At 67.6% G+C, this 55,713-nt stretch carries 56 protein-coding genes (2 of these 56 running past the window's edge); 36 read left to right on the top strand and 20 right to left on the bottom strand.

What is annotated here, in order from left to right; translation table 11 throughout:
• The 5 genes from WS51_RS11270 to WS51_RS11250 form a co-directional block, all read right to left on the bottom strand.
• A protein-coding gene (locus WS51_RS11270; RefSeq protein ID WP_059465975.1) for a branched-chain amino acid ABC transporter permease crosses the window boundary here: on the bottom strand, positions 1-601 show its 5' portion. It extends 284 nt beyond the left edge of the window; 601 of the gene's 885 nt are visible here — the first part of the coding sequence; the start codon lies at positions 599-601; the stop codon falls past the left edge of the window.
• 111 nt (positions 602-712) lie between these two features.
• Positions 713-1,912, bottom strand: coding sequence for an ABC transporter substrate-binding protein (locus tag WS51_RS11265; protein WP_059452556.1), 1,200 nt, complete (start codon positions 1,910-1,912; stop codon positions 713-715).
• A gap of 76 nt (positions 1,913-1,988) precedes the next feature.
• The gene (locus WS51_RS11260; protein WP_059465973.1) at positions 1,989-2,744 is read right to left on the bottom strand and encodes an ABC transporter ATP-binding protein; all 756 of its coding nucleotides are present in this window, start codon (positions 2,742-2,744) and stop codon (positions 1,989-1,991) included.
• Positions 2,741-3,520, bottom strand: coding sequence for an ABC transporter ATP-binding protein (locus WS51_RS11255; protein WP_059505601.1), 780 nt, complete (start codon positions 3,518-3,520; stop codon positions 2,741-2,743). The genes WS51_RS11260 and WS51_RS11255 overlap by 4 nt, the downstream gene beginning before the upstream one ends.
• 486 nt (positions 3,521-4,006) lie before the next feature.
• Positions 4,007-5,692: a GMC family oxidoreductase gene (locus WS51_RS11250; protein ID WP_059772119.1), complete on the bottom strand. Its 1,686-nt coding sequence runs from the start codon at positions 5,690-5,692 to the stop codon at positions 4,007-4,009.
• A gap of 164 nt (positions 5,693-5,856) precedes the next feature.
• On the opposite strand from WS51_RS11250, the gene WS51_RS11245 reads away from it, so the two are divergent.
• On the top strand, positions 5,857-6,756 hold the full coding sequence (locus WS51_RS11245) for a LysR family transcriptional regulator (protein WP_069229212.1): 900 nt from the start codon (positions 5,857-5,859) through the stop codon (positions 6,754-6,756).
• Positions 6,757-6,979: 223 nt separating this feature from the next.
• On the top strand, positions 6,980-7,513 hold the full coding sequence (locus WS51_RS11240; RefSeq protein ID WP_059978739.1) for a class IV adenylate cyclase: 534 nt from the start codon (positions 6,980-6,982) through the stop codon (positions 7,511-7,513).
• 62 nt (positions 7,514-7,575) lie between these two features.
• Here the strand turns inward: WS51_RS11240 and WS51_RS11235 are convergent, their stop codons facing one another.
• Positions 7,576-8,061, bottom strand: a complete 486-nt coding sequence (locus tag WS51_RS11235) for an Lrp/AsnC family transcriptional regulator (RefSeq protein ID WP_006408082.1) — start codon at positions 8,059-8,061, stop codon at positions 7,576-7,578.
• 106 nt (positions 8,062-8,167) lie between these two features.
• On the opposite strand from WS51_RS11235, the gene phhA reads away from it, so the two are divergent.
• Both phhA and WS51_RS11225 read left to right on the top strand, forming a co-directional pair.
• A complete protein-coding gene (gene phhA, locus WS51_RS11230) occupies positions 8,168-9,094 on the top strand; it encodes a phenylalanine 4-monooxygenase (protein ID WP_196481000.1) in 927 nt (308 codons plus the stop codon).
• Between the two features lie 115 nt (positions 9,095-9,209).
• Complete coding sequence (locus tag WS51_RS11225) at positions 9,210-9,518, top strand: 4a-hydroxytetrahydrobiopterin dehydratase (protein ID WP_059452552.1); 309 nt, start codon at positions 9,210-9,212, stop codon at positions 9,516-9,518.
• A 92-nt stretch (positions 9,519-9,610) separates the two neighbouring features.
• Here the strand turns inward: WS51_RS11225 and WS51_RS11220 are convergent, their stop codons facing one another.
• Complete coding sequence (locus tag WS51_RS11220) at positions 9,611-9,841, bottom strand: DUF3717 domain-containing protein (RefSeq protein WP_006756491.1); 231 nt, start codon at positions 9,839-9,841, stop codon at positions 9,611-9,613.
• Between the two features lie 123 nt (positions 9,842-9,964).
• Here WS51_RS11220 and WS51_RS11215 point away from each other — a divergent pair, with 123 nt between their 5' ends.
• Together WS51_RS11215 and WS51_RS11210 are read left to right on the top strand one after the other, a co-directional pair.
• Positions 9,965-10,657: a response regulator gene (locus WS51_RS11215; protein WP_006401494.1), complete on the top strand. Its 693-nt coding sequence runs from the start codon at positions 9,965-9,967 to the stop codon at positions 10,655-10,657.
• Positions 10,658-10,775: 118 nt separating this feature from the next.
• Positions 10,776-12,260, top strand: a complete 1,485-nt coding sequence (locus WS51_RS11210) for a sensor histidine kinase (RefSeq protein WP_059505607.1) — start codon at positions 10,776-10,778, stop codon at positions 12,258-12,260.
• Between the two features lie 88 nt (positions 12,261-12,348).
• Here WS51_RS11210 and WS51_RS11205 read toward each other — a convergent pair whose 3' ends face one another.
• The 7 genes from WS51_RS11205 to mnmC all read right to left on the bottom strand — a co-directional run bounded on the left by WS51_RS11205 (position 12,349) and on the right by mnmC (position 21,252).
• A complete protein-coding gene (locus WS51_RS11205) occupies positions 12,349-12,879 on the bottom strand; it encodes an SET domain-containing protein (RefSeq protein ID WP_059505609.1) in 531 nt (176 codons plus the stop codon).
• Positions 12,880-13,067: 188 nt separating this feature from the next.
• Positions 13,068-14,180: an NADH:flavin oxidoreductase/NADH oxidase gene (locus WS51_RS11200; RefSeq protein ID WP_069229211.1), complete on the bottom strand. Its 1,113-nt coding sequence runs from the start codon at positions 14,178-14,180 to the stop codon at positions 13,068-13,070.
• A gap of 203 nt (positions 14,181-14,383) precedes the next feature.
• Positions 14,384-15,094 carry a glutamine amidotransferase gene (locus WS51_RS11195; RefSeq protein WP_069229966.1) on the bottom strand — a complete coding sequence of 237 codons (711 nt, stop codon included), beginning with the start codon at positions 15,092-15,094 and terminating at the stop codon, positions 14,384-14,386.
• 28 nt (positions 15,095-15,122) lie between these two features.
• On the bottom strand, positions 15,123-15,761 hold the full coding sequence (locus WS51_RS11190; RefSeq protein WP_059452548.1) for a MarR family winged helix-turn-helix transcriptional regulator: 639 nt from the start codon (positions 15,759-15,761) through the stop codon (positions 15,123-15,125).
• Between the two features lie 505 nt (positions 15,762-16,266).
• Entirely contained in the window at positions 16,267-17,382 is a 1,116-nt protein-coding gene (locus WS51_RS11185; protein WP_006490006.1) for a YbdK family carboxylate-amine ligase, read from the bottom strand.
• A gap of 15 nt (positions 17,383-17,397) precedes the next feature.
• On the bottom strand, positions 17,398-18,612 hold the full coding sequence (locus WS51_RS11180; protein ID WP_059452547.1) for a cation:proton antiporter: 1,215 nt from the start codon (positions 18,610-18,612) through the stop codon (positions 17,398-17,400).
• Positions 18,613-19,287: 675 nt separating this feature from the next.
• Positions 19,288-21,252, bottom strand: coding sequence for a bifunctional tRNA (5-methylaminomethyl-2-thiouridine)(34)-methyltransferase MnmC2/FAD-dependent 5-carboxymethylaminomethyl-2-thiouridine(34) oxidoreductase MnmC1 (mnmC, locus tag WS51_RS11175; protein WP_069229210.1), 1,965 nt, complete (start codon positions 21,250-21,252; stop codon positions 19,288-19,290).
• A 389-nt stretch (positions 21,253-21,641) separates the two neighbouring features.
• Here mnmC and WS51_RS11170 point away from each other — a divergent pair, with 389 nt between their 5' ends.
• Positions 21,642-21,920 (top strand): HU family DNA-binding protein, encoded by a 279-nt coding sequence (locus WS51_RS11170; RefSeq protein WP_006401505.1) that lies wholly within the window; start codon positions 21,642-21,644, stop codon positions 21,918-21,920.
• A 133-nt stretch (positions 21,921-22,053) separates the two neighbouring features.
• On the opposite strand, the gene WS51_RS11165 is transcribed toward WS51_RS11170, so the two are convergent.
• Together WS51_RS11165 and WS51_RS11160 are read right to left on the bottom strand one after the other, a co-directional pair.
• Complete coding sequence (locus tag WS51_RS11165) at positions 22,054-23,355, bottom strand: GTP-binding protein (protein WP_069229209.1); 1,302 nt, start codon at positions 23,353-23,355, stop codon at positions 22,054-22,056.
• Positions 23,356-23,556: 201 nt separating this feature from the next.
• Positions 23,557-24,006: a lytic transglycosylase domain-containing protein gene (locus tag WS51_RS11160; protein ID WP_059505617.1), complete on the bottom strand. Its 450-nt coding sequence runs from the start codon at positions 24,004-24,006 to the stop codon at positions 23,557-23,559.
• Between the two features lie 367 nt (positions 24,007-24,373).
• Between WS51_RS11160 and gspD the strand changes: the two genes are divergently transcribed.
• The 3 genes from gspD to gspF are packed head-to-tail and all read left to right on the top strand — an operon-like array spanning position 24,374 to position 29,419.
• The gene (gene gspD, locus WS51_RS11155; protein ID WP_069229208.1) at positions 24,374-26,701 is read left to right on the top strand and encodes a type II secretion system secretin GspD; all 2,328 of its coding nucleotides are present in this window, start codon (positions 24,374-24,376) and stop codon (positions 26,699-26,701) included.
• Entirely contained in the window at positions 26,698-28,197 is a 1,500-nt protein-coding gene (gene gspE / locus WS51_RS11150) for a type II secretion system ATPase GspE (RefSeq protein ID WP_059452542.1), read from the top strand. Before gspD ends, gspE begins: the two co-directional genes overlap by 4 nt.
• A gap of 4 nt (positions 28,198-28,201) precedes the next feature.
• The gene (gspF, locus tag WS51_RS11145; RefSeq protein ID WP_059465960.1) at positions 28,202-29,419 is read left to right on the top strand and encodes a type II secretion system inner membrane protein GspF; all 1,218 of its coding nucleotides are present in this window, start codon (positions 28,202-28,204) and stop codon (positions 29,417-29,419) included.
• Positions 29,420-29,449: 30 nt separating this feature from the next.
• On the opposite strand, the gene WS51_RS11140 is transcribed toward gspF, so the two are convergent.
• On the bottom strand, positions 29,450-29,860 hold the full coding sequence (locus tag WS51_RS11140; RefSeq protein ID WP_059448336.1) for a type II secretion system protein N: 411 nt from the start codon (positions 29,858-29,860) through the stop codon (positions 29,450-29,452).
• Positions 29,861-30,037: 177 nt separating this feature from the next.
• On the opposite strand from WS51_RS11140, the gene gspG reads away from it, so the two are divergent.
• The 8 genes from gspG to WS51_RS11100 are packed head-to-tail and all read left to right on the top strand — an operon-like array spanning position 30,038 to position 36,007.
• Complete coding sequence (gene gspG / locus WS51_RS11135; protein WP_059448335.1) at positions 30,038-30,490, top strand: type II secretion system major pseudopilin GspG; 453 nt, start codon at positions 30,038-30,040, stop codon at positions 30,488-30,490.
• A gap of 43 nt (positions 30,491-30,533) precedes the next feature.
• Entirely contained in the window at positions 30,534-31,076 is a 543-nt protein-coding gene (locus WS51_RS11130) for a GspH/FimT family pseudopilin (RefSeq protein WP_059505733.1), read from the top strand.
• Complete coding sequence (gene gspI / locus WS51_RS11125) at positions 31,073-31,477, top strand: type II secretion system minor pseudopilin GspI (protein ID WP_059448333.1); 405 nt, start codon at positions 31,073-31,075, stop codon at positions 31,475-31,477. Before WS51_RS11130 ends, gspI begins: the two co-directional genes overlap by 4 nt.
• Entirely contained in the window at positions 31,455-32,159 is a 705-nt protein-coding gene (locus tag WS51_RS11120) for a PulJ/GspJ family protein (RefSeq protein WP_059546691.1), read from the top strand. The genes gspI and WS51_RS11120 overlap by 23 nt, the downstream gene beginning before the upstream one ends.
• Positions 32,160-32,161: 2 nt before the next feature.
• Positions 32,162-33,286 carry a type II secretion system minor pseudopilin GspK gene (gene gspK, locus WS51_RS11115; RefSeq protein ID WP_069229965.1) on the top strand — a complete coding sequence of 375 codons (1,125 nt, stop codon included), beginning with the start codon at positions 32,162-32,164 and terminating at the stop codon, positions 33,284-33,286.
• Positions 33,287-33,310: 24 nt separating this feature from the next.
• The gene (gene gspL / locus WS51_RS11110; protein ID WP_069229207.1) at positions 33,311-34,684 is read left to right on the top strand and encodes a type II secretion system protein GspL; all 1,374 of its coding nucleotides are present in this window, start codon (positions 33,311-33,313) and stop codon (positions 34,682-34,684) included.
• The gene (gene gspM / locus WS51_RS11105; protein ID WP_059448337.1) at positions 34,681-35,187 is read left to right on the top strand and encodes a type II secretion system protein GspM; all 507 of its coding nucleotides are present in this window, start codon (positions 34,681-34,683) and stop codon (positions 35,185-35,187) included. Before gspL ends, gspM begins: the two co-directional genes overlap by 4 nt.
• 31 nt (positions 35,188-35,218) lie before the next feature.
• Positions 35,219-36,007, top strand: a complete 789-nt coding sequence (locus tag WS51_RS11100) for a type II secretion system protein N (RefSeq protein WP_069229964.1) — start codon at positions 35,219-35,221, stop codon at positions 36,005-36,007.
• A 27-nt stretch (positions 36,008-36,034) separates the two neighbouring features.
• Here WS51_RS11100 and WS51_RS11095 read toward each other — a convergent pair whose 3' ends face one another.
• Both WS51_RS11095 and WS51_RS11090 read right to left on the bottom strand, forming a co-directional pair.
• Positions 36,035-37,591 (bottom strand): efflux transporter outer membrane subunit, encoded by a 1,557-nt coding sequence (locus WS51_RS11095; RefSeq protein WP_069229206.1) that lies wholly within the window; start codon positions 37,589-37,591, stop codon positions 36,035-36,037.
• Between the two features lie 291 nt (positions 37,592-37,882).
• The gene (locus tag WS51_RS11090) at positions 37,883-38,167 is read right to left on the bottom strand and encodes a multidrug ABC transporter ATPase (protein WP_081053054.1); all 285 of its coding nucleotides are present in this window, start codon (positions 38,165-38,167) and stop codon (positions 37,883-37,885) included.
• Positions 38,168-38,342: 175 nt separating this feature from the next.
• Here WS51_RS11090 and WS51_RS11085 point away from each other — a divergent pair, with 175 nt between their 5' ends.
• Both WS51_RS11085 and WS51_RS11080 read left to right on the top strand, forming a co-directional pair.
• The gene (locus WS51_RS11085; RefSeq protein WP_069229205.1) at positions 38,343-38,831 is read left to right on the top strand and encodes a MarR family winged helix-turn-helix transcriptional regulator; all 489 of its coding nucleotides are present in this window, start codon (positions 38,343-38,345) and stop codon (positions 38,829-38,831) included.
• A 174-nt stretch (positions 38,832-39,005) separates the two neighbouring features.
• Positions 39,006-40,568 (top strand): DHA2 family efflux MFS transporter permease subunit, encoded by a 1,563-nt coding sequence (locus WS51_RS11080; RefSeq protein ID WP_059448326.1) that lies wholly within the window; start codon positions 39,006-39,008, stop codon positions 40,566-40,568.
• A gap of 66 nt (positions 40,569-40,634) precedes the next feature.
• On the opposite strand, the gene WS51_RS11075 is transcribed toward WS51_RS11080, so the two are convergent.
• Positions 40,635-41,561: a LysR family transcriptional regulator gene (locus WS51_RS11075; protein ID WP_059505725.1), complete on the bottom strand. Its 927-nt coding sequence runs from the start codon at positions 41,559-41,561 to the stop codon at positions 40,635-40,637.
• A gap of 139 nt (positions 41,562-41,700) precedes the next feature.
• On the opposite strand from WS51_RS11075, the gene WS51_RS11070 reads away from it, so the two are divergent.
• From WS51_RS11070 to WS51_RS10995, 16 genes are all read left to right on the top strand, one after another.
• Positions 41,701-42,177 carry a CidA/LrgA family protein gene (locus WS51_RS11070; RefSeq protein WP_059546679.1) on the top strand — a complete coding sequence of 159 codons (477 nt, stop codon included), beginning with the start codon at positions 41,701-41,703 and terminating at the stop codon, positions 42,175-42,177.
• Between the two features lie 13 nt (positions 42,178-42,190).
• Positions 42,191-42,913, top strand: coding sequence for an LrgB family protein (locus WS51_RS11065; RefSeq protein ID WP_059448323.1), 723 nt, complete (start codon positions 42,191-42,193; stop codon positions 42,911-42,913).
• A gap of 220 nt (positions 42,914-43,133) precedes the next feature.
• Positions 43,134-43,670: a flagellar basal body-associated protein FliL gene (gene fliL / locus WS51_RS11060; RefSeq protein ID WP_069229204.1), complete on the top strand. Its 537-nt coding sequence runs from the start codon at positions 43,134-43,136 to the stop codon at positions 43,668-43,670.
• 22 nt (positions 43,671-43,692) lie between these two features.
• Positions 43,693-44,691, top strand: coding sequence for a flagellar motor switch protein FliM (gene fliM / locus WS51_RS11055; RefSeq protein WP_059448321.1), 999 nt, complete (start codon positions 43,693-43,695; stop codon positions 44,689-44,691).
• Positions 44,684-45,175, top strand: coding sequence for a flagellar motor switch protein FliN (gene fliN / locus WS51_RS11050; RefSeq protein ID WP_059448320.1), 492 nt, complete (start codon positions 44,684-44,686; stop codon positions 45,173-45,175). Before fliM ends, fliN begins: the two co-directional genes overlap by 8 nt.
• Positions 45,172-45,744 (top strand): flagellar biosynthetic protein FliO, encoded by a 573-nt coding sequence (gene fliO / locus WS51_RS11045; RefSeq protein WP_059977542.1) that lies wholly within the window; start codon positions 45,172-45,174, stop codon positions 45,742-45,744. The genes fliN and fliO overlap by 4 nt, the downstream gene beginning before the upstream one ends.
• A 36-nt stretch (positions 45,745-45,780) precedes the next feature.
• Positions 45,781-46,542 carry a flagellar type III secretion system pore protein FliP gene (gene fliP / locus WS51_RS11040; RefSeq protein WP_059505717.1) on the top strand — a complete coding sequence of 254 codons (762 nt, stop codon included), beginning with the start codon at positions 45,781-45,783 and terminating at the stop codon, positions 46,540-46,542.
• A 16-nt stretch (positions 46,543-46,558) separates the two neighbouring features.
• On the top strand, positions 46,559-46,831 hold the full coding sequence (gene fliQ, locus WS51_RS11035; RefSeq protein WP_006750427.1) for a flagellar biosynthesis protein FliQ: 273 nt from the start codon (positions 46,559-46,561) through the stop codon (positions 46,829-46,831).
• A gap of 28 nt (positions 46,832-46,859) precedes the next feature.
• A complete protein-coding gene (fliR, locus tag WS51_RS11030) occupies positions 46,860-47,642 on the top strand; it encodes a flagellar biosynthetic protein FliR (protein ID WP_059465942.1) in 783 nt (260 codons plus the stop codon).
• 142 nt (positions 47,643-47,784) lie between these two features.
• A complete protein-coding gene (locus tag WS51_RS11025; protein WP_059505738.1) occupies positions 47,785-48,789 on the top strand; it encodes an ABC transporter substrate-binding protein in 1,005 nt (334 codons plus the stop codon).
• Between the two features lie 121 nt (positions 48,790-48,910).
• The gene (locus WS51_RS11020; protein WP_059448019.1) at positions 48,911-49,708 is read left to right on the top strand and encodes an ABC transporter ATP-binding protein; all 798 of its coding nucleotides are present in this window, start codon (positions 48,911-48,913) and stop codon (positions 49,706-49,708) included.
• Between the two features lie 19 nt (positions 49,709-49,727).
• Entirely contained in the window at positions 49,728-50,585 is an 858-nt protein-coding gene (locus WS51_RS11015) for an ABC transporter permease (protein WP_147955832.1), read from the top strand.
• A 73-nt stretch (positions 50,586-50,658) separates the two neighbouring features.
• Positions 50,659-52,026, top strand: a complete 1,368-nt coding sequence (locus WS51_RS11010) for a sensor histidine kinase (protein WP_059848758.1) — start codon at positions 50,659-50,661, stop codon at positions 52,024-52,026.
• Between the two features lie 12 nt (positions 52,027-52,038).
• Entirely contained in the window at positions 52,039-52,716 is a 678-nt protein-coding gene (locus WS51_RS11005) for a response regulator (protein ID WP_059448021.1), read from the top strand.
• A gap of 254 nt (positions 52,717-52,970) precedes the next feature.
• Complete coding sequence (locus WS51_RS11000) at positions 52,971-54,101, top strand: porin (RefSeq protein WP_059448022.1); 1,131 nt, start codon at positions 52,971-52,973, stop codon at positions 54,099-54,101.
• Positions 54,102-54,430: 329 nt separating this feature from the next.
• Positions 54,431-55,713, top strand: the 5' portion of a protein-coding gene (locus WS51_RS10995) for a site-specific DNA-methyltransferase (RefSeq protein ID WP_187273156.1). It continues 724 nt past the right edge of the window; only the first 1,283 of its 2,007 coding nucleotides appear in the window; the start codon lies at positions 54,431-54,433; its stop codon lies off the right edge, out of view.

Here is a 55,713-nt window from a genome sequence, read left to right as displayed (position 1 = left end):
AGGTGAGCGTGATCATCATCGGCACGTTCACGCCGAACGCCTCGACGAGCTTCGGGTTCTCGGTGCCAGCGCGCAGATAGGCGCCCAGGCGCGTCTTCTCGATCACGAACCACGTCGCGAGACACACCGCGAGCGACGCGACGACCACCCACGCGCGGTAGTTCGGCAGGAACATGAAGCCGAGATTGGTCGCGCCCGCGAGCTGCGACGGCACGTCGTACGGCTGGCCCGACGACCCGTAGATCGAGCGGAACACGCCTTCGACGACGAGCGTGAGACCGAACGTGAGCAGCAGCCCGTACAGGTGATCGAGCTTGTACAGCCAGCGCAGCATCGAGCGCTCGATCAGGATTCCGAACGCACCGACGATCAGCGGCGCGAGCACGAGCATCGCCCAGTACGGCAACGCGAAGTACGACAGACCCATCCACGCGAGCATCGCGCCCAGCATGAACAGCGCGCCGTGCGCGAAGTTGATCACGTTGAGCAGCCCGAAGATCACCGCCAGCCCGAGGCTCAGGATCGCGTAGAACGAGCCGTTGACGAGCCCGAGCAGCAACTGGCTCAGCATCGCCGGCAACGGAATGCCAAAGATTTCCATCGACTTAGCCGTCAGTATGAGTTTCGTTGCGCGCGCAACGTTCTAGCCGTCGCGCGCACGGGCGGCGCAGCGGGCACGTCGCCGCGGCCGCCGCGCGCCGCCATGTCGCGCTTACTTCCACATCGCGCAGCGCGACTCCTGCTTGGTACCGAATGCCTGGTCGCCCGGAATCGTCGCGAGCACCTTGTAGTAGTCCCACGGCTCCTTCGATTCCGACGGCTTCTTTACTTCCATCAGGTACATGTCGTGAATCATGCTGCCGTCCTGGCGGATGAAGCCCTTCGCGTAGAAGTCGTTGATCTTCATCTTCTTCAGCTCGGCCATCACCTTGTCGGAGTCGGTCGTGCCGGCCGCCTGCACGGCCTTCAGGTAGGTCGTCACCGACGAGTAGTCGGCCGCCTGCAGGCTCGACGGCATCTTCTTCATCTTGCCGAAGTAGCGTTGCGCCCACTGGCGCGAGGCCGCGTCGCGGTTCCAGTACCAGCTGTCGGTCAGCACGAGGCCCTGCGTCGTCTCGAGGCCGAGGCTGTGCACGTCGTCGATGAACATCAGCAGCGCGGCGATCTTCATCGTCTTCGTGATGCCGAACTCCTTCGCGGCCTTGATCGAGTTGATCGTGTCGCCGCCCGCGTTCGCGAGGCCCAGGATCTGCGCCTTCGACGACTGCGCCTGCAGCAGGAACGACGAGAAATCCGACGCCGACAACGGGTGCCGCACCGTGCCCAGCACCTGGCCGCCGTTCGCCTTCACGACGTCGGACGTATTCTTCTCGAGCGCCTTGCCGAACGCGTAGTCGGCGGTCAGGAAGAACCAGCTCTTGCCGCCCTGCTTCACCACCGCCGAGCCGGTGCCCTTCGCAAGCGCCATCGTGTCGTACGCGTAGTGCACGGTGTACGGCGTGCACTGCTCGTTGGTCAGCGTGTCGGCGCCCGCGCCGATGTTGATGTAGACCTTCTTCTTCTCGGCCGCGACCTGGTTCATCGACAGCGCGGTCGCGGAGTTCGTGCCGCCGACCAGCAGGTCGAGCCCGCCGCGGTCCATCCATTCGCGCGCCTTCGACGCGGCGATGTCCGCCTTGTTCTGGTGGTCGGCATAGACGACCTCGATCGGCTTGCCGAGCACCTTGCCGCCGAAGTCGGCGACCGCCATCCGGATCGCCTCGAGGCCGCCCTGCCCGTCGATGTCCGCGTACAGCCCCGACATGTCGGTGATGAAGCCGATCTTCACGCTGTCCGCGGCGTGTGCGGCGCCCGCGGTGAATGCTGCGGTCGCGACCGCGAGACACGCGTGTGCGAGGGTCTTCATTTTCATTGACGTCTCCTGTTGTTCTGATGCGTTGTGGTTGTTCGAGGCCGCCACGGCTAGCGGCAAGGGAAACGGGGCGGCGTCACACCCCGAGCAGGTCGTGAAGGATCGGCATCTTGCCTTCCAGTTCGGATGAGCGGAAATGCTCGACGATGCGGCCATGTTCCATCACGTAGAAGCGATCGGCGAGCGGCGCGGCGAAGCGGAAATTCTGTTCGACCATCACGACCGTGTAGCCGCGCGCCTTCAGCGCGACGATCATGCGCGCAAGCGCCTGCACGATCACCGGCGCGAGGCCTTCGGAAATCTCGTCGAGCAGCAGCAGGTTGGCGCCGGTGCGCAGGATCCGCGCCACCGCGAGCATCTGCTGCTCGCCGCCGGACAGCCGCGTGCCCTGGCTCTGCCGGCGCGACGCGAGGTTCGGGAACATCGCGTAGATCTCGTCGAGCGACATCGCATGCTCGCGCGGCCCGATCGGCGGCGGCAGCATCAGGTTCTCCTCGCACGACAGGCTCGAGAAGATGCCGCGCTCCTCCGGGCAATAGCCGACGCCGAAATGCGCGATGCGATGCGTCGCGAGGCCGATCGTCTCGTTGCCCGCGACCTTGATCGAGCCGCTGCGCCGGCCGGTGAGGCCCATGATCGCGCGCAGCGTCGTGGTGCGGCCCGCGCCGTTGCGGCCGAGCAGCGTGACGACCTCGCCGCGATGAACGCTCAGGTCGACACCGTGCAATATGTGGGATTCCCCGTACCAGGCCTCGAGGCCCGTGATCTCCAGCGCGGGCGTGCCGCTTTCGACGCCGCTCAATTCGCGTTCCTCCCGTTCGCTGTGCTTCATGCGTGCGCCCCCGCGAGTGCCGCATCGGCGCTGCCCATGTACGCCTCGATCACGAGCGGATTCTTCGACACTTCCGCATACGACCCTTCGGCCAGCACCTCGCCGCGCTGCAGAACGGTGATCGTGTCGGAGATGCCGGCGATCACGTTCATGTTGTGCTCGACCATCAGGATCGTGCGGCCGCTCGCGACCTTCTTGATCAGCGCGGTCACGCGGTCGACGTCCTCGTGGCCCATCCCTTGCGTGGGCTCGTCGAGCAGCATCAGTTCGGGCTCCATCGCGAGCGTCGTCGCGATCTCGAGCGCGCGCTTGCGGCCGTACGCGAGCTCGACCGTCGGCACGTGCGCGAAATCGGTGAGGCCGACCTGCGTGAGCAGGTCCATCGCGCGATCGTCGAGGCGCCGCAACGTGCGCTCGCTGCGCCAGAAGTGGAATTCGGTACCGAGCGTGCGCTGCAGGCCGATGCGCACGTTCTGCAGCGCAGTCAGGTGCGGGAACACCGCCGAGATCTGGAACGAACGGATGATGCCGCGACGCGCGACCTGCGCGGGCCGCTCGTCGGTGATGTCGATGCCGTTGAAGACGATCTGGCCGGACGTCGGTGTCAGGAACTTGGTGAGGAGGTTGAAGCAGGTGGTCTTGCCCGCGCCGTTCGGTCCGATCAACGCATGGATCGCACCGCGGCGCACACGCAGGTTGACGCCGTTCACGGCGGTGAAGCCCCGGAATTCCTTCGTCAATCCGCGTGTTTCGAGAATCGTGTCGCCGAGAATCATGTTCCCTTCCGTACGAAGTCAGGCGAAGCATCGGGAAGATTCGCGCAAGCGACGCGAACAGGTCCGCGGATCAGCGGGCTGCCCCCCGGGGCACCGTATTACGCCTCGAGGGTGGTCTCCCGCGCCGACGCGTATGCACACTGCGCAACATTGTCGCGCCGTTGGTGCAGTGCAATCATCGGGATTTGCACTTATAGGGCTGCCCGCCATATAGGACGCGGCTGAGCGCGTATTTCGACGCGTTTTTTTGACGCGCGCATCGTCGGCGGTCGACCCATCGCACGACGCATGCCTGCGCGAATGCGGGCGCGTAACGCTGCGCGTCGGGTCGTCGCGCAACCGGAAGGGTGCGAGCAATGCGCGGCTCGCGACGCAATGGCCGTGCGCGCCTTCGATCCATCGCGACCCGTGCGCGTCCGCTTGTTTCGCATCGCGAAGCAGCGGGCACGCGGATGACGGCCCGCTGTCGCGCGTGACAGTATCGCGTCATGCAGCCGTCATCGCAGCTTCCGTTCGCAGCTGCGTCGCGTCGCGCGCGGCGCGTCGATCGGCGCGGATCATGTCGCTCGCGCGCTCGGCGATCATCAGCGTCGGCGAATTCGTGTTTCCCGACGTAATGAACGGCATCACCGATGCGTCGACGATCCGCAGCCCGGCGATGCCACGCACGCGCAGCCTGCTGTCGACGACGGCACGCTCGTCGTCCGCGCGTCCCATCCGGCATGTGCCGACCGGATGGAAGATCGTCGTGCCGACCGCGCCCGCCGCTTCGATCAGTTCGGCTTCGGTCTGGTAGCGCGTGCCCGGCAGGATCTCCTCGGGACGGTAGCGCGCCAGCGCGGGCGCGGACGCGATCCGCCGTGTGAGGCGCAGTGCATTCGCCGCGACGTGACGATCGTGGTCGGTCGACAGGTAGTTCGGTGCGATCGACGGCGCCGCGCCCGCATCGGGGCTCGCGATATGCACGCTGCCGCGCGAGCTCGGCCGCAGATGGCAGACCGACGCCGTGAACGCGTTGAAGCGGTGCAGCGGTTCGCCGAAGCGCTCGAGCGACAGCGGCTGTACGTGATATTCGAGATCGGGGCGCGTGAGCGCGGGATCGTCCGGATCGGACTTCGCGAACGCGCCGAGCTGCGACGGCGCCATCGACATCGGCCCGCGCTGCAGCAGCGCATATTCGGCGCCGATCATCAGCTTGCCCCACCAGCGTGCGGACAGCGTGTTCAACGTGCGCACGCCTTCGACGCGAAACGCCATCCGCAACTGCAGGTGATCCTGCAGGTTCTCGCCGACGCCCGGCAGATCCTGCACGACGTCGATGCCGAGCGCCTGCAGCCGCGCGCCCGCGCCGACGCCCGACAGTTCGAGCAACTGCGGCGAATTGACCGCGCCGGAAGTCAGCAGCACTTCGGCACGCGCGCGCGCGACGTAGTCGGTGCCGCCGCCGCGATACTCGACGCCGACCGCGCGTCGCCCGTCGAAGATCACGCGCTGCGCATGCGCACCGGTGATCACGGTCAGGTTCGGGCGCGTCATCGCGGGCCGCAGGAACGCCTTCGACGTATTCCAGCGCACGCCGCGCTTCTGGTTCACCTCGAAATAGCCGACGCCGGTGTTGTCGCCGCGGTTGAAATCGTCGGTCGCCGGGATGCCCGTCTGCTGCGCGGCTTGCGCGAACGATTCGAGGATCTCCCAGCGCAGCCGCTGCTTCTCGACGCGCCAGTAACCGCCGGCGCCGTGTGCATCGCTCGCGCCCGCGTGGTGGTCCTCGCTGCGCTTGAAGATCGGCAGCACGCTGTCCCACGACCAGCCGGCGTCGCCGGTTTCCCGCGCCCAGCCGTCGTAATCCTCGCGCTGGCCGCGCATGTAGATCATCCCGTTGATCGACGAGCAGCCGCCGAGCACGCGGCCGCGCGGATACGACAGCGCGCGGCCGTTGAGCGCCGCCTCGGGCTGCGTCTTGTACAGCCAGTCGGTGCGCGGATTGCCGATGCAGTACAGATAGCCGACCGGAATGTGAATCCAGTGATAGTCGTCCTTGCCGCCCGCTTCGAGCAGCAGCACGCGGATCTCGGGATCCTCGGTCAGGCGGTTCGCGAGCACGCAGCCCGCGGTGCCCGCGCCGACGATCACGTAGTCGAATTCGCCCTCGAGCGTGCGTTGAGTACTCACGGCGTGTCTCCATCCATTGTTGTGCCGCGCGCGTGCGATTCCGCGCGTCGTTTTCAGCATAGTGCGTCGCGCGCGACGCAGTCGATGAAGCGTACTCCGGCCGCCCGCCGCCGATCCAATGAGTTATGCTGAACCGCGTTATAAGCCGCGCTCATATCACGACAATGGATCTCACCCTGCTCCGCGCGTTCGCGACGGTCGCCCGCGAAGGCAACCTGACGCGCGCCGCCGTGCAGTTGCACCTGACGCAGCCGGCCGTCAGCCTGCAGATCAAGCATCTGCAGGAAACGCTCGGCGTCACGCTGTTCACGCGCACGTCGCGCGGGCTGGCGCTCACGCGCGACGGCCAGACGCTGCTGCCGCATGCGGAGCGCGCGCTGGCCGCGGCCGCCGACGTGCAGCGCGCCGCCGCCGCGCTGCGCCACGAGGTGCGCGGCCGGCTGCGGATCGGCACGATCCTCGATCCCGGCTTCCTGCGGCTCGGCGGCTTCCTGCGCGCGCTGGTCGAAACCCATCCGCAGATCGAAACCGCGCTGCGGCACGGCATGTCCGGGTGGGTACTCGAACAGGTGCGCGCGCAGGCGCTCGACGTCGGCTACTACATCGGCCGGCCCGGCGAGGACGATCCGCGCGACGACGCGCTGTTCCACACGGTCACGCTCACGCGTTTCGAGTACCGCGTGCTCGCGCCGGCCGGCTGGAAGGAGCGCGTACAGCGGGCGCACGACTGGCGCACGCTCGCCGCGCTGCCGTGGATCTGGACGCCACCGGCGTCCGCCCATCACCGGCTGCTGTCGCGGCTGTTCGCGGCGGCCGGCGCGCAGCCGGTAAAGGTTGCCGAAGTCGACCAGGAGCAATCGATGCTCGATCTGGTGAAATCGGGAATCGGGCTGACGCTCGCCCGCGACTCGACGGCGCTGGCCGAAGCGCATGCGCATGCGCTGACGATCATCGAACGCGTGACGGTGCCGACCGAGCTGACTTTCGTGACACTTGCCGAGCGGCGTGCGGAACCGGCGATCGCGGCGGCGCTGCGGCTGATCGAAACCCAATGGGCGATATGAGCGCGGCTGATGCCGGCGCGGCCGGCCGCGCCTGGAGGTTCAGCCTGCGGCGCGCGGCAGCTGCCCGATCGGCACTCGCAGGTGACGCACGTTAGCGCACGGGCTCGAATCGCCTCTCCGCGGCGCATCGCCGCGTCCCGCCTTGCCGTCACGCCACCATCGCAGGCTTTTTGCTAGATTGTGCGTTCGCACACCGCGAGACCCCTGATTGAAGGAGACCCGCATGGCCCGCAACATCGAGATCAAAGCCCGCGCCCGCGACTTCGAGCGGCTGCGCGAACAGGCGGCCGCACTGGCCACCGAAGCGCCGCTCTTCTACCGCCAGCAGGATTTCTTCTACGACGTGCCGCGCGGCCGGCTGAAGCTGCGCCGCTTCGAGGACGGCACGCCGGCCGAGCTGATCTTCTACCAGCGCGACGACCGCGACGGCCCGAAGGCGTCGTACTACACGCGCAGCCCGGTCACGAACCCGGACGCGATGCACTCGCTGCTCGCGACCGCGCTGACCACGCGCGGAATCGTGACGAAGGAACGGCACGTGTACCTCGTCGGCCGCACGCGGATCCACCTCGACCGCGTCGACGGCCTCGGCGACTTCATCGAACTGGAAGTCGTACTCGGCCCCGATGACGACGAAGCCGGCGGCGAAGCCGAAGCGCACGACGTGTTCGCGAAGCTCGGCGTCGCGCAGGAGGACCTCGTCGCGGTCGCATACGTCGACCTGCTGAACGCCGACGTGCAATCCGAAGCAGCCTGATCCCGCGCTGCTCGCGGCGACGCGACGCGCGTGGCGCCCCGCCGCCGGCCCGGCTCCCCGCGTCAGGCGGCGCCGGGCGCCAGATGCGCGAGCGGCAGCGCGCCGTTGCGCTTGAAGGTCGTCAGCACGATGTTCGAGCGCACGCTGTCGACGCCCGGCACGCGCATCAGCTTCTTCATCACGAACTGCGACAGCGCGTTGAGATCCGGCGCAACGATCCGCAACAGATAGTCGGCGTCGCCGACCACCGCGTGGCATTCGAGCACCTCGGGCAGCACGTCGATCTGCTGCTGGAACTGCTCGATGATCGAATCGCCGTGGTGCTTGAGCTTCAGGCTCGTGAACGCGGTGACGCCGAGCCCGAGCTTTTCGGGCCGCAGCATCACGCGGTAGCCTTCGATCACACCGGCCGCCTCGAGCCGTTGCAGCCGCCGCCCGATCTGCGACGGCGACAACGGCACCTCCTCCCCGAGCTGCTGGTGCGTCGCGCGCCCGAAGCGCTGCAGCACGTCGAGAAGCGCGAGGTCGAAGTGATCGAGTTCCAGCATGAACATTCTCCGCATTGATTCGTGTTTGGATGCGCGATTATCGCATCGAAAGGCAAATCAACGCCATCTTTGCGCCCATTCCGCATGTCGCCCGCTCTACACTTGCATGGTTCCCAACCACTGCATTCAGAGCCGCACCATGTCCACCGTCGTCACCGCGAAACTGCAGGAGCAGTTCGACGCGGGCCTCGAAACCCGCGCCGATTTCACCATCGACCAGCCGCTGGAACGCTACGGCCAGGTCGACCACGCGGTGTGGCAGCAGCTCTATGCGCGGCAGTCGGCGCTGCTGCGCGGGCGCGCATGCGACGCGTTCGTCGCGGGGCTCGGGAAGATCGAGCTGCCGGCCGATCGCGTGCCGTCGTTCGCCGACGTGAATCGCCAGCTGAAGCCGGCCACCGGCTGGGAGATCGTCGCGGTGCCGGGCCTCGTGCCCGATCGCGTGTTCTTCGAGCACCTCGCGAACCGGCGGTTTCCGGTCACCTGGTGGATGCGCCGCCCCGATCAGCTCGACTACCTGCAGGAACCCGACTGCTTCCACGACCTGTTCGGCCATGTGCCGCTGCTGATCGAGCCGGTGTTCGCCGACTACATGCAGGCCTACGGCCGCACCGCGCTCGCGGTCGCGGACGACGAAGCCGCGCTCGCGCGACTGGCGCGTCTCTATTGGTATACGGTCGAGTTCGGCCTGATCCGCGACCCGAACGGCACGAACGGGCTGTCGATCTACGGCGCCGGCATCGTATCGAGCAAGGGCGAGAGCCTGTACAGCCTGGAAAGCGCGGCGCCGAACCGGCTCGGTTTCGACCTCGAGCGCGTGATGCGCACGCGCTACCGGATCGACACGTTCCAGAAGACCTACTTCGTGATCGACGACTTCGCGCAGTTGTTCGCGCTGGCCGACGTCGACGGCCGCGCGCTGGCCGACCGGCTGGCCGCGCTGCCCGAATTCCCCGCCGGCGCGGTGGTCGACGGCGATCTCGTGCTGCATCGCGGCACGGGCGAAGGCTGGCCGGACGACGCCGACGCATGAGAAAGCGGGCGGCCGCCTCCCGATGCCCGTCCCGCAACTATGAAACAATGAACGGTACCGGCTTTGTCGCGTGGCCTTTGCCCGCGCGCAGCGCCGTTACCGAACGAGGTGCAACATGATTCACAAGCTCACATCAGAAGAACGCAAGACCCGGCTCGAGGGCCTGCCGCACTGGACGGCCGTGCCGGGCCGCGACGCCATCCAGCGCAGCCTGCGCTTCGCCGATTTCAACGAGGCATTCGGCTTCATGACGCGGGTCGCGATCAAGGCGCAGGAAATGAACCACCATCCGGAATGGTTCAACGTGTACAACCGCGTCGACGTGACGCTGTCGACCCACGACGCGGACGGCCTGACCGAACGCGACATCGCGCTCGCAACCTTCATCGACCAGGTGTGCGCACACACCGATCCGGCCGCCTGAGCCTATCCTCTACCGCCGCGCATCTTTCGACGCGCGGCGCGTCAACTTTTCATTTCGCTGAACGTTTTCTAGGATGTACTCAGCGAAAGCCTTCAGCTTTCCAAGCCATCCTTAAGGCGCACGTAAGTCTCGTACGCTTTCCTCGCCTTGGGGTCCAAACCTTCCAGTTGCAGCGCGCCTTCGCGCTGTACAATCAGCAGCGCATACGGCTTGGAAAGCGCGCTGGCCTCTTCGCAGAGTTTGAGTTCGTCGCCGCTCGACGGCGAGCGGGCGCGCCAGAAATTGATCGCGGCTTCGAGGTCGTGGATCGAAATATCGGACATGATTGGATTTAATCGTTCGCTGGCCGCCATGCTTGATTGTCAGGCGATGCGGCGCCCCTGTGGAAACGGCGTCGTGCTGTCCGCGTGCCTGAACCGCCAACCCATTGTACTTGAGCGAACTTCATGCGACTCCTTCTGATCGAAGACGACCGCCCCATCGCACGCGGTATCCAGAGCAGCCTCGAGCAGGCTGGCTTCACCGTCGACATGGTGCATGACGGCATCTTTGCCGAACAGGCGCTGGCACAAAACCGCCACGAACTCGTGATCCTCGACCTCGGCCTGCCGGGCATCGACGGCATGACGCTGCTCACGCGTTTCCGCCAGACCAATCGCCACACGCCGGTCATCGTGCTGACCGCGCGCGACGAACTGAACGACCGGATCCAGGGCCTGAACTCCGGCGCCGACGATTACATGCTCAAGCCGTTCGAGCCGGCCGAGCTCGAAGCCCGCATCCGCGCGGTGATGCGCCGCAGCGGCCCGCACAGCGACATGCCGCGTCCGGAAGTGTCGCTCGGCGGCGTCCGGCTGTCGGGCGTCGATCGCCGCATCTTCAACGACGACAAGCCGCTCGAGCTGTCGCCGCGCGAATTCGCCGTGCTCGAAATGCTGCTGCTGCGCCACGGCCGCGTGGTCAGCAAGGCCCAGCTGCAGGATCACCTCACGCACTTCGGCGGCGATCTCGGCGACACCGCGATCGAAGTCTACGTGCACCGGGTGCGCAAGAAACTCGAGCAGTGCCGCGTCGAAATCGTCACGGTGCGCGGCTTCGGCTATCTGCTGCAGGAAATCCGCCAGACCGCGAGCGTCTGAGCGGCGCGCCGCACGCCGGCCGGCCACGGGCCGTCGGCGAGCAGCCCTGCCCGCGTCGCCGTCCGACGCACGTCCGCGCCGCTCCCCGTGAGCGGCGCTTATCCATTTGCCCGACGAAATGTCTTCTGATCCGGCTGTCACCACCAGCCTGCGCCGCTCGCTGCTTCGGCGCCTCGCCGCGCCGCTGTCGATGCTTGCGCTGATGAGCGGCCTGATTGCCTATTGGCTCGCGTGGCAATACACGCAACACGTGATCGACCGCTCGCTCGCCGATCTCGCCACCGCCATCTCGAAACAGATCCAGATCGCCGGCCCCGACGCGCCGTTCACGGTGCCGCCGCTCGCGCAGGCGATGTTCTCCGATCCGGCGGAGGCGCTGATCTACCGGATCAGCGACGGCGAACAGGAACTCGCCGGCGACCCGAAGCTGCCGCTGCGCGGCATCAACGTGCGCCGCATGCATCACGCGTACGTGTTCGAGGCCGAATACGACAATCGCGCGGTGCGCGTCGCGCAAGTGCGCGTCGACGATGTCGAGGGCGGCAAGCCGATGGTGGTCGAGGTCGCGCAGCCGGTGCGGCACCGCTACCGGATCGCGGCCGAATTCCTCGTCGCGATCATGATGCCGTTGTTGCTGCTGCTGCTCGCGGGCTGGGGCATCGTGTGGCGCGTCGTGAACCAGCAGCTCGGCCCGCTCACGCATCTCGCCGATTCGCTGAACCGGCAGACCCACACGTCGCTCGAGCCGGTCGACGAAACCGACGTGCCGCTCGAGATCCGGCCGCTGACGAGCGCGATGAACGCGCTGCTCGGCCGCCTGAAGACCGCGCTCGACGCGCAGCGCAAGTTCATCGCCGATGCCGCGCACCAGTTGCGCACGCCGCTCACGGCCGTGAAGCTGCATGCCGAGCAGGCCGCCGTCGCGCGCGATCCGCAGCAGACCTACGCCGCGGTGCGCGAACTGCGCGCGGCCGCCGACCGCGCGGTGCGGCTGTCGAACCAGTTGCTGTCGCTCGCGCGCGCGGAGCCGGGCGAACAGGCCGCGCGTTTCGTCGACGTCGACCTGGCCGCGATGGCGTTCGAGACGGGCGCCGAGTGGGTGCCGCGCGCGCTCGCATCGCACGTCGACCTCGGCTTCCAGCGCAGCGACGATCCCGGCGAAGACGAAACGTTGAACGTGCGCGGCAACCCCGTGCTGCTGCGTGAAGTGATCGCGAACCTGCTCGACAATGCGCTGAAATATGTGCCGCTCGCACGGCCGGTGGGCGCGCGCATCACTGTGAACGTCGCGCGCGGCGCGCTCGAGGGCGGCCAGCCGGCCGCCGAGATCGTCGTCGAGGACAACGGGCCGGGCGTGCCGGCCAGCCAGCAGGCCGACCTGTTCAAGCGCTTCTTCCGCGGCGATGCGCAGAGCGGCAACGGTGTCGAGACGGGTGCCGGGCTCGGGCTCGCGATCGTGCACGACATCATCGCGATGCACGGCGGCACGGTGTCGTACGAGGATGCACCGGAAGGCGGTTCGCGGTTCGTCGTGCGGGTGCCGCTCGCCGAGCGCACCGCGAAGCCGGCAAGCGAGATGCCGGCGGCAACGCCGACGCACTGAATCGCATGCGCGCGCACGCCGGGACGGAGGGACCGGCGCGCCGCAGCGAGCCGGGGGCGCAGCCGCGCGCGATGCGCGGCCCCGGTCGTCACTTCTTCTTTTTCTTGTCCTTCGCGCCGGACTCGGACTTGCCTTCCTTCTTGTCCTTCTTCTTTTTCTTCTTGCCGTCGTCGTCCGGCGTGGCGAGCAACGTGCCGCGACACGTGATCGCGCCGCAATGGCACGCGTATTCGCGCTTGAGCTTCTTGGTCAGCTTCTCGTCGATCACGAGGCCATAGTCGTAGAACAGCTCTTCTTCCGGCTCGATATCGCGCAGCGCGTGGATGAACACGCGGCCCTTGATCTCCTCGGCCTCGCAATTCGGCGCGCACGAATGGTTGATCCAGCGCGCGCTGTTGCCGTTGATCTTGCCGTCGATCACGCCGCCCTCTTCCAGTGCGAAGTAGAACGTATGATTCGGCTCGTTCGGGTCGTGCGGATGACGGCGCAGCGCTTCCTTCCACGAAATTCGCTCGCCCTTGTATTCCACTACGCGTTCGCCGGCCTTGATCGGCTCCACCGCGAACACGCCCTTGCCGTGTATTCCCGAGCGGCGTACCGCGATCCTGCGTGAACTCATCGATCGAATCCTTTGAAGACGACTTGAATGGAAGACGGCCGCATGCGCGTGTTGCGCGGCCCTGCGCCGTGCGAAACGAAAACGCGGCACCGGTCGGTGCCGCGTCGGGGCATGCGGCGAATCACCCGCATCCTACACGTTCGAGATTGCTTCGTTCAACATCGCGCGCAATATCGCGCGCATGACGCTCAACGCTGGCCGAATGCGATGTCGCCGAACAACGCCTTGTGCTCGCGCGGCTGCGAACGCCAGTACTGCGGCGGCGCCGACACCTGCGCGCCGAGTTCGGCGGCCGCATGCCACGGCCAGCGCGGGTCATACAGCATCGCGCGCGCCATCGCGACGAAATCGGCATCGCCCGCCTCGATCAGGCGGTTCGCATGCGCGGGCTCGTTGATGAGGCCGACCGCGATCGTCGGCATCCCGACCGCGCGCTTCACCGCCTGCGCGAACGGCACCTGGTAACCGGGCGACAGCGGAATCTTCTGCAGCGGCGACACGCCGCCGGACGACACGTCGATCCAGTCGCAGCCGCGCTGTTTCAATTCGTGCGCGAACGCGATCGTATCGTCGAGTTCCCAGCCGCCCTCGACCCAGTCGGTCGCCGACACGCGCACGCCGACCGGGCGGTCCGCCGGAAACGCCGCGCGCACCGTCTCGAAGATCTCGAGCGGAAAGCGCATCCGGTTTTCGCGCGAGCCGCCGTATTCGTCGGTGCGCTGGTTCGCAAGCGGCGACAGGAACTGATGCAGCAGGTAGCCGTGCGCCGCGTGCACTTCGATCGCATCGATGCCGACGCGCGCGGCACGCTTCGCGGCGGCGGCGAATGCGTCGCGGATCCGGTTCAGGCCGGCCGCGTCGAGCGCGAGCGGCGGCGTCTCGCCGTCCTTGTGCGGCAACGCCGACGGCGCATGCGGCAGCCAGCCGCCATCGGCGACGGACACGAGCTGGCCGCCCTTCCACGGCACCTCGCTCGAGGCCTTGCGCCCCGCATGCGAAAGCTGCATCGCGACACGGATCGGCGAATGCTTGCGGATCGCCGCCAGCACGGGCTTGAGCGCCGCTTCGGTCACGTCGTCCCACAAGCCGAGGTCGCCGGCCGTGATGCGCCCGTCGGGTTCGACGGCGGTCGCCTCGATGCAGAGCAGGCCCGCGCCGGACAGCGCGAGATGGCCGAGGTGAATCATGTGCCAGTCGGTCGCCTCACCGCGCTCGGCCGAGTACTGGCACATCGGGGAGATCACGATCCGGTTCGGAAGGGTCACGCCGCGCAGCGTGAACGGAGAAAACAGCGCTGTCATGGAGGCCGCTCGCCAGGAAAGGGAAAGAGCGGACGAGCGTAGCACGCGGGCTCGAAGCCTGCTGGCGGCCGGTTCGGCAGTAAGCGGATGGTCAGGGAAAGCCGGCACCCGGCCGGCTGCGAGGCAGCGGACACGCGGCGCGCGGTGGTGCGCCGGCCGGCAATGTCCGCGGGCGAGTCACACGAGATGCCGCTCGCCCGGAATCAAAGCCCGACGCTGTCGAGCCACTCGTCGAACATGCGTCGTGCGGCCGCCTCCAGCACGGGGCCGTGCCGAACGGTGTCCGCGCGCAACTGGCGCGCGTCGATGCCGGGCGTCGACGCGATTTCACCGGCGTTGCCGATCAGCCAGGGTTCGAAGCGGTCGGTGCGGATTTCAGGATGGCATTGCAGCGCCAGCACGTGCTGCCCCCATGCGAATGCCTGGTGGCGGCATGCCGGTGTCGATGCGAGATGAATCGCGCCACCCGGCAGATCGAACGTATCGCCATGCCAGTGCAGCATCGAAGTCGCCGCGCCGTCGAGGTGGCGCAGCGGCGACGCGCGGCCCGCGTCGGTGAGCGTCAGCGGCGCCCAGCCGAGTTCCTTCTGCGCAGCCGGGTAGACGCGCGCGCCGAGCGCGCGGGCGATGAACTGCGCGCCCAGGCAGATGCCGAGGATCGGCAGTCCGGCGTCGATGCGCTGGCGCACGAGTGCCGCGAGCGGCGCGATCGACGGATACTGCGCGTCCTCGTACACGCTGAGCGGTCCGCCCAGCATCACGAGCAGCGCCGGCTTGAGCACGTCGAGCGCCTCGACGCGCGACGATCCGACATCGACGTAACGCACCCGACGCCCACGCGCGCCGAGCACCTGCTCGAAGCTGCCGAGGTCCTCGAAATGCACGTGGCGGATCGCCACCACTTCCGCGTTCATCATCGGCCTCCCGGTCGATCGACGGACGTCAGCCGGCGAACACCTTCCAGGTCTTCTTCTGCGTCGCTGCGTCGGCTTCTTCATGCACCGAGCAGTCGAGACGCAGATCGCTGTCGGCCATCGACAGATCGAGCGCCGCGCAGTGATGCACCGTCTTCTTCGACTGCTTGCCCGGCTGGAAATGCGTGCACGTGAGGCACATGCGCTGCGGCGGCGTCGCACCGGCCACCTGCAGCTCGCGCAGCGTCTTCAGCAGCGCGCGGTACAGCACGCCCTGCTCGTCCGCGCCGAGCTTGCCGACCGCTTTCGTCAGGAATTCAGGCCATTGCAGCGCCTTCTTCGCCGCGGTACGGCCGCGGGCCGACAGGCGCACGGCGAGCGCACGGCCGTCGTCCAGTGCGCGACGCTTCTCGACGAGCCCCTTCGTCTCGAGCGTGCTGACCGCATCGCTGGTGGTCGCAGCCGTGAGCTGCGTCTCGCGCGCGATTTCGCCGAGCCGCATCGGGCCCTTGCGTTGCAGCAGCAGCACGAGGATCTCGCCCTGCGTCGGCGTGAGGCCTGCACCTTCCGCCCAATCCCATGCCTGGCTTCGCATGGCCGTACTCAACCGCAGCAAGCTGTGGGTCACACGTCCCGAAGCCTGATTCCCGTAAACGCCTTCGCTCATAGTCTTTTCGCTTTGCCGCCGCCCGGATCGCCGAGCAGCCGTAGTGTGGAGATCGAATGTCTATCTCAAAACAGACGCTCGTTGAAGAGCGTCGACACGGCCGTCGCGAGGCACACGCGGCGGTCGCGTTCGCGGCGACCGGTGAGACACGGGTCGTTCCGGTGTCCGCAAAGCCGACATTCTAAGCGAGAGCGGAAAATCGCACAGCTAAGTTATCCCCTTCATTCTGTGGAAAATCACTGGATAACCGGTTTTTTTCGTTGTGCCGGCGATCGCCGCCGGCGCCGCGACGGAACGCGCAAACATTTTCCTGTTCGAATCGGCCACAGTGCCGACCGCGCCGATCCACCGGGTTATCCATCCCGCAGAGCGTTGACTTTGCAGCGGAATATCGGGTTATCCACAGATTCTCAGGACCACTGGCGACGCGCGACGCATGAATCGGTGCCAAATGGCGTTCAGTGAATCGCCGCGCGGTCGAGCCTGTAATCTGCAAAACATTTTTTCATTCACGCCAGCGCAGGCACTGCTGGCGAACCGTCTCGTTCAGCGATTTTTCCTGTTTGAAAACGGTTCTCAACCATGATGCGTCATTCACGCGCGCCTTCGCGAGCGCGCCGATCTCGTCGAGCGCCGCGCGCGAGCCGAGCGCGGCCGCATGCGGCGCGATCCGGTCGAGCGTGTCGAGGATGTCTTCCGCGATCGTGCGGCGCTCACCTGTCTGAGGATTGACGCAGGTGCCCTCGAGCCCGAAGCGGCACGCTTCGAAGCGGTTGAACGTGTAGACGAGATAGTCGTCCTCCGACAGCTTCAGCGGCCGGTCGGTCAGCAGGTAGCGCGCGAGCGTCTGGATGTAGCAGGCGATCGCGGCCGCGCGGTCGACCGACAGCGGCGTGTCCATCACGCGCACCTCGATGGTCCCGTAGCCGGGCTTCGGCCGGATATCCCAGTAAAAGTCCTTCATCGAATTGACGACGCCCGTGTTGACCATCTTCGTGAAGTACTCCTCGAAGCTGTCCCAGGTCAGCACGAACGGCGCGCGGCCCGACAGCGGGAACGCGAACACCGAATTCAGGCGCGCCGAATGGAAGCCGGTGTCGACGTTCTGCACGAACGGCGACGACGCGGACAGCGCGATGAAGTGCGGAATGAAGCGCGACATCGAATGCAGCAGGAACAGCGCGCTGTCGGGATCGGGACAGCCGATGTGCACGTGCTGCCCGAACACGGTGAACTGCTTCGCGAGATAGCCGTACAGCTCGGAGATGTACTGGAAGCGCGGCGCGTCGTAGATCTGCCGGTCGCTCCATTGCTGGAACGCGTGCGTGCCGCCGCCGGCGAGCCCGACGTTGAGCTGGTCGGCCGCCTTCACGAGCACGTCGCGGATCGCATGCAGCTCGCTGACCGCCTGCTCGTGCGAATGGCAGATGCCGGTCGACAGCTCGATCATGCTCTCGGTGATTTCGGGCGTGATGTTGCCGGGGAAGGTCTCGCCCTGGATCAGGCGCATCAGGTCGGATGCCGCCTTCGTCAGGTCGTAGTTGTGCGTGTTGACGACCTGGATCTCCAGTTCGACGCCGAACGTGAACGGTTCGGAATTGACGAAAGTTTCGAGTGCCATGGCAGGTTCCGGAAATCAGTTGCCGTCGCTGCGTTCGCTGACCGCCGACAGGCAGCGGTAGACGACGAACGGGCTGACGAGCTGCAAAATCACGATCGTGCACATCACGATCGCGCGCAGGTGCGGGTCGAAATTCGGATAGAGCTGATAGGTGTCGTCGACGAGCAGATACGACAGCGCGGACATCGGCGTAAGCGCGATGCCGAGCGCGATGCCCTGCTTCATCCCGATCCCGCTCGGCTTGGCGAACGCGACGACGCCGGCCAGTTTCGCGACGAGGCGCGTGACGATCAGCACGATCGCGAGCAGCCCGCCGAGTGCGATGTCGCCCCAGGTGAACGACGTGAGCGTCAGCACGAACAGCACCACCGTCAGCAGCCAGCCGGCCGTGCCGAAATGCTCGGGCCACAACTGCGGCCGCGCTTCGAGGTTCTTCACGATGATGCCGGCGAGCAGCAGCGTGAGCAGCGTCGACAGCTTCAGCGCCTGCGCCACCGCGATCGCGAGCATCACGAGCCCGAACAGCGCGACGAACGAATGCTCGTCGCGCATCGTCGAGGTCATGTGGCGGAACAGGTAATTGCAGGCACGCGCGACCAGGTACGCGACGATGAACGAACCGGCGATCAGGTAGACGGGCTGCAGGATCGTCGCGAAAACGTTCCCGTATGCCTCCTGGTGGAGCCAGCTCGTGACGAGCTTGGTGAGCACGATCGCGTACACGCTGTTCAGCGCGGTCAGCGTGATGAGGCGCTGCGACACCTGCCCTTCCGCGCGCAGTTCGGTCTTGAGCTGGATGACCATCGACGGCGACGTAGCGATCGCGATCGCCGACAGCACGAGCGCGACCATGCCCGACACGCCGAGCGCGAGCATCACGAACAATACGAGCACGAACGTCAGCGTCGCCTCGGCGAGGCTCGACGCAATGAGCCACGGATTGCGGCGAATCCATTTCAGGTCGAGGCGGCTGCCGAGTTCGAACAGCAGCAGGCCGAGCGCGACGTCGATCAGCAGGCGCGACGTTTCGTCGGTGCTCGCGTCGATCACGCCGAAACCGAACGAACCGGCGATGAGACCGATCACCGCATAGCCGGTGATGCGCGGCAACCGCCATGCGCGGTAGCACAGCTCGCCGCACAGGCCGGCCGCGAACAACGCGAGCCCGGCCCAGAACACGGCATCCGGCGCGAGCGGCCAGTTTGGCAGGAATGAGAACGCCGACTTCATCGTGGTGACTTCTCCTTTGGAAGCAATCGCCAGCGGCGCGGGGTCAAGCGTCAGAAATGAGATGCACGCCGGCTGGGTATCGCCCCGAGTGTGATTGTTGTGGTCGACGACGGCGGGACATGGGATCCGCCTTTTTCCGCCGTCCGGCGGAACTGTCGTTCAGGCTGCCGATCTGGATTGTCGGCCTGGTGTGTGAACGGACTGCGCAGTCTCGAAGATTCAGATTCGAAATCGTGCCGACCGTTCCATTGAAGCATGTCCGGCGCCTGGCCGAACGAACGCGAAGGAAACCGATTGTGCCACAGCTTTTTCGCTCCGGAACCGATCGAATCGACTCGCGGCCCTGTGAGGCGGCACAGGTCTTTGGTTTCAACGGTTTACTTGTATATATACGTAGTAGAAGTTAACAAGACCCGCACAGTTCTGTGGATAACTTCGGTTTACGCAACAAGATCAATGTGTTGGCACAGCCATAACCCGTTGCACAGGTTGTTTGCTCACAGAGGTTTGAGTTGAGCAACTTTCGGGCCGCTCGATGACTGTGCCGAGTTGCCCAGTTTACGTCCACTGTGATTGCACACGAACTGCGCGTGGATTCCGCGCGGTTATCCACAGCATCGAGTGGATAACCTTGCGCGAAAAAATCGAAGTACTGTGAGGATTCCGCCAGCGAGATCAGCCGATCTGGCGGCCGCGCAGTGCGCGGATCAGGAAACGGGCCGGGTCGACGGCATCGGCCAGTTCGCGCTCGAGCGGCAGCGGCTCGCCTTCGAGTTGCGATGCGATCAGCTCGGCGCCGAGCGCGGCCCATACGAGGCCGCGCGAACCGTAGCCGAACGCGCCGTAGAGGCCTGCGGTGCGTGGCAGGTCGCGCGCCTTCGCACCGCTCAGCGCGCGCGCGTTCGCGACGGTCTGCGCTTCGTCGGCAAGCGGGCCGATCACCGGCACGCGGTCCGCGACGACCCAGCGAAACGCGACGCGCCCGCGCAGCGTCCCGACGTCCGGTAATTCGCCGATGAGGCCGGGCAGCAGATGCCGCACACGCGCGATGTTTTCGACATGCCCGGCGGTGCGCAGCGTCGGATCGAGGTCGTCGGGCTCGAACGTTGCACCGATCAGCAGCGTGCCGTCGTCGAGCGGCACCGCGTAGCCGTCGCCGATCGCCGGGCACGGCAGTGGCGCCGTGCTGGCGGGCGGCAGCAGCGTGAGCTGGCCGCGCACCGGTTGCAGCGACACATGCCGCAGGCCCGCAAGACGCACGGCATCGCCCGCGTTCGCGAGCACGACGACCGGCGCTTCGGCGAGCGTCTCACCTGCCGCATCGACCGCGCGCCACGTGTGGCCATCACGCTCGAGTCGAGCGACTTCGGTGCCGGCCAGCAGCTTCACGCGCTCACCGGCGGCCGCAACTTGTGCGGCGCAAAGCCCGGCCGGCCAGACGGCGCCGCCGTGCGGAAACAGCAGGCCGCCGTGCGCGACTGGCAGGTTCAGATGCGCGCGCGCGGCCTCGGTGCCGAGCAACGACACGTATTCGGACGGCGCGCCGAGCGCGTCGAACGCAGCGCGCATCCGCACGAAATCGTCCTCCGATTCCGCGAGATGGATCATCCCGCGTGTGCTGCGCGCGAACGCGCGGCCCGCATGCTCGAGCGCGCGCCAGCGTGCGAGCGCATGCAGGAAACCGCTGCGCGTGAGGCGGCTCGCGACGTTGTCGTCGCGCGTCATCAGCGGATGGAATACGCCGGCCGGATTGCCCGATGCGTCGCTGGCGATCCGCGCGTGCCGCTCGATCAGCGTGACGTTCCAGCCGCGCGCGGCCAGCCGTTCGACGACCGCGCAGCCGGCCAGACCGGCGCCGATCACGATCGCCTCGCGCGCGGCAACCGGCAAGGCGCGCGGCGGTTCGTGCCGGCGCATCCGCCAGCGCGGCGCGTATTCGCCGACGCGTAATGCGGGCTCGCCTGCGCAATCGTCGACGTCGCGACTCGTGAAGCCCGTTTCCTCGAGTGCCTGTTTCAACGCGTCGTCGCGAGCGTGCGTCGCATAGGTCGCGCCAACGCCTGCGATGCGCGCGAGCGCGCGCGTGATGTCGGGCGACAACAGATCGCCGTGCGCGGCCTGCGCTGCGTTGCCATTGCCGAGATAGAACGCATCCGCGCATGCGACGAGCTGTTGCAACATGCCGAGCGCATCGCCGAACGCGAGCGTGAGCACCACGCGTCCTTCGTCGAATTCGAGACGGTGCAGGCCGGGTACGTGCATCGGCCACGCATCGACCAGTGCGTCGGCATTTTTCGAGATGGTTGTGTTCGCAACGATATGGGAAACGGCTCGCCGCAGGTCCTCGCGTGTGAACGGATGCGGTTCGATCGCGACGAAATGCAGCCGCTCGCAGCGTGCGGGATCGTCGCGCCACGCGGCCCACGTCGCGAGAAACCGGCCGCCTGCGCCGAAACCCGTCTCGACGATCGTGAACGTGCGGCGGCCCTGCCAGCGGGCCGGCAGCCCGTTGCCGGCGAGCATCCGGCCGGCGTGCGCGCGTGCGCGCGACACGTCGCGAGGGAGCTCGCCATACTCGGGCGAGACGAGAATGCCGTCGTCGCGGCGGGCGAGCGTGGCGGGAACGAGTCGGTCGGGCATGCGAAACAAAAAACGTGGCAGCCAAGCCTGGCAAGGGATTGCGCGGAGGCGTCCGGCGGGCCGTTGGCAAAAACCAACGGCGTTGCGCGACGGCGTGCCCGGCTGCGTATCCTGTCCGGTTGGCGCAGGTCAAAAAACGGGCAATCGACGATTCATTCGGCGAAATACCGATGAAAATCTTTGAAACCCTTGTCGTTATTGGGTTTGCGCTGCGCTATCATAGCAACGCCGTACCGCGGGGTGGCCGCCGGCAAGCCGGACGGCACGTCGCGCGGGCCAGGATTCGGCGCTGTGCCGTCGGAGTCTGACTCTCGACGGCACGGTTCGCGCACGTATAATCGGCGCGTTCGCGCTGTTCGTGTCAAACCTAACCTGAAAAAGGAACCTTAATGAACAAACAGGAACTGATCGACGCCGTCGCCGCCCAAACGGGCGCCAGCAAGGCTCAAACCGGCGAAACGCTGGACACGCTGCTCGAAGTCATCAAGAAGGCCGTGTCGAAGGGTGATGCGGTTCAGCTGATCGGCTTCGGCAGCTTCGGTTCGGGCAAGCGCGCAGCACGTACGGGCCGCAACCCGAAGACGGGCGAAACCATCAAGATCCCGGCAGCCAAGACGGTCAAGTTCACGGCTGGCAAGGCGTTCAAGGACGCCGTCAACAAGCGTTAATCCAGCGCCTGTTCCAAAAAAAACCCGCCTTCAGGCGGGTTTTTTGTTGGGCGCGCGCGGCATTTTCGCCACAGTTCGCGCCACTCTTGCAAGATTTAACGGTTGCCTTTCGCCGCTCGTTTTTTACCGTGCGTTACGCGTGGACGATCTGCGCGTCGGGATCGTCGTCGTCGTGCGCATCGACGTCCCATGCCGGGAACGGATCGTCGAACGCGCTCCATTGCGCCGCGCCGAGCGCGAATTCCGCATCGGTGAGCAGGCACGCATCGAGTTTCGCGCGCCATGCGTCGGCATCGAGTCCGATGCCGATCAGCACGAGTTCCTGACGGCGATCGCCGACCGAGCGGTCGTCGAGATCGCCCTGCCACTCCGTGCGAATTTCGGCGAGCAACTCGTCGTCGTCCGGCCATTCCGCGCGATCCTGCGCGGCCCACCAGAGACCTGCGGGGCCGTGCCGGCACACGCCGCCCGCCTGCGACAGCGAGCCCGCGATGTCGTTGCGCGTCGCGAGCCAGAAGAAGCCCTTGCTGCGCAACACGCCCGGCCACTCCTGATGCAGCAGCGCCCAGAGGCGTGCCGGATGAAACGGCCGGCGTGCACGGTAAACAAAATTGCCGATGCCGAATTCGTCGGCTTCGCCGTGCACGTGCCCGTGATGCGGATCGTGGTCGTCACCGTGCGCGTGATCATGATCGAGCGATGCGAGCCAGCCCGGCGCGTTCGCGGCTTCGTCGAAATCGAAGCGGCCGGTGTTCAGCACTTCGTCGAGCGGCACGTTGCCGAACGTCGACACGACCTGGTGCGCCCGCGGGTTGAGGCGTGCCAGGATGTGCTGCAGGCGTGCGAGTTCGTCCGCGCCGACGAGGTCGGCCTTGTTGATCACCAGCACGTCGCAGAATTCGATCTGCTCGATCAGCAACTCGACGAGCGTGCGATCGTCTTCGTCCGATGCGGCGATGCCGCGCGTCGCGAGCGCGTCGTCGGAGCCGTAGTCGCGCAGGAAGTTGTAGGCGTCGACCACGGTGATGAGCGTGTCGAGCCGCGCGACGCTCGACAGCGACGTGCCGTCGTCGTCGACGAACGTGAAGGTTTCGGCGATCGGCATCGGCTCCGCGATGCCGGTCGATTCGATCACGATCGCATCGAAGCGGCCCTCCGCCCCGAGATTGCGGATCTCGACGAGCAGGTCGTCACGCAGCGTGCAGCAGATGCAGCCGTTCGACATCTCGACGAGGCGCTCCTCGACGTGCGACAGCGCCTGCGCATCGCGCACGAGCGACGCGTCGATGTTGACTGCCGCGAGATCGTTGACGATCACGGCGACTTTCAGGCCCGCGCGGTTCGCGAGGATGTGATTGAGCAGCGTGGTCTTGCCGGCGCCGAGGAAACCGGACAGCACGGTGACGGGCAACGGCTGGTTCATTGCCGGATTCATAACGATTTGCACCAACGGAAAAGAGGGAAAAGCGGCCGCGGCGCCCTGGCGGGGCGCGATCGGCCCGGAGCCGGTCGCCCGGATCCCGTCGACCGCAGCCGGTCGACCGCAGCCGGTCGAAACCGCGGCGTGAGATTCGCATTGTGCATCAAACGCGCGCCGGCCGAGCGGCATGGCACCAGCCGGTGCTGCGGCGCCGCGTCACTGTTCGGGCGGCAGCAGCTTCCACTGGGCCAGGATCGCCGCAATCTGCCGCGCGTACTTGTCGCGCAGCGACGGCGTTTCGGAATGGTAAGCGCCGACGGCCTGCCATGTATTGCCGTAGCGATTCATCTTCTGGCGCAGATGCCACGCGGCGATGTAGACGTTCTTGCACGGCTGCATCAGCGTGTCGCGGCCGATGCCGTAGCGCGACAGCGTCGGCAGGTGGATCGAATTGATCTGCATCAGGCCGTAGTCGACCGAGCCGTTCGTGTTCTTGTTCAGCGCGTCGGGCCGGTTGCGCGACTCCTGCCACGCGATCGCGCGCAGGATCAGCGGATTGACCTTCTGGTACCGGGCGGCCTCGTCGAAACAATCCGCGCGAGCGTTTCCGCAGGCGAACCACGCGCCGGCGGCGATCAACGCGATCGAAGCAAACCGTCTGTTCATGTTGCGGAAACGAAAAGGAAATGACGCGAGGATCGGGAAAACCCGTGTTTCTTATTCGTACGACTGGAAACGCGCCGCCCGTATCATACCGAGAGTCCGTCATGCGGCGACCGGCGAAAGGCGGCAGCCCGTTTATACCGCATTTTCGTGTCGAGTCATCGCAAAATGACGACGGATGCCGGAATGACGAGGCATTGCCGAAGCCTTACATATTGCATACGGTGTGCCGGATACATGTCGTATGTGAGACAGTCCTCGGATCAATGTGATATTTCGGACATGAAAAACTGCTAATGTCGCGCCTTTAGGACCTGGATCCCAGCACTACCGCCGGAAGTGGCCTGAGCCGGCATCGACCCATTCATCCATGACAAGAAATCGCTTCGTTATGCGGCGCATCGCCACGACGCTGATGGTCGCCGGCATCATCGTCTCGCAGGCCGCCTACGCTCAGGTCACGCTCAATTTCGTGAATGCGGATATCGACCAGGTCGCCAAGGCGATCGGCGCCGCAACCGGCAAGACCATCATCGTCGACCCCCGCGTGAAGGGGCAGCTCAATCTCGTGGCCGAACGGCCGGTGCCGGAAGACCAGGCGCTGAAGACGCTGCAGTCGGCGCTGCGCATGCAGGGCTTCGCGCTCGTGCAGGATCACGGCGTGCTGAAGGTCGTGCCGGAAGCCGACGCGAAGCTGCAGGGCGTGCCGACCTATGTCGGCAATGCGCCGCAGGCGCGCGGCGACCAGATCATCACGCAGGTGTTCGAGCTGCACAACGAATCGGCGAACAACCTGCTGCCGGTGCTGCGGCCGCTGATCTCGCCGAACAACACGGTCACCGCCTACCCGGCGAACAACACGATCGTCGTCACCGACTACGCCGACAACGTGCGCCGCATCGCGCAGATCATCTCGGGTGTCGACAGCGCCGCGGGCGCGCAGGTGCAGGTCGTGCCGCTGCGCAACGCGAATGCGATCGACCTTGCCGCGCAGTTGCAGAAGATGCTCGACCCCGGCGCGATCGGCAACAGCGACGCGACGCTGAAGGTGTCGGTCACGGCCGATCCGCGCACCAATTCGCTGCTGCTGCGCGCATCGAGCGCGTCGCGCCTCGCCGCGGCGAAGCGCCTCGTGCAGCAGCTCGACGCGCCGAGCGCGGTGCCGGGCAACATGCACGTCGTGCCGCTGCGCAATGCCGACGCGGTGAAGCTCGCGAAGACACTGCGCGGGATGCTCGGCAAGAGCAGCAACGACAGCGGTTCGTCGGCGTCGTCCAACGATGCGAACAGCTTCAACCAGAACGGCGGCTCGTCGTCGAGCGGCAATTTCTCGACCGGCACGTCGGGCACCCCGCCGCTGCCGTCGGGCGGCCTCGGCGGTTCGTCGTCATCGTCGTACGGCAGCGGCGCGTCGGGCAGCGGCGGCATCGGCAGCGGCGGCCTGCTCGGCGGCGACAAGGACAAGGGCGACGACAACCAGCCGGGCGGGATGATCCAGGCCGACGCGGCCACCAACTCGCTGATCATCACCGCGTCCGACCCGGTCTACCGGAACCTGCGCTCGGTGATCGACCAGCTCGATGCGCGGCGTGCGCAGGTCTACATCGAAGCGCTGATCGTCGAGCTGAACTCGACGACGCAGGGGCAACTCGGGATCCAGTGGCAGGTCGCGAGCGGCCAGTTCCTCGGCGGCACGAACCTGGCCGCCGCGGCCGGCAACGTCGCGGGCAACAGCATCATCAACCTGACGACCGGCGGCACCGCGGCCAGCACCGGGCTCGCCGCCAATCTGTCGAGCCTGAACCAGGGCCTCAACATCGGCTGGCTGCACAACATGTTCGGCGTGCAGGGGCTCGGCGCGCTGCTGCAGTATTTCTCGGGCGTGAGCGACGCGAACGTGCTGTCGACGCCGAACCTGATCACGCTCGACAACGAGGAAGCGAAGATCGTCGTCGGCCAGAACGTGCCGATCGCGACCGGTTCGTACTCGAACCTGACGAGCGGCACCACGAGCAATGCGTTCAACACGTACGACCGTCGCGACGTCGGCCTGACGTTGCACGTAAAGCCGCAGATCACCGATGGCGGCATCCTGAAGCTGCAGCTCTATACGGAAGACTCGGCGGTCGTCAGCGGCACCACCAACTCGCAGACGGGCCCGACCTTCACGAAGCGCTCGATCCAGTCGACGATCCTCGCCGACAACGGCGAGATCATCGTGCTCGGCGGCCTGATGCAGGACAACTACCAGGTGTCGAACAGCAAGGTGCCGCTGCTCGGCGACATTCCGTGGATCGGGCAGCTGTTCCGCTCGGAATCGAAGCAGCGGCAGAAGACGAACCTGATGGTGTTCCTGCGCCCGGTGATCATCTCCGATCGCGGCACCGCGCAGGAAGTCACCGCAAACCGCTACGACTACATCCAGGGCGTGACGGGTGCGTACAAGTCGGACAACAACGTGATCCGCGACAAGGACGATCCGGTCGTCCCGCCGATGCCGATCGGTCCGAGCCAGGGCGGCACGGCCGCCGGCAACCTGTTCGATCTCGACAAGATGCGCCGCCAGCAGCTGCAGCGCCAGGTCGCGCCCGTGCCGGCGCAGCCGTTGCCGGAGGCGACGCCCGCGCAATCGCAGGGCGTGCCGCAGCAGGCGGTGCCGCAACAGCCGCTGACCACCGCACCGGGAGCGTCGCAGTGAGCGACGTGCTCGCGTCCTCCGCCCACGACGGCGCGCCGGGCGAACGGCAGCCGCCGTCGCCGCTCGCCGCGCGCCTGCTGCCGTACGGCTTCGCGAAGAGCGGCCAGGTGCTGATCGCGCACCAGCTCGACGACACGCTCGAGGTGTGGATCAGCGAGCGCACGAGCGATGCGGCGCTCGCCGAGATCGCGCGCAACTTCGGTTCGATCTCCGTGCATCGTGTGCCGGCCGACGAGCTCGCGCAGGCGATCAACCAGGCATACGCGCGCCAGGACGGCAGCGCGGCGCAGATCGTCGGCGAGGTCGAAGGCGAAGTCGATCTGTCCCGGCTGATGCAGGACATCCCCGAAGTCGAGGATCTGCTCGAGTCGGAAGACGACGCGCCGATCATCCGGATGATCAACGCGTTGCTCACGCAAGCGGCGCGCGAACAGGCATCGGACATTCACATCGAGCCGTTCGAGAATGCGTCGGTCGTGCGGTTTCGCGTCGACGGCACGCTGCGCGACGTCGTGCGCCCGAAGAAGGCGCTGCACGGCGCGCTGATCTCGCGGATCAAGATCATGGCGCAGCTCGACATCGCCGAGAAACGCCTGCCGCAGGACGGCCGCATCACGCTGCGCGTCGGCGGCCGGCCGGTCGACGTGCGCGTGTCGACGCTGCCGACCGGGCACGGCGAACGCGCAGTGCTGCGTCTGCTGGAAAAGGATGCGCAACGCCTGAACCTCGAAGCGCTCGGGATGGGCCGCGACACGCTCGTGCAGTTCGACAAGCTGATCGGCCGCCCGCACGGAATCGTGCTGGTGACGGGCCCGACCGGCTCGGGCAAGACGACCACGCTGTATGCATCGATGTCGCGGCTCGAAACGGCGACGACCAACATCATGACGGTCGAGGATCCGATCGAATACGACTTGTCCGGCATCGGCCAGACGCAGGTGAACGAGCGGATCGGGATGACCTTCGCCCGCGCGCTGCGCTCGATCCTGCGCCAGGACCCGGACGTCATCATGATCGGCGAAATCCGCGACCTCGAAACCGCGCAGATCGCCGTGCAGGCGTCGCTGACGGGCCACCTTGTGCTCGCGACGCTGCACACGAACGACGCGGCGTCGGCCGTCACGCGCCTGACCGACATGGGCGTCGAGCCTTACCTGCTCGCGTCGTCGCTGCTCGGGGTGCTCGCACAGCGCCTGGTGCGCCAGCTCTGCCCGGTCTGCAAGGAAGAGCGGCACGAGGACGGCCGCACCGTGTGGCATCCGGTCGGCTGCGACAAGTGCGGGCATTCGGGCTATACGGGCCGGCGCGGCGTGTACGAACTGCTGGTGGTCGACGATTCGATCCGCTCGCTGATTCACCGCAACGCGGCCGATGCGGAGATTCTCGCCGCGGGCCGCGCGCAAGGCATGCGCACGCTGCGCGACGACGCCGAACGCTGGCTCGCGGCCGGCGCGACGTCGCTCGAGGAAGTGCTGCGCGTGACGGGAGGCGCATAGCGCGATGCCGGCATTCCGCTTCGAAGCAATCGATTCGGCGGGGCGCGCGCAGAAGGGCGTGATCGATGCCGACAGCGCGCGGTCCGCGCGCGGCCAGCTGCGCACGCAGGGGCTCACGCCGCTCGTCGTCGAGCCGGCCGCGAGCGCGACGCGCGGCGCGCGCTCGCAGCGCCTCGCGTTCGGCCGCAAGCTGTCGCAGCGCGAGCAGGCGATCCTCACGCGCCAGCTTGCGAGCCTGCTGATCGCCGGGCTGCCGCTCGACGAGGCGCTCGGCGTGCTCACCGAGCAGGCCGAGCGCGACTACATCCGCGAACTGATGGCCGCGATCCGCGCGGAAGTGCTCGGCGGCCATTCGCTTGCGAATGCGCTGGGCCAGCATCCGCGCGATTTCCCGGAAATCTACCGCGCGCTCGTCGCGGCGGGCGAGCACACCGGCAAGCTCGGCATCGTGCTGTCGCGCCTCGCCGACTACATCGAACAGAGCAACGCGCTGAAGCAGAAGATCCTGCTGGCGTTTACGTATCCGGGAATCGTCACGCTGATCGCGTTCGGCATCGTCACGTTCCTGCTGAGCTACGTCGTGCCGCAGGTCGTCAACGTGTTCGCGAGCACGAAGCAGCAGCTGCCGGTGCTGACGATCGTGATGATGGCGCTGTCGGATTTCGTCCGGCACTGGTGGTGGGCGATCCTGATCGCGGTCGCGCTCGTCGTGTGGTTCGTGAAGGCGACGCTGTCGCGCGACGGGCCCAGGCTCGCGTTCGACCGCTGGGTGCTGACCGCGCCGCTCGCGGGCAAGCTGGTGCGCGGCTACAACACGGTGCGCTTCGCGAGCACGCTCGGCATTCTCACTGCGGCCGGCGTGCCGATCCTGCGCGCGTTGCAGGCGGCCGGCGAGACGCTGTCGAACCGCGCGATGCGCGCGAACATCGACGATGCGATCGTGCGCGTGCGCGAAGGCTCCGCGCTGTCGCGCGCGCTGAACAACGTGAAGACGTTTCCGCCGGTGCTCGTGCACCTGATCCGTTCCGGCGAGGCGACCGGCGACGTGACGACGATGCTCGACCGCGCGGCGGAAGGCGAGGCGCGCGAGCTCGAGCGGCGCACGATGTTCCTGACGAGCCTGCTGGAGCCGCTCCTGATCCTCGCGATGGGCGGCATCGTGCTCGTGATCGTGCTGGCCGTGATGCTGCCGATCATCGAGCTGAACAACATGGTGCAGTGACGGCCCGGGCAGCGGCCGGGCCGCCGCCGTTCAGCGCATGTAGATCGCGGGGGACGGCGTGTTCGCGGGAAGCTGGATTTCGGCGCGGGCGCCGTTGCGGTCGACGATGATCGAGCGGCTGCGGACTTCGGCGAGCTTCGCGCCGGGCGTGACCTCCGCGCCGAGCGACACGGCACGCGGCGGTTCGCCGCCGACGCCGACGATCGCGGCGCCGCCATGATCGAGCGCGAGAATGCCGAACAGGTGGATGTCCTGCACGGGATTCTTGTCGAGCTGTCCGCCGAAGAGCGCGGCGGCGTCCTCGGTGCGGATCGGCAGCCGCGCGGCGGCGGCGGGCAGCGGCGCTTCGCGGGCCGACAGCGTGACGACCCAGTAGGTGGCCGTTGCGCACAAACCCGCGAAGAGGGCTAGGGAGAGGATCCGGATCGAGAGCGCGTTCATGCGCGCTATTGTACGGATGTATATGAAATTTGCGTTGGGTGAAAGCCCTCGGCAATGCGCGCCTTACAATGCGTGCTCCGCGCCCGGGGAAACGGAAGCCGGCCGTCAGGCAAGCGTCCGGAATGCCGCGGGTGCGTCACTCAATCGACGACATTTTTTGGAAAGAGGTAGTCAGTCATGCAAACGTGGATCACTCGCCGCAATGCGGCCGTGCGCCGTCAGCGCGGTTTCACGCTGATCGAGATCATGGTGGTGGTCGCGATCCTCGGGATCCTCGCGGCACTGATCGTGCCGAAGATCATGAGCCGTCCCGACGAGGCGCGCCGTATCGCCGCGAAGCAGGACATCGGCACGATCATGCAGGCGCTCAAGCTGTACCGTCTCGACAACGGCCGCTATCCGACCCAGGAACAGGGCCTGAACGCGCTGATCCAGAAGCCGACCACCGATCCGATCCCGAACAACTGGAAGGACGGCGGCTATCTCGAGCGCCTGCCGAACGATCCGTGGGGCAACGGCTACAAGTACCTGAACCCGGGCGTGCACGGCGAGATCGACGTGTTCAGCTACGGCGCCGACGGCAAGGAAGGCGGCGAGAACAACGATTCCGACATCGGCTCGTGGCAGTAAGCGTGCGCTGACCGGCCCGGCCTTCTCCCCCGCTCCTCACGCCATGCCCGCCCTTCGCACGCCCTTGCGCTCCGCTCGCGCCCGCCGCGATGCCCGCGACGGCCGCGTGCGTCGCGGCGCGGCCGTGACCGCCGCGCGTGCGCGCGGCTTCACGCTGCTCGAGATGCTGGTCGTGCTCGTGATCGCGGGCCTGCTGGTGTCGCTCGCGTCGCTGTCGCTCACGCGCAATCCGCGCACCGACCTGCGCGAGGAAGCGCAGCGCATCGCGCTGCTGTTCGAGACGGCCGGCGACGAAGCGCAGGTGCGTGCGCGCCCGATCGCGTGGCAGCCGACCGCGCACGGCTTCCGTTTCGACGTGAGCTCGGCCGACGGCTGGCGCACGCTGCGCGACGACGTGCTGCGCCCGCGCGACTGGGACGGCGGCGTCACGGGCGCCGACATCGATTATCCCGGGTCCGACACGCGCGCGAGCCGTGTCGTGTTCGGCATCGAAAGCATCGACACGCCGGTGCGCGTGACGCTGCATTCGGCGGTCGGCAGCGCGACGATCGTCGGCACCGGCAACGGTCGCTACGAGGTGCAATGACGATGCGTCGTCGCGTGCCCTTCCCGCTTGCTTCCCGAGGCTTCACGATGATCGAGGTGCTAGTCGCGCTCGCGATCATCGCGGTCGCGCTCGCCGCGTCGATCCGCGCGGTCGGCACGATGGCGACCAATGCGTCCGATCTTCATCGGCGGTTGCTCGCCGGCTGGAGTGCCGACAACGCGCTCGCGCAGCTGCGCCTCACGCACGCGTGGCCGGAGGTCGGCGAGCAGAGTTTCGACTGCTCGCAAGGCAACGTGCAGCTGGTCTGCACGCAGCGCGTGAGCACGACGCCGAACCCGGTGTTCCGGCGCGTGCAGATGTCGGTGAGCATGCCGGGCCACGCCGGCGTGCTCGCGCAAATGGTGACGGTGGTCGCGAATGAAACCAGCCGCCCGCTCTGACGCGCCGATGCGGCCCCGGCCCGTGCGTCGCGCCGGAGCGCGCCGCGCGCGCGGCTTCACGCTGATCGAACTGATGATCGCGATCGCGATCCTCGCGGTCGTCGCGATCCTCTCGTGGCGCGGGCTCGACCAGATCATGCGCGGCCGCGACAAAGTTGCGTCCGCGATGGAGGACGAGCGCATCTTCGCGCAGATGTTCGACCAGATGCGCATCGACGCGCGGCTCGCCGCCACCGACGACGAAGCCGGCCAGCCGGCGATCGGCGTCGCCGGCAACACGCTGCAGATCGTGCGCGAACTCGACGTGCCGGGCGCCGCGCCGCGGCTGCAGGTGGTCCGCTACCGGATCGCGGGCGGGCGCGTCGTGCGCTATGCGTCGCCGCCGCTCGACGACGCGAACCGCCTGCGCGACGTGCTGAAGGACAGCAGCGTCGACGGCTGGAGCTGGGTCGCGCTGATGGGCGGCGTCGGCGCGATCGACGCGAAGCTGTACGTGCCGCGCGTCGGCTGGACCACCAACCTGCAGGCGGCCAGCGACGCGCTGTCGCAGAACAACGATGCGCTGAAGGTGCCGCAGATCGGCAACGCGCCGCCCACACGCGCGGTTACGGGGCTGCAGGTCAGCATCGGCGCGACGTCGCTGCGCGTGCCCGTCACCCGCATCTTCCTCGTCGGGGAATGACGATGCGCGCGCGCCCTCACCATTCCCGGTTCGCCGCTCGCGATGGCGCACGCGCGCCCGCACGCAAGCGCCGCGAGCGCGGTGCGGCGATCATCACCGCGCTGCTCGTGGTCGCACTGTCGGCGATCCTCGTGTCGGGGATGCTGTGGCGCCAGCAGGTGCAGATTCGCCGCATCGAGAACCAGCGCGTGATCGCGCAGGCGCAGTGGGTCGCGCGCGGCGCGCTCGACTGGACGCGCATGATCCTGCGCTCCGAAGGCGACACGGCGCCCGGCATCACCTACCTCGGCGGAATCTGGGCCGTGCCGATCGCGAAGACCAAGCTGTCGGACTTCCTCGGCCGGATCGGCGCGCCGAACGACAACGGCGGCGAAGACACCTACATCTCCGGATCGATCGAGGACGCGCAGGCGAAGTACAACCTGCGCAACCTCGTGTCGTCGCCGGCGCCGGGCGTGCTGCAGTTGAACGTGATTCAGCTCCAGGCGTTCCAGCGGCTGCTGACGACGCTCGGCTACGACGGCGCGTTCGCGAAGCGGATCGCGCTGCAGATGCGCGCCGGCCTGATGCACTCGGCAACGCGTTTCCAGACGCCGACGCTGCCCGGCGCCGGGACGGCCGCGACCGCGCCGGTGGCCGGCGGCGACATGGCCGGCAACTTCACCGACGAACCGGGGATGTCGGACACCGAGCGCGGGCCCGCGCCGCTCGTGATGACCGGCGTCGACAGCCTGCTCGACGTCGACGGCGTGACGCCCGAGATGGTCGCGCGGCTGCGCCCGTTCGTCACCGTGTTGCCGACCACCACGCCGGTGAACATGAACACCGCGCCGGCCGAGGTGATCGCGGCGCTGGTGCCGGGGATGAGCGTGTCGTCCGCGCAGGCCCTCGTGTCGCGCCGCGAGACGGTATTTTTCCGCAACGTCGGCGACGTGCAGCTCGCGCTGCGCGGCGCCGGCGCGCCGAACGTGACGATCGACTCCAGCCTCGTCGACGTCAATTCGAGCTATTTCATCGTGCATGGCCGGATTCAGCACGATCGCGCGGAGGTCGATCGCACCTCGCTCGTGTATCGTGATTCGACCACGCACTCGACGCGGGTCGTGCGCATCCGCGACCAGCTATAACGACGCCATTCGGGAGAGGAGCTCTTGAGCACGCTGATTGTTTCTTTGCCGCCGCGCGAGCCGGCCGTGCCGTTGCAGGAATGGCAGTGGCCCGAGCTGCCGTTCACGCTCGTGGACAAGGCCGGCCACGTGCAGCGCGCGGGCCGCGCCGCGCTCGCGCTGCTGCCGCGCGCGAACGCGACGGTGCTGATCGTCGCCGCGCGCGACGTGCTGCTGCTGGCCGCGACCGTGCCGCCGCTCAAGGGGCCGAAGCTGCGCCAGGCGCTACCCAACATCGTCGAGGATCAGTTGATCCAGGATCCGCTCGGCTGCCATATCGCGCTCGATCCGGTCGCGCTGCCCGACGGCCGGCGCGTGCTGGCGGTCGTCGATCGCGCGTGGTTCCGCGCGATCTGCGACGCGTTCACCGCGGCCGGCCACCGGCACCTGAGCGCGGTGCCCGCGACGCGCTGCCTGCCCGCACCGCGCGCAGCGGCGGCGGACACGGCGTCCGATGCGGCGGCCGACGATGACGCCGCGCCAGCCGGGGCGATCGCCGATGCGACCGAACCCGTCGCGCGGCCCGTCGCGGTTGCCGCGGTGCTGGGGCTCGCCACCGCGGTCGAGCCGGCGCTCGTCGAAGCCGGCGCGCAGCCGGCGATGGCCGGTGCGCCGCGTCTCGAACTGGCGATCGCGCGCGGTGCGCTCGGCGAAGGTTTCGCGGCGCCCGCGTCGCGGGCCGGCGGCACGCTCGCCGCGCTGTCGGGCGGCGCCGAAATCGAACTCTACGAGCTCGGTGAACCGGGCGCGGAACCGCGCCTCGCATCGGTCGGGCACGCGGATGCCCCGCTGCTGCCCGGTGCGCAGCCGCTGCCGTTCGACGCATTCGCGCGACGCGCGCTCGCCGAGCGCTTCGATCTGTGCCAGTTCGAATTCGAATCGCAGCCGTGGCGCTTCGACCGCGCGACGGTGAAGCGCCTGCGCGTGCCGATCGCACTCGTGGCGGCCACGCTCGGCGTCGCGGTGATCGGGATGAACCTGCACTGGTGGAAGCTGTCGCGCGAGCGCGATGCGTTGTCCGCGCAGATCACCGAGACGCTGCTGTCGGCCTTCCCGAAGACGACGACGGTGCTCGATCCGCCCGCGCAGATGCAGCGTCAGCTCGACCAGCTGCGCCTGGCGGCGGGCGAGCTGTCGCCGAACGATTTCCTCGCGCTGGCGAGCGGGCTGTCGCGTTCGATGGGCGCGCTGCCGCTGAACGGAATCGCGTCGCTCGATTATCACGACCGGCGGCTCGACGTCGGCTTCAAGCCGGAGGTCAAGGTCGACCCCGATTTCCCGCAGCGTCTCGCGCGCAACGGGCTGGCCGGCGAAGTCGACAGCAGCACCGGCAAATGGACGATCCGGAGCCGCTCATGAAGACCGAACAACTGAACCAGACGCTGGCCCAGTTCTGGGGCGAACGCACGCCGCGCGAGCGGACGCTGCTCGGCTGGGGCGGCGCCGTGCTGGCTGTCGCGATCGCGTATTCGGTGCTGTGGTCGCCCGCGCAGGAAGGCCGCGCGCGGATCCGCCACGAACTGCCGACGATGCGCCGCGAGCTTGCGCAGATGACCGCGCAGGCCACCGAGGCGAAGTCGCTGACGGCCGCCGCGCAAGGCGTCGCGCCGACCGGTCTCGCGCTGAAGGACGCGCTCGCCGCGTCGCTGTCCGATCACGGGCTGCAGGGCGCGCAGGTGCAGGTCGTCGGCAACGGCGTGCAGGTCCAGATGAAGAACGTGGCGTTCCCGGCGTGGACGCAGTGGCTCGACGACGCGCGCCGGCAGTTCAAGGTGCAGGTCGGCGAAGCGCACGTGACCGCGCTGAAGGAAGACGGCCAGGTCGACCTCACGGCCGTGATGCAACCCTCGATGCAGAAATGACGCAGTGGATGAAACGAACGGCGGTCGGCCGATGAGGCCTGGAGTCCGGCGGCTCGTCGCCGCATTGCCGTGGGCGGCGGCCGGCACGCTCGCGACGGCGCTGACGCTCGTCGCGCTCGCGCCGGCCGCGTGGATCGCACCGCAGTTCGCGCGCGCGACCGGCGGGCACGTGAATCTCGTCGATCCGGACGGATCGCTGTGGCACGGTTCGGGCACGCTGATGCTCGCGCCGGGCGCGGACCAGAGCGCGGCGACGCTGCTGCCCGGCCGGGTCGAATGGACGACGGGCTTCTGGCCGCTCCTGACCGGGCGCGTGCGCATGCGCATGCGGCAGACGGAAGCGATGCCCGAGCCCGTCACGCTCGACGCGACGTGGCGCGGCGCGGTACTCTCGGCGGGCTCGATGGCCGTGCCCGCGTCGCTGCTCGCCGGGCTCGGCACGCCGTTCAACACGCTCGACCTGCAAGGCGACGTGCGGCTCGGCTGGACCGACTGGCGCGTGATCGGCAACAACGCGTTCGGCCAGCTGACGGTCACGATCGATTCGATGAGTTCGCGCGTGTCGCGCGTGAAGCCGCTCGGCTCGTACCGTGCGGTGCTGCAGGCGAAGGGCTCGGGCGCCGATCTCGACCTGTCGACGACGCAGGGCCCGCTGTTCCTCGACGGGCACGGCAGCTTCGGCCCCGGCCAGGGTTCGTTTCGCGGCACCGCGCATGCGGCGCCCGAGCAGCAGGCGAACCTCGCGGGGCTGCTGAACCTGCTCGGCCATCCGATCGGCAACAACCAGGTGTCGCTGATCTTCGGCGACGCGACGCGCTGACGCGCGCCACGCTCCCCTTTTCCCGACTTACTTCTGCGCGAGCGGTGCGGCCGCCGACGGTGCGGTCGCGGCCGGCGCAGCCGCACCGGATGCCGGCGCCGGCGCTGCCACGTCGCCCGTTTCGCGCGCCATGTCCGACGCATCCCAGCCGCCGCCGAGCGCCTTCACGAGGCCGACCGACGACACCATCCGCTGGCCGGCGATCGTCGCGAGCTTCTGCCGCGCGGTGAACGCGGTGGTCTGCGCGGTCAGCACGTTCAGGTACGCGACCGTGCCGGCCTTGTACTGATTCGTGACGATCGCGAGCGCGTGCTCGGCGCTGTCGACGGCTTGCCGCTGCACGTCGACCTCCTGCGCGAGGATGCGCTGCGACGCGAGGTTGTCCTCGACGTCCTGGAACGCGCTGAGCACCGCGAGGCGGTACGCGGCGACGTCCTGGTCGTAGGTCGCGCGCGCGGCGTCGGTCTGCGCGGCACGCAGGCCGGCGTCGAACAGCGTCGCGGCGAGCTGCGGGCCGACCGTCCAGAATCGCGCGGGCAGCGTGAACAGCTGCGACCATACCGAGCTCTGGAAGCCGCCGCTGGCCGACAACGTGAGCGTCGGGAAGAACGCGGCGATCGCGACGCCGATCTGCTCGTTCGCCGCAGCCGCGCGGCGCTCGGCCGCCGCGATGTCGGGCCGGCGCTCGAGCAGCGCGGACGGCACGTCGACCGGCGTGATCGGCGGTTCCGCCGCGAGCGGGTTCGGCGGCAGCGAGAACGTCGATGCCAGTTCGCCGATCAGCGTCGCGATCGCATGCTCGTACTGCGCGCGCGCGACGCCGTTGTCGATCGACGCGGCCTGCGCGCTCTGCAGCTGCGTCTGCGCCTGGATCACGTCCGCGCGCGCGGCGACGCCCTGCGCGTACTGGTTCTGCGTGAGCCGCAGCGATTCGCCGTACGACTTCACGGTGTCGTCGAGCAGCTTCTGCAGCGCATCGGACGTGCGCAGCTGAAAGTAAGTCTGCGCGAGCAGCGCCTGCTGCGAGAGCCGCGCGTTCGCGAGATCGGCCGCGGCGGCCGCCTCGCCGGCGCGCTGCGCGCTGACGCTGCGGCTCACCTTGCCCCACAGGTCGGGCTCCCAGCTCGCATCGAGACCGACGCTGTAGCTGTTGCCGATCGACGAGCTGCTGCCGAAGCTCGACGCGCTCGACGACGTGGACGTGCGCCCCGTGCGCGAGCGCGAGCCCGACGCGGTCAGCCCGACGGTCGGGAAGTATGCGGCACGTGCCTCGGCGACAAGCGCGCGGGCCTGCCGGTACGCGGCGGCCGATTGCGCGATGGTCTGGTTCGATGCATTGAGCTTGCCGATCAGCGCGTCGAGCTGCGGATCGTTGTAGACGGTCCACCATGGGCCGCGGTCGGCCCGGTCGGCGGGCTGCGCGACCTTCCAGCCGGCCGGCGCTTCCTTGAAGGCGGCGGGGATCGACGTGTCGGGCCGGTGATAGTCGGGCCCGACGGCGCAGCCGGCGAGCAGCACGGCCGTCGCAACGGCGACGGCGGCGCTCAGCGGGCGAAGGGCGCGCGGGAGGGGGGCATACGGCATCGTGGTATTCCTGTCTGGGCGCGAGGGCCGGCGAGCGGCGTCGCGCGATGCGGTCGTCGTGCCGCTGGCGGACAAATGGTAACTGACGGCGGGAAAGCTGCGCAGCCCTAAGGGTACGGTGCGCGGCGGCCCGAATGTGTTACCGGCGCGGCCGGCCGGTTTACCGGTCATTACGGATCGCTTGCGCGCGAGACGAGCAACGAACGTCGCGCGAACGGCGCCGGCCCATGCGGAAGCAGCCGGCGTTCAGGCGTTCCGGCGTTCAGGCGGGACGACGGGGGCAGCGCGGTGTCAGTGGCAGTGCACGGGTACCGGGCCGGGCTCGGCGGCCGGCCGCCATGTCGACGGCTCCGTTGCCGCCGGCTGGCTCGCGCGGCGCGCGGAGTGCTTCGCGTTGCGCTGCCGGCGATGATCGAACCATGCGAACCCGAGCGCCGCGAGCGATCCGCCCGGTACCACCAGCATCGTCACGTACAGCGCGATCTTCCAGCCGCGGTGCGGCCCGGAGAACACATGATGAGCGGTATCGGTCAGGTTGCGGCGCAGTGCGCCGGCGGCATTTTTCAGGAACAGCATCGCGAACATCCTCGGGTGCCCGTCAGTGCGGGCCAGGCGGTCAGAACATCGTCTCCGGCAGTGCAACATGCACGTCGTAACTGGTTGCCTGAAATAATATTGACTAAGCAATCATTTTTCAAGATACTGGGCGCGTTCTGACCTGAAACGCACTGTTGCTGCGCGCGCAATTCGCATGAACGGCGGCCTCTACGATCCCGACACCATCGCGCTGGAGACGAGCCTCGGTTACTACCTGACCAAGGCCCGGCAGGCGCTCGTCGAGCGAATGGACCGCGCACTCGAGCCGTACGATCTCACCGCGCAGCAGATCGGCGTGATCCTGCTGCTGTCGCGCGGCTATGCGCGCACGCCGTTCGAACTGTCGCGCAAGATGTCTTACGACAGCGGTTCGATGACCCGGATGCTCGACCGTCTGGAGCGCAAGGGCCTGGTCGCACGCTCGCGCAGCGAACAGGACCGTCGCGTGATCGAGCTGACGCTGACCGACCGCGGCGCCGAAGCGGCCCGCGCGCTGCCGTCGCTGATCGCAACGGCGCTGAATGCGCAGCTTGCCGGCTTCTCGGCCGACGAACTGGCGTTGCTCACCGGCCTGCTGCAGCGGTTCATCGCGAACGGGCCCGGCCACACCGGCTGCCCGAAGCCCGACGAACCGGACTGCTGAGCGCGGAGGCCCGATGTCTAGGTTAAGCATTCGCTTATTTCTCTGTCTGGGCAGAAGATGACAAGGCACGTGCTCCGTCTCTTCCCTCACTCGTTCCAACCAGCCGGGCCGCGCGGTATCGTGCGCCCGTGCGCCGTGCCGGCGCGTCGCGCGCGCCGCGTCTAGGAGATTCCGATGTCCTCTACCACGGCATCCGCCGCGCCCCCTGCCGCCGAACCCGCGCCGCTGACCGGCGGCGCGCTCGCGCTCCTCACCGTCGGGCTCGCGCTCGGCACCTTCATGGAAGTGCTCGATACGTCGATCGCGAACGTCGCGGTGCCCACCATCTCGGGCAGCCTCGGCGTCGCGACGAGCGAAGGCACGTGGGTGATCTCGTCGTATTCGGTTGCGTCCGCGATCGCGGTGCCGCTGACCGGCTGGCTCGCGCGGCGGGTCGGCGAAGTGCGGCTGTTCACGCTGTCGGTGCTCGCGTTCACGATCGCGTCGGCGCTGTGCGGGCTCGCGGAGAATTTCGGGACGCTGATCGCGTTCCGGCTGCTGCAGGGCCTCGTGTCGGGGCCGATGGTGCCGCTGTCGCAGACGATCCTGATGCGCAGCTATCCGCCCGCGAAGCGCGGGCTCGCGCTCGGGCTATGGGCGATGACGGTGATCGTCGCGCCGATCTTCGGCCCGTTGCTGGGCGGCTGGATCAGCGACAACTACACGTGGCCGTGGATCTTCTACATTAACCTGCCGATCGGGATTTTTTCGGCGGCCTGCGCGTACTTCCTGCTGCGCGGCCGCGAGACGAAGACGACGAAGCAACGGATCGACGCGGTCGGTCTCGCGCTGCTCGTGATCGGCGTGTCGTGCCTGCAGATGATGCTCGACCTCGGCAAGGACCGCGACTGGTTCAACTCGACCTTCATCGTCGCGCTCGCGCTGATCGCGGTGGTGTCGCTGGCGTTCATGCTCGTGTGGGAAGCAACCGAGAAGGAACCGGTGGTCGATCTGTCGCTGTTCAAGGACCGCAACTTCGCGCTCGGCGCGATGATCATCTCGTTCGGCTTCATGGCGTTCTTCGGCTCGGTCGTGATCTTCCCGCTGTGGCTGCAGACGGTGATGGGCTACACGGCCGGCAAGGCCGGCCTCGCGACCGCGCCGGTCGGGCTGCTCGCGCTGGTGCTGTCGCCGCTGATCGGCCGCAACATGCACCGGCTCGACCTGCGGATGGTCGCGAGCTTCGCGTTCATCGTGTTCGCGGGCGTGTCGATCTGGAACTCGACGTTTACGCTCGACGTGCCGTTCAACCACGTGATCCTGCCGCGGCTCGTGCAGGGCATCGGCGTCGCGTGCTTCTTCGTGCCGATGACGACGATCACGCTGTCGAGCATCTCCGACGAGCGGCTCGCGAGCGCGTCGGGGCTGTCGAACTTCCTGCGCACGCTGTCGGGGGCGATCGGCACCGCGGTCAGCTCGACGTTCTGGGAGAACGACGCGATCTACCATCACGCGCGGCTGTCGGAATCGGTGAGCGTCTACGCGCAGAACACGACCGACTACCAGGGCGCGCTCGCGCAGCTCGGGATCCTCGGGCAGACGGCCAACGCGCAGCTCAACCAGCTCGTCACGCAGCAAGGCTTCATGATGGCGACCAACGACTTCTTCCACCTGTCGGCGGGCGTGTTCATCGCACTCGCCGCGCTCGTGTGGATCACGAAGCCGCGGAAGGGCGCGGGGCCGGCGATGGGGCATTGAACGCACGGAGGGCGGCGCCGGCACCCGCCGATTTCCCGCGTCGTTTCGCCGCCCGCGCCGCGTGCGTCACTCCCGCGCGCGCAATCCGCCGAAGGCCAGATCGTCGCCCGACGCGATCGGCAGCGTCGCCCGCGCGACGTCGAGCCACGCCCGCGCCGCATGCGACAGGTATCCCTTCTTCAGCCAGCCCAGCGCGATCGCCCACGTGATTTCCGGCTCGACGATCGGCCGGCACGTGAACTGCCGCGCGTCGAGCCGCCGGCAGTAAGGCTCCGGCAACAACGCGATGCCGACGCCCGCGTGCACGAGCGCCGCCATGAAATCCCAGTGTCCGCTGCGGCTCACGATCGACGGCGTGAAGCCCGCCTGCCGGCACGCGTCGAGCACCGCATCGTGCAGCGCGAGGCTCTCCGCGTAGAACACGAACGACTCGCGGGCGAGATCGGCGAGCGGCACCGCCTGATGATCCTCCCAGCGCGACTCGCGCGGTGCGACGAGCCACAGCGGCGCGCGCACCATCGGCAACCGCTCGAACGTGGCGGGATCGACCGGCTCCAGCAGCCCGCCGAGCTCGAGCTCGCCGGACATCAGCGCGGCCTCGATCATCCGTGCGCCCTGCTCGAACAGCTTCAGCTCGATGTTCGGATAACGCTGCTTGTACGCGGCGATGATCGGCGTGAACAGCGACCCGCCAAGCGGCGGAATGCCGATCGTCAGCTCGCCGCGTCCGAGCGTGCCGAGATCCTTCAGCTCCGACTGCAGCTGCGCCTGCGCGGCGAGCACGTCCTGGCCGCGCTGGAACACGATCCGCCCGGCATCCGTCAGCACCATCTGCCGGCCGTCGCGCAGCAGCAGCGGCGAGCCGATCTCGTCCTCGAGCGCCTTCACCATCTTGCTGATGGTCGGCTGCGTGACGAACAGCCGGTCGGCGGCCGCCGTGAAACTCTGCTGACGGACCACCTCGACGAAGTACCGCAACGCGCGCAATTCCATCGATCACTCCCCAGGTTGGTGCAGCGAATACAACTGAATTCCGAATTGGAATGACAAGAATAGAGACAAGTCATTTTATTTATGGTTAGGGGAAACCCTATACTCACACCATCGATGCAATCTCTGTATGGAGCCCGCCATGACCAAGCCGACCGCCACTGCCGCCGCCCGCCCCGCCGCTTCGGGCAACGTTGCGCGTACGGGCCGGATCGTGCTCCAGGCCACCGCGCTCGGTGTGTTGTGGATGGCCGTCGACTGGGCGGTGCGCGCGGTCGGGCTGCCGGTGCCGTCCGGCGTGATCGGCCTCGCGGTGCTGCTCGCGCTGCTGTTCTCGGGCCGCGTCGCCCCCGCGTGGGTCAAGGACGGCGCGAACTGGCTGCTGTCCGACATGCTGCTGTTCTTCGTGCCGGCCGCCGTCGCGGCCGTTCAATACGGCGGGCTGTTCCGCGAGGATGGCTGGCGCATCGCGCTCGTCATGCTCGCCGGCACCGCATTCGTGATGGTCGCGGTGGCGGTGGCCGTCGACCTCGCCGCGAAGCTCGAACGCCGGCTCGCCGCGCAGCGCGTGTTCGCGGAGCGCCGCCGCGCGCGCCTGACCGCGGTGTCCGCCCACTGAGCCGGAGTCCGGAATGCCTGCGCTGCTGTCGAACCTGTCCGCCGACCACGTGAATACCGCGATCTCCGTCGGTTGCTTCGTGCTGACGGTCGCGCTGTATTTCGCGTCGAAGCGGCTCTACGCGTACAGGAAGACGCTGCTGTTCTCGCCGCTCGTGTTCGTGCCCGGCGTGCTGGTGCTGCTGGTCCTGCTGACCGGCATCCCGTATTCGGTCTACTTCCGCGACACGCGCTGGCTGATGTGGCTGCTCGGCCCGGCAACGATCGCGTTCGCGGTGCCGATCTACGACTACCGCGACCTGATCCGCCGCCACTGGCTGTCGCTGTCGGTCGGCGTCGCGGTCGGGATCGGCGCGGGCGTGTGCGGGTCGCTGCTGCTCGCGAAGCTGCTGCATCTGTCGCCCGAGCTGCAGCGCTCGCTGATGACGCGCTCGGTCTCGACGCCGTTCGCACTCGCCGTGTCCGACAAGATCCACGCACCGAAGGACCTCACCGCGCTGTTCGTGATCGCGACCGGCATCTGCGGGATGCTGCTCGGCGAGATCGTGCTCGCGCTGGTGCCGATGCGCACGCGGCTCGCGCGCGGCGCGCTGTTCGGCGCGGCCGCCCACGGCGTGGGCACCGCGAAGGCACGCGAGATCGGCAACGAGGAAGGTGTCGTGTCGAGTCTCACGATGATGATCGCGGGCGTCGCGATGGTGCTGATCGCGCCGTTGCTGTCGCTGCTGCCGATCTGACGCCGTAAGCGTTGGGCGGCCGCCTGCGCCGCTTCCAGCCGCCTCCCGCCGTTTGGACCCTTGCCGCGCGGCGCGCCGATGCCCGCCGTGCGCGCCGGCTTCGGCCGGTTTCCGTCGCGATCCTTCCCTGCATCGCGCCGACACCCGGCCGACAATCGGCTGAGATAGCCGCAATTCCCCCCTCTTTTCCGCCCATCGGGCTCGGCCCGGATGCCGAACAATGCATGCTACGAGACATCACGCACGCATTCACATGGCCTCCACGACCGCAAACCCGACCGCCGACAAGCCGGCTTCGTCCGGCAAGTTCAAGCGCATCGCGCTCATCGCCGTCATCGCGCTGGGCGCGGCCGCCGCCGCCGCGGGCGGCATGTACGTGTTCCTGAGCAAGGCAGGCGTCGGCCATGCGAGCGCGCCGGCCGAAGCCACCCCGCTTGCGGCGCCCGTGTTTTTCCCGCTCGACCCGCTGACCGTGAACCTGCAGTCCGACGACGGCATGCAGCACTACCTGCGTGTCGGCCTGTCGCTGAAGCTCACCGACCCGAAGGCGCAGGAGCAACTGACGGCGCGCATGCCGGAGATCCGCAGCCGGATCCTGCTCGCGCTGTCGAACAAGCATCCCGAGGATCTCGCGACGCCGGACGGCAAACGTTCGCTTGCGACGGAACTGCGGGAGCTGATCGAGCAGCCGACGCAGCCGGGCAACCAGCGCGCGAAGGTCGACGACGTGCTGTTCACCGAATTCGTCGTCCAGTAACGCGGCCGGACAAGGAGCGCGCATGGGCCACCAGGAGTTCATGTCCCAGGAGGAGGTCGACGCCCTCCTCAAGGGCGTCACGGGCGAAACCGATTCGGTCGACGAGCAGCGCGACACGTCGGGCGTCCGCCCCTACAACATCGCGACGCAGGAGCGGATCGTCCGCGGCCGGATGCCCGGCCTCGAGATCATCAACGACCGCTTCGCGCGCCTCTTGCGGATCGGCATCTTCAACTTCATGCGGCGCACGGCGGAAATCTCCGTGAGCCAGGTGAAGGTGCAGAAGTACAGCGAGTTCACCCGCAACCTGCCGATCCCGACGAACCTGAACCTGGTGCACGTGAAGCCGCTGCGCGGCACGTCGCTGTTCGTGTTCGACCCGAACCTCGTGTTCTTCGTCGTCGACAACCTGTTCGGCGGCGACGGGCGCTTTCACACGCGCGTCGAGGGCCGCGACTTCACGGCCACCGAGCAGCGGATCATCGGCAAGCTGCTGAACCTGGTGTTCGAGCACTACACGACCGCGTGGAAGAGCGTCCGGCCGCTGCAGTTCGAATTCGTGCGCTCGGAGATGCATACGCAGTTCGCCAACGTCGCGACGCCGAACGAAATCGTGATCGTCACGCAGTTCTCGATCGAGTTCGGGCCGACGGGCGGCACGCTGCACATCTGCATGCCGTACTCGATGGTCGAGCCGATCCGCGACGTGCTCGCGTCGCCGATCCAGGGCGAGGCGCTCGAGGTCGATCGCCGCTGGGTGCGGGTGCTGTCGCAGCAGGTGCAGTCGGCCGAGGTCGAGCTGACCGCGGATCTCGCCGAGATCCCGTCGACCTTCGAGAAGATCCTGAACCTGCGTGCGGGCGACGTGCTGCCGCTGGAGATCGAGGACACGATCACCGCCAAGGTCGACGGCGTGCCGGTGATGGAATGCGGCTACGGCATTTTCAATGGTCAATATGCGTTGCGCGTGCAGAAGATGATCAGCGCGGGCGACACGATGAAGGAAGGTGGATATGAGTGAGCTGAACCCGACGCCCGAACTCGACCCGCAAGCGCTCGCCGACGCGGCGCTCGCGGAATCGGCCGCGGCCGTGCCGGCGGCACCCGCCGCGGCGGAAGAGGAATCGGGCCTGGACGACTGGGCCGCCGCGCTCGCCGAACAGAACCAGCAGCCCGTGCAGGCGGGCGCGACCGGCGCCGGCGTGTTCCAGCCGCTGTCGAAAGCCGCGCCCAGCTCGACGCACAACGACATCGAGATGATTCTCGACATCCCGGTCAAGATGACCGTGGAACTCGGCCGCACGAAGATCGCGATCCGCAACCTGCTGCAGCTCGCGCAGGGTTCGGTCGTCGAGCTCGACGGCCTCGCGGGCGAGCCGATGGACGTGCTCGTGAACGGCTGCCTGATCGCGCAGGGCGAGGTCGTGGTCGTCAACGACAAGTTCGGCATCCGGCTGACCGACATCATCACGCCGGCCGAACGCATCCGGAAGCTGAATCGGTGAACGTCGTGAAGTCCGGCCGCCACGCGCGCCTGTTGCCGGGCGTGGCCGCGCTGGCCGCGGCCGCGTCGCTCGCGTGCGGGCCGGCCGTCGCCGCCGACATGAACGCGGTGAACAACGCCGGCGCCATCGCCTCGAGCGTGGCGGTGGGCTCGGCCGTGCCGTCGCTCGGCGTCGGCGCGGTGCTGCAGACGCTCGTCGGGCTCGCGGTCGTGATCGGCCTCGTGTTCGGCTGCGCGTGGCTCGCGCGCCGCTTCGGATTCCAGCCCGTGCGGCGCGGCGGCCCGCTGAAGGTCGTGTCGAGCGTCGGGCTCGGCGCGAAGGAAAGCGCGACGATCGTCGAGATCGGCGATACCTGGCTCGTGCTCGGCGTCGCGCCGGGCAACGTGCGGCTGCTGCACACGCTGCCGGCCGGCTCGGCGGCGATCACGACGACGGCACCGGCTTCGGCCGATGCTCCGCCCGGAGCCGCAGCAGGCGACGGCGGCCAGCCCGGCACGTTCGGCGCGCGGTTCCGCGATGCGCTCGCGGACGAAGCCGCGAAGCGCTTCGGCCGCGGCAAGGACCGCTGACATGGCGCCGCGCCCTCTTCCCGTATCCGCGTCACGATGAAACACGAATTCCTGCGTCACGCGGCGCGCTTCGCGCCCGTGCTGATCCTCGGCCTCGCCCCCGCGCTCGCATGCGCGCAGGCGGCCGGCCTGCCCGCCTTCAACACGAGCCCGGGCCCGAACGGCGGCACCACCTATTCGCTGAGCGTGCAGACGATGCTGCTGCTCACGATGCTGTCGTTCCTGCCGGCGATGCTGCTGATGATGACGAGCTTCACGCGCATCATCATCGTGCTGTCGCTGCTGCGCCAGGCGCTCGGCACCGCGACGACGCCGCCGAACCAGGTGCTGGTCGGCCTCGCGATGTTCCTCACCTTCTTCGTGATGTCGCCGGTGCTGGACCGCGCGTATGCCGACGGCTACAAGCCGTTCTCCGATGGCTCGATGCCGATGGAGCAGGCCGTGCAGCGCGGCGTCGCGCCGTTCAAGAGCTTCATGCTGAAGCAGACCCGCGAGACCGATCTCGCGCTGTTCGCGAAGATCTCGAAGGCCGCGCCGATGCAGGGCCCGGAAGACGTGCCGCTGTCGCTGCTGGTACCCGCATTCGTCACGAGCGAGTTGAAGACCGGTTTCCAGATCGGCTTCACGATCTTCATCCCGTTCCTGATCATCGACATGGTCGTCGCGAGCGTGCTGATGTCGATGGGGATGATGATGGTGTCGCCATCCACCGTGTCGCTGCCGTTCAAGCTGATGCTGTTCGTGCTGGTGGACGGCTGGCAGCTCCTGATCGGCTCGCTCGCGCAGAGCTTCACGTAAGCGGAGGACGCGCGCGATGACGCCCGAACAAGTGATGACGCTGGCACACCAGGCGATGATGGTCGGCCTGCTGCTGGCCGCCCCGCTGCTGCTGGTCGCGCTCGCGGTCGGCCTCGTCGTGAGCCTGTTCCAGGCCGCGACGCAGATCAACGAATCGACGCTGTCGTTCATCCCGAAGCTGCTCGCGGTGGCCGCGACGCTCGTGATCGCCGGCCCGTGGATGCTGACGACGATGCTCGACTACCTGCGGCAGACGCTGCTGCACGTCGCGACGCTCGGCGCCGGCTGAGCGGCACGCCAGGCTCCGTCCCGCCGCGATGTTCTCGGTCACCTACGCGCAGCTCAACGGCTGGCTGACGGCTTTCCTGTGGCCGTTCGTGCGGATGCTCGCGCTCGTCGCGACGGCGCCCGTGGTCGGCCACGCCGCGGTGCCCGTGCGCGTGAAGATCGGCATCGCCGCGTTCATGGCGCTGGTCGTCGCGCCGACGCTCGGCGCGATGCCGGGTGTCACCGTGTTCTCCGCGCAGGGCATCTGGATCGTCGTCACGCAGTTCCTGATCGGCGTGGCGATGGGCTTCACGATGCAGATCGTGTTCGCGGCCGTCGAGGCGGCCGGCGACTTCATCGGCCTGTCGATGGGGCTCGGTTTCGCGACCTTCTTCGACCCGCATTCGAACGGCGCGACGCCGGCGATGGGCCGGTTCCTGAACGCGATCGCGATGCTCGCGTTCCTTGCGGTGGACGGCCACCTGCAGGTATTCGCGGCGCTGGCCGCGTCGTTCCAGTCGCTGCCGGTGTCGGCCGATTTGCTGCACGCGCCCGGCTGGCGCACGCTCGCCGCATTCGGCGCGACCGTGTTCGAGATGGGGCTGCTACTCGCGTTGCCGGTGGTCGCGGCGCTCCTCATCGCGAACCTCGCGCTCGGGATCCTGAACCGCGCGGCGCCGCAGATCGGCATCTTCCAGATCGGCTTTCCGGTCACGATGCTGGTCGGGCTGTTGCTCGTGCAACTGATGATCCCGAACCTCGTGCCGTTCGTGTCGCATCTGTTCGACATGGGTGTCGATGCGATGGGGAGGGTGCTGCTGGGGTGGCGGTAGGCCACTCGCGCCCCGATTGCTGGAAAACCCCTAACGGAATCGCCGGCCCGCGAAAGGTTGCGGAAGGTTTCGCCTCCCTATACTCGTCAGGACGATGCAGCAAGCATCGCGCCATACGAATACAACGAAGGAGACGACCCCGATGCGACCCATCCTGCGCACCCTCGCCGTTGCAGCCAGCCTGAGCTGCGCGCTCGCCGCTCACCCCGCCTTCGCCGACGACGGCGGCAAGGTCACGATCATGGTCGGCGGGATCGCCAAGCTGATCTACCTGCCCGCGCGGCTCACGCAGGAGCTCGGCTACTTCAAGGCGGAGGGGCTCGACGTCGAACTGCTGTCGCAGCCGGCCGGCGTCGACGCCGAGAACGAGCTGCTGGCGGGCGCCGTGCAGGGCGTCGTCGGCTTCTATGACCATACGATCGACCTGCAGAGCAAGGGCAAGGAAGTGAAGGCGATCGCCGTGTTCGGCCAGGTGCCGGGCGAGGTCGAGATGGTGTCGACCAAGGCTGCCGCCACCTTCAAGTCGATGGCCGACGCGAAAGGCAAGACGCTCGGCGTGACCGGCCTCGGCTCGTCGACGAGCTTCCTCACGCAATACCTCGCATTGCAGCACGGCGTGGCGTCGACGCAGTACACGATGCTGCCGGTCGGTGCCGACGCGAGCTTCATCGCCGCGATCAAGCAGGGCCGCATCGACGCCGGGATGACGACCGAGCCGACGGTGTCCGCGCTCGAGAAGATGGGCGACGCGAAGGTGCTGGTCGACCTGCGCACGCTGGAAGGCACGCGCGCCGCGCTCGGCGGCACGTACCCGGCCGCGAGCCTGTACGTGCAGTCGGCGTGGGCCGATTCGCACAAGGCGGAGGCCACCAAGCTCGCGCACGCGTTCGCGAAGACGATGCAGTTCATCCACACGCACAGCGCGGATGAAATCGCCGCGAAGATGCCGGCCGACTACCAGAAGGACAAGGCGCTGTACGTGTCCGCGCTGAAGGCGTCGCTGCCGATGTACACGGCCGACGCGAAGATGCCGGCCGACGGCCCGGCGACCGTGCTGAAGGTGTTGTCGGCGTTCAACCCGTCGGTGAAGGGCAAGCACATCGACCTCGCGCGCACCTACACCAACGATTTCGTGAACGCGAAGTAATCGACATCGGTACAGGCGCCGGCGGCGGCGATCCCGCCGCCGCGCGTTCCCCGTTCCGGCCCGGCTGACCGGCCCGGCGCCGCCACGATGCGGCGCCCTCCTCACCCGCAGGACGAATGCGATGAACCAGGCAGTTTCCCCGAGCACACCGGCGATCGAGTTTCGCAATGTGTCGTGCCGCTTCATTTCGCCGGAAGGCAAGGCCACCGTCGCGTTGCGCGACTTCACCATGAGCGTCGCGCGCGGCGAGTTCATCGCGATCGTCGGGCCGACCGGCTGCGGCAAGTCGACGACGCTGAACCTGATCACCGGCTTGCTGAAGCCGGCGTCGGGCGAGGTGCGCGTGATGGGTCGCCCGGTCGACGGGATCGATCCGCGCATTGGCTTCGTGTTCCAGGCCGACGCCGTGTTCCCGTGGCGCAACGTGATCGACAACGTCGCGGCGGGCCCGCTGTTTCGCGGCCGCTCGAAGGATGTCGCGTATGCGCAGGCCGAGGAATGGATCCGCAAGGTCGGCCTCGACAAGTTCACGAAGCACTACCCGCACCAGCTCTCCGGCGGGATGCGCAAGCGCGTCGCGCTCGCGCAGACCTTCATCAACCAGCCGGAAATCCTGCTGATGGACGAGCCGTTCTCCGCGCTCGACATGCAGACGCGCACGCTGATGCAGGACGAGCTGCTGCAGTTGTGGTCGGCGAACAAGGGCTCGGTCGTGTTCGTCACGCACGATCTCGAGGAGGCGATCGCACTTGCCGACCGCGTGTTCGTGCTGACCGCGCGCCCCGCGACGCTCAAGCGCGTGTACGAGATCGACCTGCCGCGCCCGCGCGTCACGTCGGAGATTCGCTACGACACGCGCTTCATCGAAATTTCCAAGGACATCTGGCACGACCTGCGCGAAGAAGTGCAGATCGGCTGACAGCAGCAAGGACAGGAGCATGACCGACATGACGCTTCCCCCCACCGCCATCGCGGCGACGTCGCTCGAGGACGAGTCGCGCGCCGCGCAAACCCGGCTGCGCCGCCGCCGGCAACTGATCATCGGCCTGCGGATCGCCGTGCTCGTCGTCGTGCTGGGCGGCTGGGAACTCGCCGCGCGGCTCAAGTGGATCGATCCGTTCTTCTTCTCGCAGCCGACGCTGATCTTCGCGCAGATCCAGGACTGGTTCGTCAACGGCACGTCGCAGGGGCCGCTGCTCACGCAGGTCTGGGTGACGCTCGAGGAAACCACGATCGGCTTCCTGATCGGCTCGGTCGCCGGCGTGATCTGCGGGATCGTGCTCGGCCGCAACAAATTGATGGCCGACGTGTTCGGCCTGTACATCCAGATCGCGAACTCGATTCCGCGCGTCGTGCTCGGCTCGGTGTTCGTGATCGCGCTCGGCCTCGGGATGGCGTCGAAGATCGCGCTGGCCGTCGTGATGGTGTTCTTCGTCGTGTTCGGCAACGCGTTCCAGGGTGTGCGCGAGGCGGACCGCTACCTGATCGCGAACGCGCAGATCCTCGGCGCGTCGCGCCGGCAGATCACCACGTCGGTCGTGATCCCGTCCGCGCTGTCGTGGATTCTTGCGAGCCTGCACGTGAGCTTCGGCTTCGCGCTGGTCGGTGCGGTCGTCGGCGAATTCCTGGGTTCCAAGCAGGGCATCGGCCTGCTAATCTCCACCGCCCAGGGCGCGTTCAACGCGAGCGGCGTGTTCGCGGCGATGATCGTGCTGGCCGTGGTCGCGCTGGCCGCCGACTACCTGCTGACCTGGCTCGAGAAGCGCTTGCTCAAGTGGCGCCCCGCCGCGTTCTGAGCCGCGCACGCATCGGATCACATACCCGAACCGCGCCGGTGGCCCCGGCGCGGTTCGGCATTGAGGAGAAGGAATGGCGCACAGCCTGCGCGGGCGGCTGTTGTGGTGGCTGCTGCTGCCGCTCGCGGCGTTCGTGCTGATCGCGGGCGCGATGTCGTACGACACCGCGCGGCGCACGGCCGCGCTCGTGCAGGACAGCGCGCTCGTCGCGTCCGCGCGCACGATCGGCGAGGACGTCGAATGGCGCAACGGGCTGCCCGTCGCCGACGTGCCGCCGGCCGCGCTCGAGATCTTCGAGTCGCCGTCGCGCGATTCGGTGTTCTACAAGGTGATCGACGGCCACGACCGGCTGCTCGCCGGCAACCCGGCGCTCGCGCTGCCCGAGCGTCACGACGCCGAGCCGACGCTGTACGACACGTCGCTCGACGGCGTGCGGCTGCGCGCGGCCGCTTACGACCGCCAGCTGTACGACGAAGGGCAGATCGAGACGGTCACGGTGGTCGTCGCGAAGACGACGCGCTCGCACGACGCGATGGTCGCGACCATCTGGCGGCCGCAGCTCGTGCGCCTGTCGCTGATGCTGGTGCTCGCGGTCGTGCTCGTGTATCTCGGCCTCACGCTCGAGCTGCGCCCGTTGATGAAGCTCAAGGACGACGTTGCCGACCGCGGCCCGATGGAGCTCGAGCCGATTCGCCCGGAGCGGCTTCAGCATGAACTGCGGCCGATTGTCGACGCGATCAACCAGTGCATCGCGCGGCTCAATACGCACACGGCCACGCAACGCCGCTTCATCGCCGACGCCGCGCACCAGCTGCGCACGCCGATCGCCGTGCTCGACACGCAGATCCAGTACGCGCAGCAGCGCGAGCACAACGACGCGGAGCTCGCGTCGGTGCTCGACAGCATGCAGCGCAGCAGCCGCAGGATGGCCGACGTGACCGACAAGCTGCTGCTGCTCGCGCACGCGGAAGCGACGCCGTCGACGCTGCTCACGCATCGCGTCGACCTGGCCGCCGTCGTGTCGAGCGTGCTGGAGGAGACGATCGTGCTCGCGCAACGGCGCGACATCGACCTCGGCGCCGATCTCGGCGAACGGCTCGACGTCGCGGGCAGCGACAGCCTGCTGACCGCGCTGGTGATGAACCTCGTCGACAACGCGGTGCGCTACACGCAGCCGGGCGGCTGCGTGACGGTCGCTGCGCGGCGCGACGGCGACGCGGTCGTGCTCGACGTGGTCGACAACGGCCCGGGCATTCCGGCCGAAGCGCGGCCGCACGTGTTCAAGCGGTTCTACCGCGTGTCGGCCGACACCGAAGGCTCGGGCCTCGGCCTCGCGATCGTGCGCGAGATCGCGCAGGCGCACGGCGGCAGCGCGTCGCTCGCGCCGGGCCCCGGCAATCGCGGTATCGTCGTGACCGTGCGGCTGCCCGCCTACGCTTGAAGAGAAGGCACCATGAAACTCCTGCTGGTCGAAGACAACGCCGAACTCGCGCACTGGATCGTGAACCTGCTGCGCGGCGAGGATTTCGCGGTCGACTGCGTCGGCGACGGCGAACGCGCCGACACCGTGCTGAAGACCGAACGCTACGACGCGGTGCTGCTCGACATGCGGCTGCCGGGCATCAGCGGCAAGGAAGTGCTCGCGCGATTGCGGCGCCGCAACGACAACGTGCCGGTGCTGATGCTGACCGCGCACGGCTCGGTCGACGACAAGGTCGACTGCTTCGGCGCCGGCGCCGACGACTACGTAGTCAAGCCGTTCGAATCGCGCGAGCTGGTCGCGCGGATCCGCGCGCTGATCCGCCGGCAGGCCGGTGTGGGCACGACGCAGCTCGTGTGCGGCGATCTCGTCTACGCGTTCGGCACGCGCGAATTCCGTTGCGGCAACGCCGTGCTCGCGCTGCGTCGCCGCGAGCATGCGATTCTCGAAACGCTGATGCTGCAGCAGAACAAGACGGTATCGAAGGCGCGGCTGATGGACAGCGTGTTCGCGCTCGATGACGAACCGAGCGCGGATGCGATCGACATCTACATTCACCGGCTGCGCAAGCATCTCGCGGGCAGCACGGCCGAGATCATCACGCTGCGCGGGCTCGGCTACATCCTGCGCGAGAAGAGCGCGCAGGACTGACGGCCGTCCGTCGAACGTCGCGCATCGATTCGTAGCACGTAACGTCCCGGCACCGCAGCCCGCCTGCCCGATTCGTGATTGTTGCGCGTTCGGTGTTTTCACCGATCCGATTCTTTCCTCCGGGAAAGCGGCGTGAAGGATTGCACCCTCTACGATGCTACACGCCGGCCTCCTCGCTGTGGCCGGCACCATTCGGCATACATTACGTACTGCCAACGAACAGATTTCAATGCGGCAGCTCGGAGGAGACGATCTTGAAACGAAAAACCCTTGCCCTTTCCATCGCGGCGGCAGGCCTGTGCGCCGGCACCCAGGCGCACGCGCAGTCGAGCGTGCAGCTCTACGGCCTGATGGACCTGAGCTTTCCGACCTACCGGACCCACGCCGACGCGAACGGCAACCATGTGATCGGCATGGGCAACGAAGGCGAGCCGTGGTTCAGCGGCAGCCGCTGGGGCCTGCGCGGCGCCGAGGACATCGGCGGCGGCACGAAGATCATCTTCCGCCTCGAAAGCGAATTCGTGGTCGCGAACGGCCAGATGGAAGACGAAGGCCAGATCTTCGACCGCGACGCGTGGGTGGGCGTCGAGGACGAGCGCTTCGGCAAGCTGACGGCCGGCTTCCAGAACACGATCGCGCGCGACGCAGCAGCAATTTACGGCGACGCGTACGGTTCCGCGAAGCTCACGACCGAGGAAGGCGGCTGGACCAACTCGAACAACTTCAAGCAGATGATCTTCTACGCGGCCGGCCCGACGGGCACGCGTTACAACAACGGCCTCGCGTGGAAGAAGCTGTTCAGCAACGGCATCTTCGCGAGCGCCGGCTACCAGTTCAGCAACTCGACCGCGTTCGCGACCGGCTCCGCGTACCAGGTCGCGCTCGGCTACAACGGCGGGCCGTTCGCCGTGTCGGGCTTCTACAACCACGTGAATCACGGCGGCTTCACGAACCAGACGTTCTCCGTCGGCGGCAACTACGCGTTCAGCATCGTGCGCCTGAATGCCGGCTACTTCCGCTACAACGGCGATCAGGGTTCGCTCGGCCAGCGCCACGACGATTCGTGGACGGTGTCGATGAAGATCGCGCCGAAGGGCCCGCTCGACTACGAGCTCGGCTACCAGCAGATGCGCATCAAGAACGCCGCGTACAACGCCGACGGCTTCACGCCGAACGCGAACCTCGGCGCGTTCAGCCTGACCAACGGCGTCGGCAACGGCTTCAAGGAAACGATCTACGGTTCGGTGTTCTACCACCTGAGCAAGCGCACCGAGCTGTACCTGGCCGGCGACTACATGAAGCTGCATGGCGGCTACAAGGTGTCGTCGACGTTCGGCGCGAAGAACCAGCTCGAACTGACCTCGGGCATCCGCACGCGCTTCTGACCCCGCGGTCGGGGCGCGTCGCGCCCCGCCGTACCCTTCGTTCGGGATTCTCCATGCGGGCACGGCGGCGCATTGCGCTGAACGTGCCCTTTTTTCTTCGTTCCGCGAGCGCGATGCGCGCGGCGCCGCGACAAGCGGGCCGGAAGCCGCTCGCGGCCCGTCGGACGGGCGTTTCCCGGCCGATGCGCGCCCACTCGCCTCGCATCGGTGCTTGACCTGCGCCAACCGACTCGCTAGCGTTTCGGGTTTGCCCGGGTGGCCATTGCCGCCGGTGCCGCGAGTGCGCCCGACGTCCTGGCGCACGCGGCCGGGCTCCGATGGAAAAAACGATGCAGAAACTCGATGCGGAGAGCCCGCAGGCGATGTCGACGGATTTCATCGCCGACAATGTCGCGCGCCTGAAGGCGCTGTTCCCCGAACTCGTGACCGAAGGCCCGGACGGTGCGTCGGTCGACGTCGACGTGCTGAAGGCGCTCGTCGGCGAGCGCATCGTCGGCGCCGCCGACGAGCGCTACGGCTTCCACTGGCACGGCAAGCGCAGCGCGCGCCAGGCCGCGCTCACGCCGTCGACGGGCACGCTGCGTCCGTGCCCCGGCGACAGCGTCGCGTGGGACGACACGCGCCATCTCGTGATCGAGGGCGACAACCTCGACGTGATGAAGCTGCTGCACAAGAGCTACGCGGGCAAGGTGAAGCTCGTCTACATCGACCCGCCGTACAACACCGGCAGCGATTTCGTCTATCCGGACGACTTCAGCGACAGCATCCGCCACTACCTGGCCATGACGGGCCAGACCGAAGGCGGCGTGAAGCGCAGCACCAACACCGAGGCGAACGGCCGGTTCCACACCGACTGGCTGAACATGATGTATCCGCGCCTGAAGCTCGCGCACGCGCTGTTGTCCGACGAAGGGCTGATCGCCGTGCACATCGACGAGCACGAAGTGCATGCGCTCGTGCTGATGCTGCGCGAAATCTTCGGCGAGGAGAACGAGCTCGGCGTCGCCGTGTGGGACAAGCGCAACCCGAAGGGCGATGCGCGCGGCATCGCGTACCAGCACGAATCGCTGGTGCTGTTCGCGCGCAACGCCGAGACGCTGCTCGAGCAGGCGCCGCTGAAGCGCCCGAAGCGCAACGCGCAGCGCATGCTGGATGCCGCGCACGACGCGGTGTACCGCAGCGGCAACGCGAAGGATGCGCAAAAGGCCTACCGCGCGTGGATGAAGGCGCAGACCAACCTGTCGGGCGGCGAGGTGATGTACGACCGGCTGTCGGCCGACGGACGCGTGTACCGCCTCGTGTCGATGGCATGGCCGAACAAGAAGAAAGCGCCGGAAGAATATTTCACGCCGCTGATCCATCCGGTCACCGGCAAGCCGTGCGCGATGCCGGCACGCGGCTGGCGCAACCCGCCCGCGACGATGCAGGCGCTGATCGAGCGCGGCCAGATCGAGTTCGGCCCGGATGAAACGACGCAGCCGCAGCGCATCTACTATCTCGACGAGAACATGTACGAGAACGTGCCGTCGGTGCTGCCGTTCGCGGGCTCCGACGACGCGTTGCTGAAGACGCTCGGCATCCCGTTCGACCAGCCGAAGCCGGTCGATTTCGC

Source organism: Burkholderia territorii, from assembly GCF_001718335.1.
Classification (GTDB): Bacteria; Pseudomonadota; Gammaproteobacteria; order Burkholderiales; family Burkholderiaceae; genus Burkholderia; species Burkholderia territorii.
This window is presented reverse-complemented; position numbering and strand designations above follow the sequence as displayed.

Excerpts from the sequence above, each read along its gene's own strand:
- fliQ (WP_006750427.1), top strand. The coding sequence starts at position 46,559 with ATGACGCCCGAACAAGTGATGACGCTGGCACACCAGGCGATGATGGTC.
- WS51_RS11190 (WP_059452548.1), bottom strand. The coding sequence starts at position 15,761 with ATGAGCGAAGGCGTTTACGGGAATCAGGCTTCGGGACGTGTGACCCAC.
- WS51_RS11005 (WP_059448021.1), top strand. The coding sequence starts at position 52,039 with ATGAAACTCCTGCTGGTCGAAGACAACGCCGAACTCGCGCACTGGATC.
- WS51_RS11065 (WP_059448323.1), top strand. The coding sequence starts at position 42,191 with ATGCCTGCGCTGCTGTCGAACCTGTCCGCCGACCACGTGAATACCGCG.
- gspF (WP_059465960.1), top strand. The coding sequence starts at position 28,202 with ATGCCGGCATTCCGCTTCGAAGCAATCGATTCGGCGGGGCGCGCGCAG.
- WS51_RS11195 (WP_069229966.1), bottom strand. The coding sequence starts at position 15,094 with ATGAACGCGGAAGTGGTGGCGATCCGCCACGTGCATTTCGAGGACCTC.
- WS51_RS11215 (WP_006401494.1), top strand. The coding sequence starts at position 9,965 with ATGCGACTCCTTCTGATCGAAGACGACCGCCCCATCGCACGCGGTATC.
- WS51_RS11245 (WP_069229212.1), top strand. The coding sequence starts at position 5,857 with ATGGATCTCACCCTGCTCCGCGCGTTCGCGACGGTCGCCCGCGAAGGC.
- WS51_RS11235 (WP_006408082.1), bottom strand. The coding sequence starts at position 8,061 with ATGCTGGAACTCGATCACTTCGACCTCGCGCTTCTCGACGTGCTGCAG.
- gspK (WP_069229965.1), top strand. The coding sequence starts at position 32,162 with ATGCGCGCGCGCCCTCACCATTCCCGGTTCGCCGCTCGCGATGGCGCA.
- WS51_RS11160 (WP_059505617.1), bottom strand. The coding sequence starts at position 24,006 with ATGAACAGACGGTTTGCTTCGATCGCGTTGATCGCCGCCGGCGCGTGG.
- WS51_RS11170 (WP_006401505.1), top strand. The coding sequence starts at position 21,642 with ATGAACAAACAGGAACTGATCGACGCCGTCGCCGCCCAAACGGGCGCC.
- fliP (WP_059505717.1), top strand. The coding sequence starts at position 45,781 with ATGAAACACGAATTCCTGCGTCACGCGGCGCGCTTCGCGCCCGTGCTG.
- mnmC (WP_069229210.1), bottom strand. The coding sequence starts at position 21,252 with ATGCCCGACCGACTCGTTCCCGCCACGCTCGCCCGCCGCGACGACGGC.
- WS51_RS11075 (WP_059505725.1), bottom strand. The coding sequence starts at position 41,561 with ATGGAATTGCGCGCGTTGCGGTACTTCGTCGAGGTGGTCCGTCAGCAG.
- gspD (WP_069229208.1), top strand. The coding sequence starts at position 24,374 with ATGACAAGAAATCGCTTCGTTATGCGGCGCATCGCCACGACGCTGATG.
- WS51_RS11255 (WP_059505601.1), bottom strand. The coding sequence starts at position 3,520 with ATGATTCTCGGCGACACGATTCTCGAAACACGCGGATTGACGAAGGAA.
- gspG (WP_059448335.1), top strand. The coding sequence starts at position 30,038 with ATGCAAACGTGGATCACTCGCCGCAATGCGGCCGTGCGCCGTCAGCGC.
- WS51_RS11210 (WP_059505607.1), top strand. The coding sequence starts at position 10,776 with ATGTCTTCTGATCCGGCTGTCACCACCAGCCTGCGCCGCTCGCTGCTT.
- WS51_RS11095 (WP_069229206.1), bottom strand. The coding sequence starts at position 37,591 with ATGCCGTATGCCCCCCTCCCGCGCGCCCTTCGCCCGCTGAGCGCCGCC.
- WS51_RS11070 (WP_059546679.1), top strand. The coding sequence starts at position 41,701 with ATGACCAAGCCGACCGCCACTGCCGCCGCCCGCCCCGCCGCTTCGGGC.
- WS51_RS11265 (WP_059452556.1), bottom strand. The coding sequence starts at position 1,912 with ATGAAAATGAAGACCCTCGCACACGCGTGTCTCGCGGTCGCGACCGCA.
- fliM (WP_059448321.1), top strand. The coding sequence starts at position 43,693 with ATGGGCCACCAGGAGTTCATGTCCCAGGAGGAGGTCGACGCCCTCCTC.
- WS51_RS11130 (WP_059505733.1), top strand. The coding sequence starts at position 30,534 with ATGCCCGCCCTTCGCACGCCCTTGCGCTCCGCTCGCGCCCGCCGCGAT.
- WS51_RS11225 (WP_059452552.1), top strand. The coding sequence starts at position 9,210 with ATGATTCACAAGCTCACATCAGAAGAACGCAAGACCCGGCTCGAGGGC.
- WS51_RS11140 (WP_059448336.1), bottom strand. The coding sequence starts at position 29,860 with ATGAACGCGCTCTCGATCCGGATCCTCTCCCTAGCCCTCTTCGCGGGT.
- WS51_RS11185 (WP_006490006.1), bottom strand. The coding sequence starts at position 17,382 with ATGGCACTCGAAACTTTCGTCAATTCCGAACCGTTCACGTTCGGCGTC.
- WS51_RS11085 (WP_069229205.1), top strand. The coding sequence starts at position 38,343 with ATGAACGGCGGCCTCTACGATCCCGACACCATCGCGCTGGAGACGAGC.
- fliL (WP_069229204.1), top strand. The coding sequence starts at position 43,134 with ATGCATGCTACGAGACATCACGCACGCATTCACATGGCCTCCACGACC.
- WS51_RS11205 (WP_059505609.1), bottom strand. The coding sequence starts at position 12,879 with ATGAGTTCACGCAGGATCGCGGTACGCCGCTCGGGAATACACGGCAAG.
- WS51_RS11090 (WP_081053054.1), bottom strand. The coding sequence starts at position 38,167 with ATGCTGTTCCTGAAAAATGCCGCCGGCGCACTGCGCCGCAACCTGACC.
- WS51_RS11020 (WP_059448019.1), top strand. The coding sequence starts at position 48,911 with ATGAACCAGGCAGTTTCCCCGAGCACACCGGCGATCGAGTTTCGCAAT.
- WS51_RS11260 (WP_059465973.1), bottom strand. The coding sequence starts at position 2,744 with ATGAAGCACAGCGAACGGGAGGAACGCGAATTGAGCGGCGTCGAAAGC.
- WS51_RS11080 (WP_059448326.1), top strand. The coding sequence starts at position 39,006 with ATGTCCTCTACCACGGCATCCGCCGCGCCCCCTGCCGCCGAACCCGCG.
- fliN (WP_059448320.1), top strand. The coding sequence starts at position 44,684 with ATGAGTGAGCTGAACCCGACGCCCGAACTCGACCCGCAAGCGCTCGCC.
- WS51_RS11165 (WP_069229209.1), bottom strand. The coding sequence starts at position 23,355 with ATGAATCCGGCAATGAACCAGCCGTTGCCCGTCACCGTGCTGTCCGGT.
- WS51_RS11200 (WP_069229211.1), bottom strand. The coding sequence starts at position 14,180 with ATGACAGCGCTGTTTTCTCCGTTCACGCTGCGCGGCGTGACCCTTCCG.
- WS51_RS11240 (WP_059978739.1), top strand. The coding sequence starts at position 6,980 with ATGGCCCGCAACATCGAGATCAAAGCCCGCGCCCGCGACTTCGAGCGG.
- gspM (WP_059448337.1), top strand. The coding sequence starts at position 34,681 with ATGAAGACCGAACAACTGAACCAGACGCTGGCCCAGTTCTGGGGCGAA.
- WS51_RS11025 (WP_059505738.1), top strand. The coding sequence starts at position 47,785 with ATGCGACCCATCCTGCGCACCCTCGCCGTTGCAGCCAGCCTGAGCTGC.
- phhA (WP_196481000.1), top strand. The coding sequence starts at position 8,168 with ATGGTTCCCAACCACTGCATTCAGAGCCGCACCATGTCCACCGTCGTC.
- WS51_RS11180 (WP_059452547.1), bottom strand. The coding sequence starts at position 18,612 with ATGAAGTCGGCGTTCTCATTCCTGCCAAACTGGCCGCTCGCGCCGGAT.
- WS51_RS11120 (WP_059546691.1), top strand. The coding sequence starts at position 31,455 with ATGAAACCAGCCGCCCGCTCTGACGCGCCGATGCGGCCCCGGCCCGTG.
- WS51_RS11010 (WP_059848758.1), top strand. The coding sequence starts at position 50,659 with ATGGCGCACAGCCTGCGCGGGCGGCTGTTGTGGTGGCTGCTGCTGCCG.
- gspI (WP_059448333.1), top strand. The coding sequence starts at position 31,073 with ATGACGATGCGTCGTCGCGTGCCCTTCCCGCTTGCTTCCCGAGGCTTC.
- fliR (WP_059465942.1), top strand. The coding sequence starts at position 46,860 with ATGTTCTCGGTCACCTACGCGCAGCTCAACGGCTGGCTGACGGCTTTC.
- WS51_RS11100 (WP_069229964.1), top strand. The coding sequence starts at position 35,219 with ATGAGGCCTGGAGTCCGGCGGCTCGTCGCCGCATTGCCGTGGGCGGCG.
- WS51_RS11220 (WP_006756491.1), bottom strand. The coding sequence starts at position 9,841 with ATGTCCGATATTTCGATCCACGACCTCGAAGCCGCGATCAATTTCTGG.
- WS51_RS11015 (WP_147955832.1), top strand. The coding sequence starts at position 49,728 with ATGACCGACATGACGCTTCCCCCCACCGCCATCGCGGCGACGTCGCTC.